The organism is Streptococcus mitis (genome assembly GCF_946190065.1).
Lineage (GTDB): Bacteria > Bacillota > Bacilli > Lactobacillales > Streptococcaceae > Streptococcus > Streptococcus mitis_DE.
The window spans coordinates 1-56,381 of the sequence record NZ_CAMHZD010000008.1; the positions used below are offsets into that span (position 1 = coordinate 1).

Here is a 56,381-nt window from a genome sequence, read left to right on the forward strand (position 1 = left end):
AGTAAATTGTTTAGCCTTGTTTTTACATTCCGTTTTTGATGTATTTTTTTACTACCTCAAAAGAATAGACACAAACTAAAGCTTAAAACCCCTTTACAAATCTAGCCATTCATGGTAAAATGGATTTTGTGTGAAATATCAGCAGGAAAGCATGAAGCTCGTCAACAGGTGTCTTATGATAAGTAACCTTGGCTGTTTAGGCGAAGGGCATCTGCACGAATCAGGGCTTTCTAAGTGACTATTTCCACCGAAATATTATTTATATCAGGAGGACATTCACATGTCACGTTATACAGGACCATCTTGGAAACAAGCTCGTCGCCTTGGCCTTTCACTTACAGGTACAGGTAAAGAATTGGCACGTCGTAACTACGTACCAGGACAACACGGACCAAACAACCGTTCTAAATTGTCAGAATACGGTTTGCAATTGGCTGAAAAACAAAAACTTCGTTTCACTTACGGTGTAGGTGAAAAACAATTCCGTAACTTGTTCGTACAAGCTACAAAAATCAAAGGCGGAATCCTAGGTTTCAACTTCATGCTTCTTTTGGAACGTCGTTTGGATAACGTTGTTTACCGTCTTGGTCTTGCGACTACTCGTCGTCAAGCTCGTCAATTCGTAAACCACGGTCACATCCTTGTTGACGGAAAACGCGTTGATATCCCATCATACCGCGTAACTCCAGGTCAAGTGATCTCAGTTCGTGAAAAATCATTGAAAGTTCCAGCTATCCTTGAAGCAGTAGAAGCTACTCTTGGACGTCCAGCATTCGTATCATTCGACGCTGAAAAATTGGAAGGTTCATTGACTCGCTTGCCAGAACGCGACGAAATCAACCCAGAAATCAACGAAGCACTTGTCGTTGAATTCTACAACAAAATGTTGTAATATTTTATTGAATAAGATAGGCTGTAAAGCCTTGATATTAAGCACTTTGGGGCGTTTTCCCTTAGTGCTTTTTTTGTTTTTACTACCCTTTTAGTTACCCTTAACCAATTTTAGGTATAGTAAGAGGGTAGCCCCAAAATGGGACACCCTTATTATTTATAGATTGCTGATAGCCGATTCAAAGATTGAGACGGCTTTTTTTGCTCCCTCTTTGGTAGCATGGACATAAGTGTTTAAAGTCATAGAGATATTAGAGTGACCTAATCTGTATTGCAAGTCTTTGGACTCTATACCAGCGTATAGCATGATTGTAGCGTGAGTGTGACGGAAACCGTGGAAACTAATATCAGGAACGCCAGCATTTTTAAAGTGGCCTTGTAGTCTCTTTCTTAGTAGGCAAGCATAGGCGTATTTTGTAGTGAATGGAGTGAAAACAATCCCCTCAGACCGTCCTAATTGCCATGACTGGACTTGTTGACGTTTTTTATATTGCTTGAGTAGTGAAACTGTATCCTTGTCTATATCAATCTCTCTTAGACCTGCTTTAGACTTAGGTGTATTTGTTTCTTGGTATCTATTCAGAGTCTTAGAAATGCTGATAATGCCTTTTTTAAGGTCAATATCAGACCACGCAAGAGCTAAAGCCTCTCCTATACGGCAACCAGTAGCGAGTAAGGTTTTATAAAGGACGTAGTCAAAGAAATTTTCATAACTAGACTGATCCAAATCTTCCAGGTAGTCTAAAAACTGTTTTAGTTCCTGGTTGCTGAAAAACTTTACCTTATGCTCCTTATTTTGTTGCTTACGTGGGATAATGACATCACGCGCAGGGTTATGCTGGATCACTTGCATAGTCACTCCATACTGGAGAATACGGCGGTTTATATTGTTTAGAAAGCTATAGTTTGCATACGCTCCTTTTTCGCCCTTATTGGCCTTGTCAGCCCATTTGTTGACTTGCTGCTGAATGATAGGAGTAGTGAGCTTGTCTAGCCTGTAATCGCCGAATACAGGCAAAATATGAAGTCTTACGATCCCCTCCATGGATTGCTGGGAGTTTGGCTTGATTGTATTCTTGTAACTCTCCCACCACAAAGCGACCAGCTCCCTATAGGTTGTGATGGTCGGTTTTTCCTTTACGCTATATCCATTAGCTGCAAAAGCATTGACTGCCTCCCTGGCTTTGATTTTAACGCCCTTTTTAGTGTTGGCCGTGACTGTTGTCCTAGCCTTTTTCCCTGTAAGTTTATCAACGCCTAAATAAACACTTGCACGGTACACTGTAGCACCGTTTTTCTTTTTGTATTCTGTAATATTCATAGTCATACCTTTCTAACATCAGTAAGCAAGTATGGGATTTAGTTAAGTATTTATGAATATTGTTTTTATATGGCGCTGAGAGTTACGAGAATAGGCCTTTTTTCGTTTGTTTTAGGTGTTGTTTGCCTTATTGAAATCCTCCAAGGCTTTTAGATCTTTAGCGTAAATCATTAAACGTTCTTTATTATAGTCTGTTAGATTTCTATATATACTAGTTAGCTCATTTTCGTTATTTTTATCATCCAATGGGTCAAAATTAGTAACGTGTATACCTAGAACTTCAGATGGTGAAATTTCAAAGAAGTCTCCTAAAATTTGTAACTGCTCTTTGGTGTAACCTCTTTTTTCCGCTTCCCAATCTTTTACGAGTGATAAGGGGAAATTTAACGAAGAAGCTAACTCTTCCTGAGTTATACCTTTAGTCTTCCTTAGTTTTGCTAATTGGTCCTCATAGACTATGTATTCAGCTTTAGGGTCGTCGTAACCTAATAAGTATGAAACAGAGACACCAAAGAAATCGGCTAGTAATTCTGCCTTGTCTTGTTTTATCGAATGCTTATTATTTTCCCAATTTGAAATTGTCATTTTAGAGATAGCCTTTTTGCTATCGCCTAATTTATTATTTAATTCAGAAACCAACTCGTCTTGAGTAAGTCCTTTTTCATTTCTTAAGGCTTTGAGCCTGTTTTTTATTGTACTCATTTAATATTACCTCACTTAGATTATAACGATTTACAAAACTTTTGTAAAGTTTTTTTATATTTTCTCTTGACAAATAAAGACAAACTTTATAAAATGTAACCAAGTAAAGGAAATCTTTACAAACGAAGAAAGGAGAAAAAAGGATGGTGACAATAACCATAGCTCAAGCAAGGGCTATCCGAAGAAAGCAGGCTGATAACATGCTTACAAATCAAGAGGTAGCAAAGCAAATAGGAATTAACCCTATTACTTATCGCAAGGTTATTCAAGGCGGAGAGGTTAAGAATAGCATTTATCAGAAAGTCATGGAATGGCTGGCAGAAGATTATTAAAGCAACAAAAAAGCCCTAACCGACGACCAAATCAGCAAGGCTTTTCACTTAAACAACTAAAACCAAAATAGCAAGTATGGGATTTAGTTAGGTATTTATTTAATTATATCACAAAATAGTGATTTGTGCCCAGACGAGAGAGCGCTAACTCTTTAAACTGGTTCTTATTCATGCTTTCAATTTGGCGACTCAGAGTATGAATAAGAGTGGCAGGAAAGGCATTAAAAAGGTACTATGACTTTTTCCCAATTTTGGAAGAAAGTCCTGGAGCAACTATACAAATAAAACATAATGAGGTAAGAACATGAGTGCAATTATATTAGAAAATAGTATTTTTACGGTTAAGAAATCAGACTACACCCCTGAACAGTGGGAAAGAATGCAAAAGCTAAGAAATAGCGAGGAGCGAGCAGAGGCTAAACTTTCTCAACTCTATGGGAGGCGTGTAGCAACTGTAATTGTTTTTAATATCATTGCTACTTACAAGAATACTTTTAATAGATTTGCAGATACCTATGAGGAGGCTTGTGATGGCTTAGGTATTCTTGTTGTTAATGACATTATCACTAGGGCAATCAACGGTTTACCAGCCCAAGGGGTAGAGCGTAGATTGGAGGTATGTCATGAATGAACTAGATTTGACCAATACACAATCGGTAATCTTCATGGTGGTATTGATTGGCCTACTGCTTTATCTAAACCACCGAGACCGCAAAAAAAGCGCCCAATTTGAGCGAGAAAACCAATGGGCGATAGAAACACCTAGCGAGGATTTAAACCCTTGCTACGGGCGTTATATTCAACTAGCAGGCAAGCGGAACAATTAGAAAAGGGGTGTAATATGCAACTATTATCAAGAGAGGCAGAGCTTGAGCTACTGGAGAAAGTGGGAGATCACTTAGATAAAAGGCTTGAGCTTGAAAAACAGCATAACGACGGCTGGGACTTAATTTCTAGACCTGATTTACTAGACAAGTTAGGGATCAGTGGCACAACGTTGAATAATTGGGAAAAACACGGCTTAAAGCCTTATCAGTCGCCTTTTGAGAACAGTAAGAAGATTTATTACAGCAAGACCGATATATACAATTTTCTTGCAGTAGATTAGGGGGAAATAATGACAAAGAAAAAAGAACAATGGACGCCAGCCATCACAAATCTACGTAAGGTAATTGTGGACGGTGTGGAGCAATGGGTGGAATTTGAAACAGAGGGCTATGTTATTCCTGCCGGTCACTCTTATTATGACATCATCAGGGGAATTAACAAGGAGGTGCAACGGAAGAAAAATGGGAAATCGTAGAATGATAAGTAAGACAGTAACCCAAACTCAGAGATTTTTGCGGCTACCATTAGAGGCACAGGCTCTATATTTTCATTTAATTCAAAACTCAGATGATGATGGAGTAGTAGAGGCTTTCCCTGTTGTTAGAATGATAGGGGTTAGTGAGGATAGCCTAGGACTTTTGATAGTCAAGGAATTTATCAGGCCGCTTAATGATGAAATGGTTTATTTTATTGTGGATTTTCATGAGCAGAATACTGTTAGGAAAGATAGATACAGCCCTAGTATCTATAAGCATTTATTAGAAAAGCCACCTGAAAAACATACTGGTTTACCAATGGACAACCAAACGGAAACCACTGGTTTCCCCAATATAAGTCAATATAAGTCAAGTCAAGATAATCTAAGTCAATCTAGGTCAAGTCAGAAAGACGAGGACGAGCATGAGAATCCAATCTTTGAAAAATTAAAGTCGGCTTTTGGTCAAATGTCAGTCAATGGGACAATGATGGAAGAAGTGAGAGACTTGTTAGAAATTCATGGCAAAGAGTTAGTTATCTATGCTCTTGAGGTAACTATCCTAAACGCTGGTAAGTCAATTAGATATACCAGGTCAATTCTTTCAAACTGGCAAGGGTTAGGACTTAGAACAGTTGAGCAAGTTAAGCAGCATGAGGAGCAACGTCAAAAGCTGAAACAGTTACCTAAGCAAGCAGAACCTATTAGCCGTGAAGAATGGCTGAAAACACGAACAGAAGAAAACCCATTTTAGGAGGGTAAGCAATGGAAAATAAATTTGAGCAATATAACAACAGAAAAATTAGTGAAAAGGTATGTGAGGTTCACAAGGTCAATTATTGGCAAATATCAACACCTAAAAGAGGCAGTAAGGAACGAAGTATACAAGAGTTTTGTCCTGAATGCACAAAGGAGCTAATAGAGAGACAGGATAGGGAGGGAGTAGATAATAGCTTGAATGCTGAGACCTACCTAAAAACCTATAATGTGCTCATGCGAGACAGTACGATCCCTAGAGAGCTTAAAGAGGCTAGCTTTGAGAATTTCATAGTTGAGACAGCCGAGGAAAAGCAACTACTGGAGTTTGCTAGAGCGCAAGTAGAGAAATACCTGGACGGCATGACAGGGAATACCCTATTTACAGGATCCACAGGCATAGGGAAAAGCCATTTGAGCGTAGCTATTGCTAAGGCTATAAACGAGGGTTACAAAGCCAAAGGAGAGCCTAAGAGCGTGCTATTTGTCAATCTAACAGAAATCCTTAGGCGAGTTAGAGAGAGTTTTAATTCTACTAGCCAAGAGGGCTACTACTCAAGAATGCTGAAAGGGGTTGATTACCTAGTACTTGATGATTTAGGTATAAAATCGGACAACGCTAGTAGTAAAGGTAAATCAGTTTGGGAAGAAGAGTTTATTTTTGATATTCTCAGCAATCGAGATAAAACCATTATTACTACAAATCTAAGCAGCTCAGAGATTGCTAGCTTGTATAGTGAACGAGTGGCCAGCCGTGTCAGAACTGGCTTAGAGGGTAACTTTTTCAAGTCATTTACTATCAAAGATAAGCGATACTCAATCAGTAGCTTAAAGGCTAAAGTCGCTCAAAATTGAGCAGGTTGAAAAAAGTATGCACGGGGTGCAACTGCACCCTAAGCAAGGCTATTACTCAAAAAAGAGTAGCAAACAAAACTAATAACGGTTATACAGGAACCGAAGACTTTTCGACATATTTGTCGCTCAAAGATAGCCCTAAAATGGGTCAGCTTACAACTGTACCCGTTTGGACACTTGTTGTAGCCTAGTTATAACTACAGGCCAAACTATTTAATATTTACAGGCGTACCTGGAGGTACACCCGAGATAGAGGAGGTTTAATATGATACAAAAGACAGAACAGCTTAAAGATTTGCTTGATAGAGGCTTTGTTTTATTCTCAAAAAATGGTATAATTGAGTCAGCCAAGTTACCAGAGTTTGGTAGTCTAATCATCAAAACACAAGATGGTAAACCCATTCAAAAGGAAACAAGGCAAAAAGAAAAAATTTAGCTGCTGACTAGAAAACTAGAGGCATGATATAAGAGTTTAACTGCTCTTTGTCATGTCTCTTTTTGTTTTAGTCATAGAAAGGAGGGACTTTGGGAACAGGAGTAAAAGTAAAGGTAAATCTAAAAGGTATTGAGCGTAAAGTAACACCTATGGGATTAGCGAGAGCAAAAGAGGCAGTTACTAATCAGATGGTTATGGACATGCACCGTTTTATACCTAGGCGATCTGGAGAACTAAGAGGAAACTTAACTAAGGCCAATGGGAGAATAGTCTATAATGCGCCGTATGCAAGAATGCAGTTTTACGGCAAGAAACGGAAAGGGTTCGTTTCAGATAAACAGCGTAAGTTTTTCTTTGCGAATAAAGAGGAACTACTAAAATATAAAAAAGCCCCAGGAACAGGACCGAGATGGGATAAAAAAGCTAGCGCTCTATATTCTAAGGACTGGGAACAAGTAGCTAAAAGAGCGCTAGAATTGAAATAAAGGAGAATTACCATGACACTACAACAAATAAAGGCACAAATTTACAACCTAGGCACTTATAAGCAACAAAAGATTGAGGCTTATGGAAAAATGAAAAAAGAACTTTTGGAAAAAGTTCGAGATCAGGTTTTATATCAGTCTGAGGCTGAGCTACGCCTGGAGAACTTTAAAAAAGAGGCCGATCAGTACTCAGATACTGAGTTTGCCAATATTCTAGCTAAGCTAGAGAATTTTGAACAGACAGAACTAGAGAAAATTAAATCAGAGTACGAAACAGTAACGGCTGATAATGTTGCTGAGTTGAACTTACTGAGCACTATGAAAGTATCGGAACAGGAGCTACTAAGCTATCTAGAGAAATACAAGCGAAACCCATTGGCCATTAAGAAATTACATGAAATCGGAGCAGCTAACAACATTGCTTTACCTAGCTATATCCTGAAAGAGGATAGACTAGCTGAGCTGTTAAAGGTATTCAAGCAACATGCTAAGAGCTATCATGATACTCCAATCATTGATAGTAACGGTTCAGCAAGTGATCTAGCTTTCATGTTAGTTTTAGCTAGTGATGAATTAAATACAGCTTTAGAAACATACTCTAATCATTTTGATACAGCTCTAGGGCTATCTGAGGGCTAAGATAATAGTTATAAGCCTAATCAAGTAAAGAGTGGGCTTACATTATCTGACAAAAGTTTACAATTCCAGGAGGTAAAGAATGGGGGAGAAAGTCACACCCAGGCAAGAAAAGTTCGCTCTAGCTTTGATGACTTCCAATACAATCGAAGAGGCTAGGGAAACTGTTGGTATATCTAGAACAACTGTAAATAAGTGGCAAAGGGATATAACATTCAAGAGGTACTATAGAGAGCTTAGACTTAATGCAATGCAGCAAACCACGGCAAGGCTACAAGCTGTTAGCATGGAGGCGGTAGAGGTCTTACATAATCTTATGACAGATGAAACAGTATCCCCGTTTGTAAGGCAGCAATCAGCTAAGACTATCTTGGAAGTGGCTTATAAAGCTCATGAGACTGGAGATATTCTTGAAGTTGTAGAGGAAATAAAAGCGGAGCTAATCGAAGATGAATAAGCAGAAAATCATAGCAGACCTGAAAAAGATACACTCAAGACTCAGGGCAAAGGGAACTGATGAATTTGTAAGAGCATACTTTGATAGAAAGCGTAATCTATGGGCAATCCTTAAACCAGGGAATAACTTTGGTGAGGAGGTGGCAGAATACCTCACTGATGAACAATTTGAAAAGCGTTTTGAAGTTTTTGAGGGAACACTGTTTTATCATGACCGTAGGGAGTTTGAGTAGTGCTCATTTTTGGACACAACACTAATAGAGCAAGGAGGTACTAATAGTGAGTGCTGACGAGGTAAAAACTAAGCTAGAGGGCGTTAAGTGGATAAACAAGGAGATCAAAGGCTTATATTTGGAATTGGAAGCCCTGGAAGGTGGTATTATCAAAAAACCAACACTAAGCCATAGTAGGGTGCAGACAAGCAGAGAGAACAAGACAGAGAACAATCTTATAAGTGTTCTGAAGCTAAAAGAGGATACGCTCCAGAGGATTGAGCGCCTTACTGAGGAAAGAATGGAAATATCTAGGCTGATTGATAAGCTGGCCAATCCGCTTGAGCGTTCTGTCCTAAGACTTTTTTACTTGAATGATCTCGATATTTGGGGAGTTGCTGAGGAAATAGGTAAATCTAAAACTTCGATATATCAGGCAAAGAAGGCAGCTATAGAACACTTAACAGGTATTGTAAACGGGGATTGATTTTAAGAACCATAGAATGGTAAGGTTTTGGTGAGGTAGTAGCAAAAAAATGCCAGAAAAATACGGGATTAAATGTTTATTTTACTTGACAAAATTTGAAGAGTGGTATAAAGTAAAAGATAGAGTAGTTACTAGGGGGGCTTTTATGGAAAATCAAGGAATTTCATTAAGTCCTGGATTTATTAAACAATTATTAAACTATATTTCTTTAATTACGTGTATTATTACATTCTGTAAAACTACGGACGTAGCTACATTTACTAGCTCATCTATTCTTTTTATGGCAAACAATCTACTCACCTGTATTGAATTACCTCCTACTAAAATAAGCAAGAAAATAGGGGAACCATTTGTCAAAGTTGAAATAGTGATTATATTCTGTTTGATTTTTGGGAGTTATTCTTTTACACCTAATGATTTAATTCTCGCTGTATTAAAATGGCTAATTGGAATTTTTATGCTTTGTGGTATTTGTCTGGTATCATATATAAAAGGGCAGAAAGATACAGTACAGGATGTAAATGCTAGAGAAATCGCTAAGAAGATTGTACGTGAAGCCAATGATGAATATCATAATGATATGAATGAAAGAAAAAAACATTATGCTTTAAAAAATCGTGACTATATCGCAGGCACTTCTTATAAAAAAAATGGAAGGAAGAAATAAAAATGGGAGTTCAAGTTTTATTTATAATTTTTTTTATAATGATATGGTATCTTGCGTTGATAGTTGAGACTTATTCATATTTGAAAAAAAATAAGTTAGGAGTTAATTTTATAGGAATTATCTCTATACCGTTTTCGTTGTTTACATTACATTTAAAAATGTTTCATAAAGAAAAAAGTTTATCAAAAAAATTTAGATATTTAGCGTATTACTTTATAAATTATAAATTATCAGTAATTTTTCTTACTGAATTGCTTTTAGAAAATATTGCAATGACTGAAGCATTGGGTTATTCTCCATATCTTTCTAAGAAAAAAGCAAATGAGAGCAAAAAAACATTACTGGAAACTGCAAAAGATATTATTAAGTTACCAAAAACAACGGAAAGTTTTAGTGAAGTATTAATGGCTGCATGATTTTATAAAACTATATATCGAACCAAAATATCATTGTTGCACTTATACTAAATTAATAATTAAGATTTAGAGAGAAAATTTTATTTCTCTCTTTTCATTTTAAAAAATAACATCCATGTTTTAAAATTACAATAATGAAATTAGATAATAAAAAGCACCTATGACAGGTGCAATTTACTTGCTTACTGAACTCATCGATTTAATTCCCCTTTTAGTTACCCTTTATATTTTCTCTACTTATTTATAAGCAATAAACTTTTGTAGAAACAGGGCAAAAAACAGAGCAGGCTTAGGCCTGTTTTTCTGTACCTAATAATAGGAAGATAACAAAATGTTGTAATATTTTATTGAATAAGATAGGCTTTAGAGCCTTGATATTAAGCACTTTGGGGCGCTTTCCCTTAGTGCTTTTTTACATTTTACAATAGCTTTTAAGCATGCAGCTATAAGTATCTATACTCGACTAGACCTGTATAGTTTAAAGTGATATAATAGTCTAAAAGGAGGTACTACTATGAATGTTTTAGAAAAAAACACACAGGTAAACTTTAAGACTAACAGAGACTTGTTAGAGAAAGCTAAAGCTATTATCACAGCGCAAAATCTTGATATGACAGCCAGTTTTAACTTGTTTTTAGAACACATTGTAGAAAATAAAGCCTTGCCATTTGAAACTCAAGTAGACAAAGAAAGAGAAGAACTTCTATCAGGGTTGCGTGCTGAAATTGGCCGTAGCTTTGAAGATTTAGAACATGGAAGAACTTACAGCCTTGATGAAGTGAGGGCTAACCTTGGAATTTAACGAGAACTCATATAGCCTTATTATCTCCGAAACGGTACAAGAACAGCTAAGAGGTACCAAAGACTATATCTCAGCTAACTATTTTTCAGAGCAGGCAGGAGCAAACACAGTTAAAAATATTCTTTACGGATTGGCGCGTCTGGAGGTCTTCCCAGAAGCGGGATTTGATGCTGATGAAAGAGTAGGAGATATTATATATCCACCACACAAAACTCGATGCATCATTTTAGGAGATTACCTAGCCTTCTATCATATTTTAGAGGACAGAAAAGCTGTCTTTGTATCAGATATTATTCATAGCAAACAGGACTACATCCGCTTGTTTAAGAAAAAATAGCACCTACATGCTAGATTTTTTCTGTCTAATTTTTGGGGTGCAGGTCATATTAGTAGTGAGCGTTTAAATTATAAGTCATTGACTAATAACAAGGATAGAATAGACACAATTTGAAAATTATTGGAAGCGATTCGTATGAACAATTGCTCGACATAAAATATAAGTCTCCGTTAAAAGATGCCAAAAGTCATATTATTTTTCCAGTTTACCTCTATTCAATCAGAATCAAAAACATTAGTCGATGATGAATGTTATCGGATTATTGGATTGCCGTTTTATAACTATGAAATAACTAAAGATGAAGTAGCAGATAGATTAAGGGATTTATAGTTTAAAAAATCTTAAAATACTTAGTTTTATAGAGCTTAGTAGAGGTTGAAACAAGGAAGTTAATTTAAACAAAGGAAATTTTAAATATGATATATAATTTTTTTATACGAAAACCAATGAAGTATAATTACGTAATCTCAACGATATTAGACATAGTAAATTTATTTTTTCTAATCTACTTCATATTTTTAAATATGACAGAGAAAACATTTTTTATTATTGCACTTATTGTCTATTTAATTATTATGGTAATTGATTGGTTCTTAAAGAAAGAAAATGTAAATACGGACTTAGGAAACTTAAACAGTCAAATAACTAAAATAGCAAATACTATCTCACCGAAAAGTATATTTAAAATTATTTTCTGTATTATTAGATACTTAATGCTTTTTTCTATATTACGAACATCTATTTTAACAATGATGGGTGAAGAGTGGCTATATAATACATGGAACGGTATTTTTATTGACAATTTTATTTTCATAGTGCTAACAATATTACTATTTACTAGGATTTTTAGTTATTTATCAAATATTTCACCATACTTATTATTTTTAGTAATAGCTTTACCTCTATTTTTATTTTCAATAGTAGGAATTGAAACTTCATTCCTAAATTGGACTTTTATCTCTCTTATACTGGTCTCTGTTCTTCTTCAAATTTTGAATGAAGATATTCAATACTTACTTCCTAAAAAAATACGTCCTCAAATGGGAGAGTCCGATACTGAACTAAAGGAGAGCTTCTTCAAAATGAAGTTCAATGTGTTATTGTTCGTTCCTCTATTATATTTTTCTTTGTTGTTATCGGAAAAAATTACAAACAGTAATATATTTTTATATTTTGTTAATATTTCAACTTCAAGTAATATTGAAGTAGGAAACACAACTTACCTTTCTTATTTTACTGTTTACAGTGCATTAGTAAAACTATTAATTGTTTTCTTTTCCTTTATTATTCTTTTTGAATATAAAGAAAGTTTAATTAATATGATTTGCAGATTTTTATTACCTGTGATTAATGAAGATGGATTCTTAAATCGAGATGGAAAATATTTTAAAATTAGAAATAAAAAGAAGTTCAGTGTTGATAAAGAAATATACTATTATAGATACAAAAATACGTTTATAAAAAATATGCCCACAAAAACAGAGTATTATAGATTGTCTAATAATGTATTAATGGATAAATCAGGCCATACTCAAAATTTTAAAATTATTTCCAATCATATTTTAAAAATCGATAAAGACTACTTTATTTTAGACCATTCAAGTACATTAAATGATTTTTATATTACGGGGAAAAATGAACGCCTGAGGAAATTGAAGAGGCCTGATCATAATGTTTGGTTGGTATTTCTAGCATTGCTAATAGTTACACTATTTTTTAATAGTATTTTAAATTCTAAAATGGAAACTCATGGGAGAGGAGAATATAAAATCATAAAAAACAAAAAAGAGTCATCAAGCAACGATGAAAATGAAATAATTTATTTAGAAAAGAATCAGTTAAGAATTGGAAATAATAAATATAGTTATGATGCAATCAGCATGACAATAAGAGATAATTCGAATACAAAAGTAGGAGAACTTAAGGATAAATTATTGACGATTGAAATTGATGATAGAAAACAAGAATATCGTTTTGATGATTCTAAAAATGCTGGAAGTTAGTATCTAGCTTGAAAAAATATATTTGTTACTTATTTATTTTTTAAGTAAATATAGAAAGTGACAAAAACTTTATGAGCACTCATAGAACAATAATAAGGTAGTTCTTAAAACTAAAATATGTTAATTAGCATTTCGTAAAAATTTACGGAATGCTTTTTTGTTATGTGATTATTAGTCCGTCTCGCTCCGTTAGGTGCGAGACAAAAAAACGACCCGCTATGTGGGTGCGCGTCGAAGGTTATACCCAAAAAACTCCAAACGCGATACCATAAAGGTGTTCAAGCCAATTGTAAAGTGAAAGGAGAAAAATATGGCACAAAAGGCACATAGTTTATCGCACACAAAGTGGCACTGTAAGTATCACATTGTGTTCACACCTAAGTATAGACGAAAAGTCATCTATAATCAATATCGAAGTAGTTTAGGCGAAATATTTCATCGCTTGTGTAGTTATAAAGGAGTTGAAATTATCGAGGGTCACTTAATGCCAGACCATGTACATATGTTAGTAAGTATTCCACCAAGGATAAGTGTTTCGAGTTTCATGGGTTATTTAAAAGGAAAAAGTGCACTCATGATGTTTGACAAACACGCCAATCTCAAGTACAAGTTTGGAAATCGGTATTTCTGGGCGGAAGGTTATTACGTAAGTACAGTAGGGCTTAATGAAGCCACAATTAAGAAATATATTCAAGAACAGGAAAAGCATGATATAGCACTAGATAAATTAAGTGTAAAAGAATATGAGGATCCCTTTAGGGATAGTGGTAAGTAATACTAAAGCCTCTTTAAGAGGCAAGTGACGAGTCAAGAGCAATGAGGCTTGAACAACGTGAAAGCCAGCGTCTTTAGGCGCTGGCTGGTAATTTGGGGTTATAGCCCTGGGACAAACCACCCGTTTGACGGGTGGTCATGATTATTCATTCAAAAGATTTTACTATTTTCATGAATAAATTTGAAGTGAAAGAATAAAAAATGAAGAGCTACTCATCTGTGAAGTAGCTCTTCTCTTATATCCGTAATCTCTTTTTATTTATCTGAAAATGTAGTCAAAAATGTAGTCATTCGGTTGATTTTTATTGCAATGTACTGAAATTGACAAAAGAAAAAAACGCTCTTATGCGTTTTTTTCTGTATTGATTCGTATTGAATGCTTACTTAACTTCGGTGAGGAATACTTAAAATCTATTTTAGTTGTGATAAACCCTATTAAATCAATGTTTATAAGCTATTGATTTGGATAAAACTGTCAGAGGTTGCCAAAAAGGTTGCCATGAATTTTATGAGGTTAGCTCCGCAATTTTATTTAGATAAATATCTACCGCTTGTGTTTGATTTTTAGGGGCAAGCTCGGCATATATGTCCATAGTAGTTTTGATAGACTTATGTCCCATGCGAACCTGTAACTCTTTCCAATTCATACCAGCATTTAACATCATAGAAGCGTGTGTATGACGGAATAAGTGAAAACCATAGTCAGGTAGATCAACTTCCTGTAATCGTCTTTTGAGTGTAGCACGTTCATTCCTATCGCACATATAGTTTCCGTAAATTGTTGGGAAAATCAACTTGCTTTTTGAAAGACCGTTCTTCTTGAAATAAAGATTCATTTCATCATGGAAGTTTTGAAGTTGCTCAATAATTTGGTACGGAACAGCTATTTTTCTATTGCCCGAATCAGATTTAGGAGTATTTTTACAAACAACCTTTCCTTTTAATCCTAACTTAGGGTTTGCATTTTTCCATACAAGAGTTTTAGTGACTAATATTTCAGAACTTTCAAAATCAAGGTCATATATAGTCAAAGCTAATAGCTCATTGATTCTCATTCCTGAAGCAAGTAGACTGTCGCAGATAACTTTAAATCGCCGATTAGCCCTAGTATTAGGTAAAGTATCGACGAAATTTAGCCAGATAGTTAAATCTTCATCATGAAGAACCATAATGCGTTTTTGATTGCTTTTTGGTTTTGGCGGAATCTTGATAGATTGAACAGGATTATATTTGAGTTCAAAATGTGTTATTCCAAAATTAAAAATCTCTCTTAATTTATGAGCGATTGCTCCGAAATCTTTTGCGCTTCCTTTTTTAGCTCGTTTATTACCAGCATCGACAGATTCTTTAGATTTTTGGGCAAGCTCGTTAATCCATTTTTGTATATCGGAAGAAGTGATTTTATCTGGTTGATAGTGTCCGAATTTGGGGAGGATATAGGTGTCTAGATAGTTCCTCACTCGGTTTAGAGTGTTATCTGAGCTGACCCAAGTTTCGTAGTTGGAGAACCACATTTCAGCTAGATCTGACAAGGTAGCAATGCTAAAAGTTTCTTTCCTTGTTGAACCATTTTCTTCCCAATCAATTTTAGCTTGAATAATTTTACGATCTAAGGATCGTAGGGTTTTAGCTGTTACAGTTGTTTTTACAGGTTTTCCAGTCTTTATATCTAAGCCTAGATAGACGCTCTTTACTGAATAACTAATCTCGCCATTGTCCTTTACTTTCTTGAGGACGGTTTTGCCTTTATGGATGATTTTTTCTATATTCATAGTTGCTCTCCTCAATCAATCGAAGAATTGAAAAAAGCTAAAATAGATAGTATCTCACTTTCTTTCTTTTTTGATACTTCTATTCTAGCACATTTCACTTCTAGTTGTGGCTTAAAAACTCTAAAATAGTATCAATATGATAGTAAACGGTTCTAGTACCCTCAATAGGTGGTTCTAAACGTTTAAGACCTCTATTTTCCCATGACTTTAATGTGTTAGGGGAAATACTGAGCAGATCTAAAATCTCTTTTTGTGTGTAGATGTATGAACTTCTTTTTTCGCTGTTCAAATTCTTTAGCATTTCAATGATAGTGTGAAGCATGAGTTCGATTTGCTTTAAATCAAAATTATTGCTAGACATACTATTCTCTCTTTCTTTGGTAAATATAATTGAAATATGAGATAATAGCAGTAGGGGTAAGCTACTGCTTATCTCTTGCTAATCCGCAACATCACTTTTAGGCTTCTTGGCGGAATCTTTAGGAGTGATGTTGTTTTTTTGGTAAAAGATTTGAAAGGCATCTTCCAGAAAATCTTTAAAATTTAGTTTTGACAGTTCACCACCGAATTTGTTTAACCATATCCCAACATCTGGATTTGGGATGTAGTTGAATTCGTATTCTTGAACTAACCTGATGATGAAGTAATTACGGGCTTGCGTACCCCAAATTTCCTCAATTTTCTTTAGAAGTGGATAAAATCCGCTACCTTTTAACAAATAAGAAATGGTTGCTAATAAATCATTATTTCGGGAGTTTAAGGATTCAAGCTCTGGGAAGATACCAAAACCTTTAAGTAAATCACTAGTGAATGGCAACAGTTGACCAGTCTCTGCATCATGGAAACAATATTTATCAATCATTTTGTTGACAATGAGCTTGCTCAAATCTTGAGAGCTATCAATAGCAAGCAATAAGGTTAGAATTTGATTGCTATAAGTACCTTTGTAGGAAGCCTCCATGCGTACCCAAGAATTGCAATACTTAGTTAAGTGCATATAGCGACCTTGATTGTCTAATTGTTCCTGATACTTGTTATAGATACGCAATAGAGCACTTACATTCTTTTTCCTGCTACCAATATACATAGTTTGAGCTTGACCATTCACTTCTTGAGCGCTAATCTTAGAAACGTTTTTACGTCCTTTATGATTGGTGATAATATATTTTTTGATTTTTAATCCTTGGTAAAGGTCATTGACAGCCATTGGATAATTAAAGTAATCAACAGCAAGGTCAATACGAGAAAGGCGCAAATCATAATAGTCAGCGTACAGCAGTTGTGCTATATTGTGAACGTCAATTGCTTCACTGTAATAGTCTTGATAGGAGGCTTTATAGTGAGACAAAGCTGATGCAGAAATTTTTAGGATAATTCCCATAGTGAAGTTAGTCTGATGCCAAGCAATCGCAAAGTAATAGGGGAGATTCTGAAAGGTAAATCCCTCTGTATAACCTGCTGGTGGGGTTTTTAGTGGAATATAATTTCCAAAGAGAACTGGGAGGGATAGCTTTTCTGCTACTGTTTCAGACAGCGATAAAGCAATTTGATGCCAATTATCAGGATATTCTCCTACAGTATCTTCTGTCGGTTGGATGACAAATGTAGCTTCATCGACACTGGTCATAATGACTGGGTTATGGTTGTTATCTTTTTGAAGATACTTTTCAATTTCATTTTTACAAATCATTTTATTTTCTTTCTATCCGCCTAAAGAGTGAAAGTTAACTGGGCGGAAAACATTGCTTTAGTTAACTATTTATTGTAATGTAGCGAAATTTCTACGCTTTTATTCTCTCACAGTTTCAGGAAGTAATCACCCTAAATAAAAAGTTATAGAATAACGTTGATATAACAGCATTTTAAGGGAATTGAGCATTTTACCCTAAAGTGGAATTTACATAGCTTTAGAACAAGGTCAAATGGAACGGGGGTCTTTACATGTCCCCCGTATAACAGCCAGCTAAAGCTGGCGAGGCTGTAAGACCATCTGATTCTCTAAAGTGAATCAGGGTCAACAGCCTCTTCATCAAGAAAATAGCAGTCTGAACGTTGAACAGCCTCCCGAATCAGTTTTTCTAAAGGAGGTAAATTGTGACTTGGTACAAGTATATGACGACTATCTTGCCCATCTATCTTCATGTAGCCGACACCTCTTGGATTGTTTCGCACAATGTCATCTTTTTCATCAGAGAAGAGCATTGAGACCGTTTCTTTAGATAATTTGCCTAGTGCAATTACTGTACCTATAGAATCACGTGACAACCCCAAGCTTGCTTTATGGGCATCTTGCTGGGAAATAATGACAAAAATTGAAAAGGACCGTCCTAGTTGAATAAGGCGAGTATAGTCTTTAATAGCTTGTTCACGCTCCTTTTTGTCTAGGCTATTTTGCCACGCATTGAACTCATCGAAGCAAACCACTACAAATTCTCTGGAACTATCGATTCCTTTTTGGCGATTTTCAAGGATTTTTAATCCTAGAGTAAGTAATTCTGAAACCTCATCAAATCGCTTAAATCCTTTACAGCCATTTAGAAAGGCAAAGTCTGTATCAGCTTTGTAATCACCAATAAGGAACGTTGCTTCTGGGTAGGTACAAACAAACCTTGCTAAAAAGACCTTTGTTGCATAGGTCTTACCTGAGCCTGAGGAGCCTACCAAAAGAGCGTGAGGTACACGCTCAACTGGTATATCCCAGAAAAAATGATTTCTGTACTCAAATAGATTTTTATCAAGAAAGCATTTCATCTGTTAATACTCCTATTTAGAAGTGTAAGAAAACTGAATTCCCAAATTTAGATAATACTGATTATTATACCGTAACAGTTTTCCAAATTGAGGCGTAACAGAAAGCCACTGTCCTTTGTCTGACCAGTTTTCATAGGTTGTAGATTCAGCTAGGTATTTGTTAAACTGTATTAAAAAGACTTGTTGAACATAGCTTTCTTCATTGATATCAGGTTTCTTTGATAACATAATTGGAAAACTAACAATGTGAGAGCTATTGTCATCGTTACTTTGCAAGAATCGAGTGTAGCGACTATCAAAAAGAAGTTTTTGACCTGAAACTGTGGCGCTTTCTTCAATTATCTGTTCAATATCTGCTGTGATTGTTGGAAGGTTTAACTGAAGCGTCTGATCCTGTTTCTGCTTTTCTCTAATTTCACTTACCCTAAGAGCTAAATAAAGAAATCCAGCAAATAAGATAATCAACCAAGATATAAACGACATATAATGATTCCTTTCTAAGGATAAGGGGAGATACTCCCCATTACCCATTAAACCAATTCAATAAAAGCAGACTTAGCTTTTACTGAGAGCGCAGCACGATTCCCATTTGTGTAGGCGTTGATAGAAACACCTTCAAGAACAATTTCTACTTTTTCATCAAATAAAGTCGCAAAGTCAGATACATTAACCATATCAACTTTGATATTTGTTTGATTGAATCGGCCGTCTAGAGTTCGTACACCAATGGTTAATTGAGTTTGACCAGTGCTGAGACCAGAAGCATAGTCTTTTAGTTCTGATGCGCCAATAAGGCGACCTTGCATTGTTGTTTGTGTAGCTTCCATAGGCTACCTCATTTCTAACCGTTTTATTAAATACATCAAAAAATTCACGGCTTTTCAAATTTATTGAAGATATGTATTGTGTGATAGCTACCTCACATCTTAATTATTCCATAAAAACTGACAAGACTTTACCTAAATTCACTTAAAATATAAGTAATAATTTTTCTTGGTTTTTTTAAAGATTTTTTTCTGTTCTCACTATTGTTTAAAGCTTGCTACATAGCACTTTCAGTGGAATAGAATTTATTATCTATCGAGATTATTTGGTTCAAAAAAAAATAAATTTTTGTAAGATTGTTATTGAAAACGTTTTACCCTAAACTTTTATAAAACCCCGTTAATATCTTGACGTTTAAAATGTATTAATGCTAAAATGATACATAAACTTTTTTGTGTAAAGGATGTTTGCTATGGAAGAAAAAAAAGAAGAACGCATGCTTGTTGCAGTTACAGTTAATTTGATGCACAAAATGGAAGAATTTAAAGGTTTTAAAGAAGAACAAGGGATTAGGGGAGATTATGAAGCTAAAATTGCTTATCTAGTAGAAAAGTTTCACATGAGCGACCAGACAGCAGAAAATTTGTTGTCTGGTAAGGTAGTTTCTAAAAATAATTATTTAGCTATTTTTCCTTCCTTTGACAAAGATAATATAGACAAAAAATCTACTGCATTAGAAAGATTTGCAGAGACTATTGTGGATGAAATAGAGAAGGAAAATGAAGATTATATTACAGAAGTATCTAATATAATCACTAATAAATTAGAAAAACTTGATTTAAAAAATATGGCAAAAGCTGTATTATCAGATGATAAACGAGTGGAATCATTAAAAAACTCCATAATATCAAGTTTAAAAAGTGTAGAGTTCCCAAATAAGAAAACTAAAATTAATGACTACGCTCTAATTGTATGGATTGATCACTTTTATAAGAGTATCTCTGAACAAGATAATCTATTTGAAATTATTAGCAAATTAGATACTCTGTCAAAAGCTATTGAATATCTTCCTCTTGTTGAAAAACTATTGGAGTCTGAAGAAAATATTGAAATATTATCTCGGTTAGATAGTCGTCTTGATTCATTGATGTTAGTTGAACGTCTAGAAGAGTTAGGTTTATTGGATTGCATTGAAAAAGCAACTAATGGACTAGCGGGAATGAATGAATTTAACATTAAATTTGGAAAAACTTATGATAAATTTGTTTTATTAGATTGGTTATTCAATAATGCTAAGAAAGCATTGAATGGTGAAGATATACCTAAATTTATTCACAGTCAGACTAAAACAGAGCATGATATAAAGAGAGAAACTAAAAATTAAATTAGCAAATTTAAAAAAGCCAAGTTCAAAAATACTTGGCTTAATTTATTTGTTTTAATATATCTCGGAGAGCTTTTATAGTAGGTTCTCTTTTTTCTGTTGGTAGGTTTCTAATATCTTCAATGAGTTGTGAAAATTCTCCGCTTTGATTTTGATTTTCAATATTAAAAAAAGTATTCATATCAACTTCAAGCGCTTGTATGATTTTTTCAATGGTCTCAAGCTTAACGTTTAATTGTTTATTTTCTAACCTATATATATAGTTAAAACCCAAATCAGCTTTTTCTGCTAGATATTCTTGTGTCATCCCGCTTTTCAGTCTTAGAAGTCTGATTTGTTTTGCAACAAATTCTCTTAAATTTATTTTTTCCGTCATGATAGCACCTCATAACTATCATACAAGTTTATCTCATTGAATAAATCGTTATCAAAAGACTGAAATTATAACAAAAATAGTATTTTAAAGACTGGAAAATGTGGTATAATATTATTCATAAAACAGTCTTTTAAGATATAAAGGAGTTTATACGATGGAATCAAACACTCAAGGTCACGGAACCATCAAAAAATTGCGCACAGGTGCAGTTATTTCAACGCTTGCAATCTCGGCTTTAGGGGTATCTACTAGCGTATCAGCTAATGAAACTGAAGTAGCCGTTAATGAACCTGCAACTAGGGTAGTTGCTAAGGACGAGGTAGTCCCTAAAGTTCCTAGTCAAGCTGATGTTGACAAGGCTAAGGCTGAATCTGATAAGGCTAGTCAGGATGTAGCTAAGCAAAAAGAAGTTGTTGCATCTACTGAAGTAAACATTGCTAATGCTGAAAAGACTATCGCTGAAACTACTAAAAAGGTAGAAGAGGCTAAGACTGTTACACCTGAAAAGGTAGCTGAGGCTAAGGCAGACGCTGATAAGAAAGCTAATGAGCTTGCTACTGCTGAAAAGACTGTAGCTGACGCTGATAAGTCTGTATCTGCGACTGCTGAGAAGGTTGCTGACCAAACAAAAGTAGTATCTAATGCTGAGAAAACTGCAACTGCAACTGCTGAAAAGGTTGCTAACGCCCAGAAGAAAGTAGATTCTCTTTCATCTACTACTGATGTTGCTCCCCTTGAAAAAGAGGTAGCTACTCTTACTAATCAAGTCACCGAAGACAATCAAGCAGTAGAAACTGCTCAGACTAACCTTGATAACGCTAAAAAGGCTCAATCTAACAAAGAACAAGCTATCAAAGATGCACAAGGTGGGGTATCTCAAGCTGAATCTAATCTTACTCAAGCTACTACAGCCCTTGCTAATGCTAAGGCTAACAAGTCTTCAAAACAAGATGCTCTCAATGCAGCCAAAATTGACCTAGACCGTGCTAAGACTGAGTTGGAAAGTGTTGACAGTGGTCAGGCGAAACTTAATATTAGTTCTGAGTATGTTAGACTTCTAAGAGAGTACTCTAATACTAAAAATATGTCTTTCTCAGACCAGTTAAAGGCTTTAGGTAAAAAAGAACTTGAAAACAGGGGTATTTTGGGTGCAGAAGGTAACCCTAACAAATATAAGGCTCCAGAAAAAGATAAGAGTGTCAATGTAGACATTAAAAATCTTACCCCAGAAGTAGAGCGTGAAATTAACTTATTCACGGCTGACCTTATCAACCAAATCCGTGATGCTTTTGGTAGACCACGTGCTATCGTAACAGAAGACTCTATGCGTATTGCTAAAGAAGTTGCAAAAGCGTCTAAAGAAGAAGAAAACCATGACTTTGATGCTCTTGACGGAGTAGAAGCGAAAAATGGTATCCTAATTTCAGAAAACCTCGGCTTTAGTGAGAAAGGGGTATCAAACTTAGCAGAGCTAAAAGAAGTTATCTATAAGAACATTCTTATTGGATTGTTCCTAGACTCTGACTCAGAAGAGCGTTTAAACTGGGCGCATGCTCTTAGTTTTGCTCGTCTAAGTGATATTAACAAACCTGACCTAGTTTATCAAAACTACATTGGTGTTGGTTTCCAACCTACAAGCGAAGGTAACTTTAATATCCACATCGACGGTACATCTGATAATGGTATCTCTGAAAATGCTAAGTTCGACAAAACCAAGGTAGTTACCGCAAACAATAATGCTAAGGCTCTCCAAGAAAAACTAACATTGGCTCAATCAACTTATGATAATGCCCTTTCTGAACTCAACCAAGCCAAATCTTCAGTCCAATCAGCCCAAACTGCCTACACCAACGCTGAAACAGCTCTTGCTGATGCTCGTACTAACCTCTCTAACGTAGTAGGTAACAAGATTGATGTTCCAGCGCTTGAAACAGCTCTTGCTGACGCTCAATCTAAACTAGCACAAGACACTAAAGCTTTGCAAACTGCTAAGGAATCGCTTGCTCTAGCTAAATCAAATGCAACTGACAAGGCTAAGGCTCTTGCTGAAGCTAAGTCAGCTCTTGAAACTGCTAAGGCTGAACAATCTACTGCTGATCAATCACTTGCCACTGCTAAAGGTGAATTGGAAGTCCTTACTAAAGCTCATGAGGTAGCAGTCTTGGCTCGTAAGTCAGCTGGTCAAGACCTTGCTCGCAAACGTGAAGCATCTAAAGAAGCTAGTGACACTTATGAAGTCCTTGCTCTTGCCCTTACACACCGTAATGAAGTCCTTAAGGCTTTGGACAAAGAGCTTACTGATGCTAAATCTAAGCTTGGTGTACTTCGTGCTGAGTTGGAAACTGCTAAGGACGAGTTGGCTCGCCTAGAGGGTATCGCTGAAGCTAAGGCTCGTATCCTTGCTAAATTGAAAGACCTCAAAGACCGCTACGAAACTGAACAAGCTGAAAAACGTCGCTTGGAAGAGCTATCTCGTAAAGCAGACGCAATCCGTAAAGCAGGTGGTCAACCTAAAGAAGTTACTAACGCTGACGGTAAAGTAGTTGATGTTGTGGATGGGAAGGCTCAAAATAAGGCAGTAGTTGCGACAGTAGGAACCAAAGAAGATAGAACGTATCAAGCTCCTGCACAAGCTACAAATGCAAAAGCAGAACCTAAGAAACAACTTCCAAATACAGGAACAGAGGAGACAATGCTAGGCTTATTAGGTTTAGGGTTATTAGCAAGTTTAGGATTAGGATATATAAAAAAGGATAGAATAAATGAGTAATACAAGAAATTGTCTAAGAGAATTTATCAAATATAATTTATCGATTAGAAACTTTACTGTAACAAACCAAGGAAATTATTTGAAAGCAATAAAAGGGAAAGAAAAATATAGAATTTTGCCTGTTACTAGAACAATTCCGATAGAATCTGAAACTACTACTGTTGAAGCAAACTATGAAACTGTTAAAAAATTTCAAAAATATAATAATGGAAAATATATTGATTGTATTGCTTATGCCATAAGCAAAGTATCAGATGATAAAATTCAAGGGCTCGAATTATTTATAATTCCTATAGTAGAATTTGAGAAATATGTTCAACCTGATAAAAAAACTGGGGATGTTTTATCGAGAGCCTCTAATCACTATCATTATAACTATGCAAAATATAGTCATCAAATTAATGAATTAGTCCATGATTCTTGGATGAGAAAGTAAAAAATAAAAAATCTTCTTACTTATTGTAGGAAGATTTTTTTGGATTCCTAAAATTTATTGAAAAGACTGCGCTATTCCAACAATTTTTAGGAATAAAAAAAGTCCTAAGAATTTTCTAGGACTTTATATTCTTCGATTGTTGACTTTCTTTTTTATTTCAAAAAAGGTTGCCAAAAAGGTTGCCATAGAACTGATTTCAAATGATTTGTAATGAAATTCAATATTTTAAAAATCGCATGAAATCAATGTTTTTCAGCATGTACTGAAATGTAATGAAACCTTATTTAACTTCTGTAAACACAACGTGTTTGCGAAGTTTTGGTGAGTATTTCTTCAATTGAAGACGGTCTGGAGTGTTACGTTTGTTTTTAGAAGTAAGGTACAAGCGTTCACCAGATTCTTTGTGTTCAAGTGTAATATTTACGCGCATGGTATCTCCCTTCTATTATTCAGCTGATGCAGCTTTAGCGATTTTACGTCCTTTGTAGTATCCTTTAAGTGATACACGGTGAGAACGTGAGTAATCTCCAGTAGTTTCGTCAAAGTTTACAGATGGAGCTGTTACTTTGTAGTGTGTACGACGTTTGTTTTTCTTCGCTTTTGAAGTGCGACGTGCAGGTACTGCCATTTTGATTTCTCCTTTAGGTATTTATATTCGATTCAATCTACTGATTTTCATCAACCATACTAGGATAACACATTTTTTTTGTAAAGTAAAGTTACTTGACAAAAAAAGATGAAAAAATTCTCCTGTCAGACCTAGCAGACAGGAGAAGGTGTTAAATGTCAATCTCAAATGGTTCGTCAATGGTTTCTGATACGTATTTTCCGTCTTTCTTCCGTTGTTTGACACATTCTGTAAGGAGATATTCGATTTGCCCATTGACTGAACGAAAGTCATCTTCTGCCCATGAGGCGAGTGCAGCGTATAACTTTGTTGAGAGTCGAAGGGGGATCTGCTTTTTTTAGCTTCAACCATCTTTAGTAAAGACTTCCTGTGTTGACAATTGGTTGTGCATCATGATTGCCACAGAGGACGACTAGGAGATTGGAAACCATAGCAGCTTTTCGTTCTTCGTCAATCTCTACCAATTCCCCTTCATTGATCCGTTCTAGTGCCATTTCAACCATTCCTACAGCACCATCTACAATCATCTTACGGGCATCAATAATGGAAGTAATTTCTGGAGCATAAGCTAGGTAAGTGATACGTGCTTCAAGGATTTCCTAAGCAGTCATTGTCATTTGATGATTTAGCTCCTAAAAAAGGAGATTTTGTGCTAACATCACCACTTTGTCCAAGTCGAGTGTGGTTTGCAGGGTTGACTGCTACGCTGAAGGGATTGACAAAGTAAAAGCCAGGTTCTTTGATGGTACCTGTATAGTTACCAAAGAGTGTCAGAACCATAGCCTCCTGAGGTTTGACAACTTTTAAACCAGCATGAGTTAGCGCTGCAATTACGATTAGTAAAGGTCCGATAATAATTCCAAAAATGTTTTCCGAACCAACACCCATTATAAATATAAAGATACCAAGTACGATTGTCAACTCAATGAGAATCAATGCTAATACACCATTTAGTTTTGAATTGATTAGTTTTTCAGTCATAAGAATGACCTCTGTTATTTGATATCTAAATGATATCATTTTGTTTTTAAAAATTAATAGAAAGTTGACAAATAATCACTAAAAAGTTTCAGCCCAATAATTACTTGTAGGAAGTGAGATTATATTGTGCTGAAATACTCTTTTATTCTTATAACTTTTACACTATAATTGTAGTTAGAAAGGAAGAGAAATGTTTGATTATAGAGCACTAGTTATTTTGATGACTTTGATGGATCATTGTGAGCTATCATTATATGAATTATCTGTTAAGGTGAGCTTACCTATAAAGGAAGTCAAAGAAGGAATAGATTATTTAGTGCCTTATCTAGCTAATAAAGGGATAGTGCTGGATAAAAAACAAGGTCGCTATAGTTTATCAAATCGTACGAAGCAGTCTTTGACAGATATTATTAAGTCGGATGAATTGGTTTTACCAAAGTCGACTCGCTTAGCATTAATCTATCTTTACACTTTTTGCCGATTAGATTTTATATCGAATAATCATTACCAAGACTTTTTGAAAGTAAGTAAGAATACAACCTTATCTGATATTCAATCATTAAGAAAGATTATGTTAGATAATGATTTGGAGCTAGGGTACAGTAGAGCAAAAGGTTATACTTTACACGGTTCAGAGTGGAATAAGCACCGTTTAGCTTTTCAAATGGTTAGTGAGTTGCTGGAATCCTCCATAGGGATTTGGGGGTTGGATTATGTTTTATCCAGTTGGGGGTATTCATTAACTTATGATTTGATTGATCAGGTAGTTAAAGATTATTATGAAAAGCTACAGATAGTACCTATTGTTAATCAATTAAAAGTTTGCCTTTTCGGTTTAGTATTCATTATATGTAGGTATCAAAGGGATGTTGAAAGAGTATGTCTTTCAGAGACATTAGTATCTCCTATTATTCAAGATATAACGACTATTTTATTAGATACAGTAGTTGATTTGGGAATTATAGATACGGTATTTTCAGAGGATGATTATCGCTATGTCACAGTTTTATTATCAAGTTGCTTTGAAGGTGAAGTAGATGTTGCTCCGGTTTACTTTAATCAATTAACAGAGGCTATTATAAGTAGAATGGAAGATATTTCTTTGTTACATTTTAAACAAAGAGAAGTATTGAGAGAAAATCTTCGCCGCCACCTTATACCGGCTTACTATAGATTAAAGTTCGGCTTACCTAGCTCAAATGAATATGTGTTGCATGTTAAAGAACATTATCCTGATTTATTTGAACTAGTAAAAGATTCTTTGACTCCCTTGATGGACGCTATTGACAAGCCCATACCTGATAGTGAAACAGCATATTTTGTTATCCATTTTGGAGGATATTTAAAGAAAGCAGACACTTTGCCTCAAAAATGTTATAAAGCAGCAATTATTTGTCCTAATGGAATTAGTTCTTCATTGATGATAAAAGAGAATCTATTAGCATTATTCCCTCAGATTGAGTTTATAGGAACCTCAAAGATTGATGATTTATATGCGAAAACTAGTAGTGACTATGATATGGTTTTTTCTACTATAAAGGTGGATACAGAGAAGCCAAATTATCTAGTTTCTGTTATGATGACGGAAGAACAAACAACACAGTTAGTTGAATTGGTATCAAAAGATTTCCCAGATACAGGGTATCGAGATATTGAGCTTAATCAGATAATTAGCATAGTAAGACGATATAGTGTAATCACACAAGAATTAGAGTTAAAATTAGCATTAAAGAGGTATCTCTATCAAGAAATGAACAGAAAGGAAGTGTTACCATTGTTAGAAGAATTAATTACAAAAGAAACTTATCAGGTTAGTTCGGAAAAATTAGGATGGAAGGAGGCAATTCGTTTAGCAGCTAAACCGCTTTTGGATCAACATAAGATAACTGAGAACTACCCTGAGGCAATGATTCAAAAAGTAGAAGAGTTTGGGCCTTTTATTAATTTAGGGAAGGGAGTAGCAATTCCTCACGCTCGGCCAGATGAAGGTGTGAATGAAATAGGAATGTCAATGTTAGTTTTGGAAGAACCGATTTATTTATTGGATAATCCAGAACAAGAGGTAAGATTGTTGATTTGTATTGCAGCTATTGATAATGAGAGTCATTTAAAGGCTTTGTCACATTTAACAACAATTTTAAGAGATAAAAATCATGTTCAAACTTTAATATCATCAAAAAACTATGATGACATTGAAATGATAATTAAACAGGAGGATTAGATAATGTTAAAAATTGGTACAGCTTGTGGTTCAGGATTAGGTTCAAGTTTTATGGTACAGATGAATATTGAATCTGTATTGAGTGATTTGAATGTTTCAGATGTAGAAGTTGAACACTATGATTTAGGTGGAGCAGATCCAAATGCAGCTGATATTTGGATTGTTGGTCGTGATTTAGCTGATTCAGCTAGTCATCTTGGAGATGTTCGTATCTTAAATAGTATTATTGATATGGATGAACTACGAGAATTAATTACTAAACTTTGTGAAGAAAAAGGACTTATTTAGGAGGCTAGCGTCATGATGAAGTTCATATTGGATATTGTTAGTACACCAGCTATTTTAGTAGCTTTAATTGCAATCTTAGGATTAGTTCTTCAGAAGAAGAAATTACCTGATATTATTAAAGGTGGAATTAAGACCTTTGTTGGTTTCTTAGTTGTATCTGGTGGTGCAGGAATTGTACAAAATTCTTTGAATCCATTTGGTACCATGTTTGAACATGCTTTTCATTTATCTGGAGTTGTACCGAATAATGAAGCAATTGTAGCTGTAGCTTTAACCACATATGGCTCAGCTACTGCAATGATTATGTTTGCAGGTATGGTATTCAATATCTTAATTGCTCGTTTTACTCGATTCAAATATATCTTTTTAACAGGGCACCACACTCTATATATGGCGTGTATGATTGCGGTCATTTTATCAGTTGCTGGCTTTACAAGTTTGCCTCTTATCTTACTAGGAGGATTAGCACTTGGTATTATTATGAGTGTTTCCCCGGCATTTGTGCAAAAATATATGGTTCAATTAACTGGAAATGACAAGGTGGCTTTAGGTCATTTCAGTTCTTTGGGATATTGGTTAAGTGGTTTCACTGGTAGCCTTATCGGTGACAAATCAAAATCAACAGAGGACATTAAATTCCCAAAGAGTTTAGCTTTTTTACGTGATAGTACTGTTAGTATTACTTTATCTATGGCAGTTATTTACATTATTGTAGCTATCTTTGCAGGGTCAGAATATATAGAAAAAGAAATCAGTAATGGTACAAGTGGTCTAGTTTATGCTTTACAATTAGCAGGTCAATTTGCAGCAGGTGTATTTGTTATTTTAGCAGGTGTTCGCCTTATTTTGGGTGAAATTGTTCCAGCCTTTAAAGGTATTTCAGAGCGTCTTGTACCTAATTCAAAACCTGCTTTGGATTGTCCGATTGTTTATACTTATGCACCTAATGCAGTCCTAATTGGATTTATCTCTAGTTTTGTTGGTGGTTTAGTAAGTATGGCAATTATGATTGCTTCAGGAACGGTTGTCATCTTACCAGGCGTTGTGCCTCATTTCTTCTGTGGAGCGACTGCAGGTGTCATTGGGAATGCATCTGGTGGTGTTCGTGGAGCCACTATTGGAGCATTTTTACAAGGTATTTTAATTAGTTTTCTTCCAGTCTTTTTAATGCCAGTTTTGGGAGGACTTGGTTTCCAAGGGTCAACTTTCTCAGATGCAGATTTTGGTCTATCAGGAATTATTTTAGGAATGTTGAATCAATTTGGCTCACAAGCAGGCATTGTTATTGGTCTTGTTCTTATTCTAGCAGTTATGTTTGGAGTATCCTTTATTAAAAAGCCATCTGCAAAGGAGGAATAAGGGATGATTTTAAGTGAAAATAGAGAAGATGAGTTAAGAAAATTTGCAACAAAAATCCGATTAAATACTCTTAGAACATTGAATCATCTTGGATTCGGCCATTATGGAGGGAGTCTGTCTATAGTAGAAGTTTTAGCAGTGCTTTATGGTGAAATAATGCCGATGACTCCAGAAATATTTGCGTCACGAGATAGAGATTATTTTGTTTTATCCAAGGGACATGCTGGACCAGCTTTGTACAGCACACTCTATTTGAATGGTTTCTTTGACAAAGAATTCTTACATTCTTTAAATACAAATGGAACCAAATTACCGTCTCATCCTGATAGAAATCTAACGCCGGGCATAGATATGACAACTGGCTCTTTAGGACAGGGAATTAGTGTTGCAACCGGACTTGCATATGGTCAGAGAATAAGAAAAAGTCCCTTTTATACCTATGCTATTGTTGGAGATGGTGAGTTAAATGAGGGACAATGTTGGGAGGCTATACAGTTTGCTTCTCATCAACAGTTATCTAATTTAATTGTATTTGTAGACGATAACAAAAAACAATTAGATGGTTTTACAAAGGATATTTGTAATCCAGGTGATTTTGTAGAAAAATTCTCAGCATTTGGGTTTGAATCCATTAGGGTCAATGGTTCAGATATTAGAGAAATTTATGAAGGGATTATCCAATTAAAACAGTCAAATAATTCATCCCCTAAGTGTATTGTATTAGACACTATTAAAGGTCAAGGAGTTCGAGAGCTGGAAGAAATGAAATCCAATCATCATCTTCGCCCTACTGTAGAGGAGAGACAAATGTTAACTTCAGTTGTAGAAAGATTAAGTCAGGAATTGGAGGAAACAGAATGATGAGAAGTACGAAAGAATTACGACATGTGTATAGAGATTTCCTTCTAGAAGCTAACCAAAGTTATTCTGATATAGTAGTTTTAGAAGCAGACTTGTCAAGTTCGATGGCTACTAATAATCTTGAAAAGGACTTTGGAGACCGTTATGTGAATGTTGGGATCATGGAAGCAGAAATGGTCGGGCTTGCAGCAGGTTTATCTATTCAGGGGTTTAGACCTTATCTTCATACATTTGGCCCTTTTGCTTCACGAAGAGTATTTGATCAATTATTTATTTCTCTTGGGTACGCACAATTGGATGCCACTGTGATTGGCTCAGATGCAGGAGTAACGGCAGAGATGAATGGTGGAACACATATGCCATTTGAAGAAATTGGATTGTTACGTTTAATTCCTAAATCAATCATTTTTGAAGCAACTGATGATATCCAATTTCGTGAAATCTTGAACCAGACATTAGAATTAAAAGGACTAAAATATATTCGAACAATTAGAAAAGCTCCAGAGGCTGTATATCAAGGTGGAGAAGATTTTTCTAAAGGCTACATTGAGTTAAGACACGGTGAAGATGTTGTAATAGTTGCTTCTGGCATAATGGTTGCTCCAAGTATTCGAGTTGCGGATGAACTGTCTAAATTAGGTTATTCAGTAGGTGTGATAGATTTATTTAGAATCAAACCGATACCAGAACAGATAAAAACAATGTTAAGCGGAAAAACTATATTTACTGTAGAAAACCACAATCAGATAGGTGGAATTGGCAGTGCTTTATGTGAATTATTCTCTGATGATGGAATAACAAAAATTCATCGGATGGGTGTTCAAGAAAGATTCGGTCAAGTAGGGAAAATGGATTATCTTCTTAATGAGTATGGTTTGAGTGAATCGAATATAAAAGAGAAAGTTTTAGCGTTTTATAATGCAAGATAGATATTAAATACACTTATCTGAAAGAACTTCTGTAAAAATTACATTACGTTATTTAAAGCGAGCGGATTAAAAGCATATTCTGGTAATCAGAAAGTGCCCTGATCCGCTTTGTTGTTTTTAATTTAAAATGTTTATATGTGTATAGAATTTTCTGAAAATTCAAGAATTTTCTTCTGTTCATTGCCTTTAAAATGTGCTATAATAGTAAAAACTGAAATGGGAGGGAACAAATGACTGAATTAGCTAAACGTCATCGCAGTAGCATTTATGATAGTATGGTTAAATCACCAAACCGTGCTATGCTTCGTGCGACTGGTATGACAGATAAGGACTTTGAAACACCGATTGTGGGAGTGATTTCGACTTGGGCGGAAAATACACCATGTAACATCCACTTGCATGATTTTGGGAAATTGGCTAAAGAGGGTGTCAAATCTGCAGGCGCTTGGCCTGTGCAGTTTGGGACTATCACGGTAGCGGACGGGATTGCCATGGGAACGCCTGGTATGCGTTTCTCTTTGACATCTCGTGATATCATTGCAGACTCAATCGAGGCGGCTATGGGTGGTCACAACGTGGATGCCTTCGTCGCTATCGGTGGCTGTGACAAGAATATGCCTGGTTCTATGATTGCCATTGCTAATATGGATATCCCAGCTATTTTCGCCTATGGTGGAACCATTGCACCTGGAAATCTTGACGGCAAAGACATCGATTTAGTTTCTGTGTTTGAAGGTATCGGAAAATGGAACCACGGTGATATGACAGCTGAGGACGTGAAACGTCTCGAATGTAATGCCTGCCCTGGACCTGGTGGCTGTGGTGGTATGTATACTGCTAATACCATGGCGACTGCTATCGAAGTTTTGGGTATGAGTTTGCCAGGTTCTTCATCTCACCCAGCTGAATCAGCTGATAAGAAAGAAGACATCGAAGCAGCAGGACGTGCTGTTGTTAAGATGTTGGAACTTGGTCTCAAACCATCAGATATCTTGACTCGTGAAGCTTTTGAAGATGCTATCACTGTAACCATGGCTCTCGGTGGTTCTACCAATGCCACTCTTCACTTGCTTGCTATTGCCCATGCGGCTAATGTTGACTTGTCACTTGAGGACTTCAATACGATCCAAGAGCGCGTGCCTCACTTGGCCGACTTGAAACCATCTGGTCAGTATGTCTTCCAAGACCTCTACGAAGTTGGTGGTGTCCCTGCGGTTATGAAGTACCTGTTGGCAAATGGTTTCCTTCATGGAGACCGCATCACATGTACTGGTAAGACAGTTGCTGAAAACTTAGCTGACTTTGCAGACCTCACACCAGGTCAAAAAGTCATCATGCCACTTGAAAATCCAAAACGTGCGGACGGTCCGCTTATCATCTTGAACGGGAACCTTGCACCAGACGGTGCGGTTGCCAAGGTATCAGGAGTTAAAGTTCGTCGTCACGTTGGACCAGCTAAGGTCTTTGATTCAGAAGAAGATGCTATTCAGGCCGTTCTGACAGATGAAATCGTTGATGGCGATGTTGTCGTTGTTCGTTTTGTTGGACCTAAGGGCGGTCCTGGTATGCCTGAGATGCTCTCACTTTCATCAATGATCGTCGGTAAAGGTCAAGGAGACAAGGTTGCCCTCTTGACAGATGGTCGTTTCTCTGGTGGTACTTATGGTCTGGTTGTTGGACATATCGCTCCTGAAGCTCAGGATGGTGGACCAATTGCCTACCTTCGTACAGGTGATATCGTTACGGTTGACCAAGATACCAAAGAAATTTCCATGGCCGTATCCGAAGAAGAACTTGAAAAACGTAAGGCAGAAACAACCTTGCCACCACTTTACAGCCGTGGTGTCCTCGGTAAATACGCCCATATCGTATCATCTGCTTCACGCGGAGCCGTGACAGACTTCTGGAATATGGACAAGTCAGGTAAAAAGTAAACTCATACTCTTCGAAAATCTCTTCAAACCACGTCAACGTCGCCTTGCCGTATATATGTTACTGACTTCGTCAGTTCTATTTACAACCTCAAAGCAGTGCTTTGAGCAACCTGCGGATAGTTTCCTAGTTTGCTCTTTGATTTTCATTGAGTATCAAAAAGCAAGCCAACTTCGGCTTGCTTTTTTTCATATTCAAAAGTAATTTTCCTGCTTAACGAGGTGGCAGTCCAAGGGCAATGCGGCCGTAGCGACTGATTCGTGTGATTTTCCAAGCAGGTGACCAGGTAACTTCAACCTTGACATCTTCGATACCCTCGATTTGTTTCAGACCTGCCACGATTTCGATAGGCAAACTTTCGGCGCAATCACAGGCAGTGTCGGTGAAGGTCATGACAATCTTGCAGAGACCCGTTTCATCTAGATTGATTTCATAAATCAGGCCTAGATTGTAAACATCCAATTCCACATCTGTATCAAAAACCTTCTCTAGTTTTTCGATAATTTGGTCTTGTAAGGCCAAAGCACGGTCATTGATTTTGATATCCTCTCTCATTACAGTCCCTCCACGTGATAAATATCCTCTATTTTCTCATAATTCTGACAATTTGGCAAGTTTTTGATGAATTTTCTGAAAAATATGATAAAATGAAGAAAATACTGAATCAAGGGGAAGCCTATGGAGCAGATTGGAAAAGTCTTTAGACAATTACGAGAGTCAAGAAATATCTCGCTGAGACAAGCAACTGGGGGACAATTTTCGCCGTCTATGTTATCTCGATTTGAAACAGGTCAGAGTGAGCTTTCGGTGGAAAAGTTTCTATTTGCCCTAGAAAATATATCTGCCAGTGTGGAGGAGATCCTCTTTCTGGCGAGAGGTTTTCAGTATGATACAGATTCTGAGTTGAGAAAAGAAATCATAGATGTCTTGGATCCAAAGAATATAGCTCCGCTTGAGGACTTGTATCGCAAGGAGTATCAAAAGCATGCCCATTCTCAAAACAAACAGAAGCATATTTTAAATGCCATTATTATCAAGTCTTATATGAAGAGTATGGATGAAAGGGTAGAGTTAACGGCAGAGGAAGGGAAAGTCCTTCATGACTATCTGTTTTCTACCGAGATTTGGGGAATCTATGAACTCAATTTATTTTCAGTCAGTTCACCATTTCTATCTGTTTCTCTTTTCACTAGGTATGTTAGAGAGATGGTACGTAAATCTGATTTTCTAATGGAAATGTCTGGTAATCGAAACCTGTTTCACACTATACTATTGAATGGCTTTTTAGCTAGCATTGAGTGTGAAGAATTTACCAATGCCTCTTATTTTAAACGTGTTATCGAAGAGCATTTCTACAATGAAAATGAAACCTATTTCCGAATTGTCTATTTGTGGGCAGAAGGTCTCCTTGATAGCAAGCAAGGCAGAGTCAAGGAAGGTCAGAAAAAGATGGAAGATGCTGTCCGTATTTTTGAGATGCTTGGGTGTAATAAATCTGCCGAATACTATAGAAATACGACCGATTGTTGAATATCTGCAAACTAAGAAAATTATTTGAAATTTTAAGTGATAGAATTGTTGAGCTCTCTCAGGTCATCAAATAAGTTCTATCGTTTCTTTGTGCACATTTTTTTGTTGCATATATTCAAAAGTTTTTCCTCTAAAATTTCTAAGTGCTATACTATAGTCATACTTCACATAAAACTTATACTCTTCGAAAATCAAATTCAAACCACGTCAGCTTCACCTTGCCGTACTCAAGTACAGCCTTCGGCTAGCTTCCTAGTTTGCTCTTTGATTTTCATTGAGTATTTGAACAAGAAGGGAGATTACCTATGAAACTATTGTTCAGAAATCAAGCTTATCGTCTCTTGACTTTGTCACGCTTCTTCAATGCTTTTGGTGCTTCGATTTTCAACCTGGTATTTATCGTCTATGCATCGACCTTGTCACAAGCATCCTTTGCTGTTGCTATGGCGAATATTGTCATGATTATTCCGACTCTCTTTACAGTTTTTGTAGGGATTCGGGCAGATTACACGAGGGACAAGGTCAAATGGATGATCTATAGCGGTTTGTTTCAGGCAGTTTTATTTTTTCTAGCAGCCCTAGTTGTTCAGCAAGCTAGTCTCTTTGCCTTTTCTAGTCTGTGTTTAATCAATGTCATTAGCGATGTCATCAGTGATTTTGCTGGTGGTTTGCGCATGCCTCTTATTAAGGAAAAAGTAGCTGAAGATGATCTGATGGAGGCTTACTCATTTTCACAGTTCATCACCTATATTTCAGCTATTGGGGGTCAAGCTTTTGGAGTCTGGCTCTTAGGTCTATCGGTCAACAATTTTTCCCTCGTTGCGGGAATCAATGCCTGTTTTTTCCTAGTATCAGCCGTTATCCTCTTTTTAGGAAAAAGCAAATTGAGCCTGTCAATGTCATCTGCTGATGGTAAAATTCTAAAAAATGAGAAGCTTCCGATCAAAGAGCAGTTCCTAACGATTTATCGAAATTTACGTCTCGTTTTTCTTAAAGGTGGACAGAAAAACTTTGGATTCATGATCTTTGCTGTCTTGCTTATCAATGCCTTGGGTGGGGCTTTAGGAAGCATCTATAACATCTTCTTTTTGAGCCATTCTCTCTTGAATTTTTCTTACACAGAGGCACTATTTATCAATCAATTCGGTGTTTTAGTAGCAATCATCATCAGTAGCCTTACGGGCAATGATTATTTTGGGAAGCAGTCCTTGCCTAGATTGATGATGTGGGTGACCGTAGGACTCAGTCTAATTGGTCTAGCTAATTTATTCAATCAAGTCGTACTTGGTTTACTATTTCTCTTTTCAACTCTGTATGTGTCTGGTAAAGTTCAACCAAAGATTAGTGCCATGCTCATGAAAAATCTAGCTCCAGAGGTTCTAGCTCGTACCAGTAATTTTTTAGGTCTCTTGTTTACCTTATCCATACCTGTGGGAACAGCCTGTTTTTCACTTGTAGCCGTATGGAATATACAGTTGACTTGGATACTATTTGTTGGTTTTTCCTTCCTAGCTATTCTTTTGACAGTTATTAATCTCAAAAATGATATCTAATACTCTTCGAAAATCTCTTCAAACCACGTCAGTGTCGCCTTACCGTAGATATGGTTACTGACTTCGTCAGTTCTATCCACAACCTCAAAACACTGTTTTGAGCAACCTGCGGCTAACTTCCTAGTTTGCTTTTTGATTTTCATTGAGTATAAATCCTAATTTTTTTCTTACTGTTTTAATCCCTTTATTTATGGTAAAATAAGACTATTAAGTTTAAAGAGGATTCCCTATGAAATTACAAAAACCAAAAGGAACGCAGGATATTTTACCTGCTGAATCTGCCAAATGGCAGTACGTTGAGGGCTTTGCCCGTGAGATTTTCAAGCTCTACAACTATGCAGAAGTGCGCACGCCTATTTTTGAGCATTACGAGGTTATCAGCCGTTCTGTCGGAGATACAACGGATATCGTAACCAAGGAAATGTATGACTTTTATGACAAGGGTGATCGCCATATTACTCTCCGTCCAGAAGGAACAGCGCCCGTTGTCCGTTCCTACGTGGAAAATAAACTCTTCGCCCCAGAAGTACAAAAGCCAAGTAAGTTCTACTACATGGGCCCTATGTTCCGCTATGAGCGTCCACAGGCAGGGCGTTTGCGCCAGTTCCACCAGATTGGTGTTGAGTGTTTTGGCTCTAGCAATCCAGCTACCGACGTGGAAACCATTGCTATGGCAGCTCATTTCTTGAAAGAAATTGGCATCCAAGGTGTCAAATTGCACCTCAACACGCTTGGAAATCCTGAGAGTCGTGCGACCTACCGCCAAGCCTTGATTGACTATTTAACACCGCTCAAGGAGACCTTGTCTAAGGATAGCCAGCGTCGCTTGGAGGAAAATCCTCTCCGTGTCTTGGACTCTAAGGAAAAAGAAGACAAGGTAGCAGTAGAGAATGCGCCTTCTATCTTGGACTTCCTTGATGAAGAAAGTCAAGCTCATTTTGATGCTGTACGTCAGATGTTGGAAAATCTTGGAGTAGACTATATCATCGATACCAATATGGTGCGTGGTTTGGACTACTACAACCACACCATTTTCGAGTTCATCACTGAGATAGAGGGCAATGACTTGACAGTCTGCGCGGGTGGTCGTTACGATGGCTTGGTTGCTTACTTTGGTGGTCCTGAAACTGCTGGATTTGGTTTTGGACTTGGTGTAGAGCGCCTGCTTCTCATTCTTGAAAAGCAAGGTGTGTCTCTCCCTATCGAAAACGCCCTAGATGTTTATATCGCAGTTTTGGGCGAAGGGGCAAATGTCAAGGCCTTGGAATTGGTGCAAGCCCTTCGCCAACAAGGTTTCAAAGCAGAGCGTGATTACCTCAATCGTAAACTCAAAGCTCAGTTCAAGTCAGCCGATGTCTTTGCGGCTAAGACCCTCATCACCCTAGGAGAGAGTGAAGTCGAAAGCGGACAAGTGACGGTCAAGAACAATCAAACCCGAGAAGAAGTGCAAGTGTCGCTTGAGACTATCAGCCAAAACTTCTCAGAAATCTTTGAAAAACTAGGGTTTTAATAACAGAAAAACTGGTCAGAAAACTACTCTGACCTTTTTCTTTTGCAAAATGACAAAAATCATAAACTTTTTGACAAATATAATTGTCAAAAAGAAAAAGATGTGTTACAATGTAAGCAAGTTAAGAAATAAAGAAATAGGAGGGAGTCACATGTGGGTATGGATTTTTTTTCCTTTTCTCGTCTTGATTTATAGTAGTCAATCTAAAAAAATCAAGCGGTTAGAGAAGAGGTTAAAGGTAATCGAAAGAAAAGAGAAAGGAAATATAGATATGTCAAGATTATTGCAAGAATTAATTGGGAAAAATCCAACAATCGTTGGACAAGTGTTTGGAACATCTTTATGGGAAGTTGTGGATGTTGATGAGGAATGGGTCAAACTACGTCATGTCGATAAAAATGGGAAAGAAAAATTCAAGTTGCAACGTATTGAGGATATCCAAGCCGTTGAATTTGACGGAGAGTAGGTGTGTAACATGCAACTAAAAAATCGTCTAAAAGAGCTTCGGGCTCGCGATGGTCTCAATCAAACCGAACTAGCCAAGCTAGCAGAGGTTTCCAGACAGACTATCAGCCTATTAGAACGGGACGAATACACCCCGTCCGTTGTGATTGCCTTGAAAATATCTCAGATTTTCAACGAAACAGTCGAATCGGTATTTCGCTTGGAGGAGGACGAGTGATGAACATGTATAAAGTGGTTTATTATATGAGTGTTCTTGCCCTTATTGTGAATGCCTTTGCTATGATTGGAACATTACTGGGGTGGTTCTATTTTGTTGAAAGTAAGTATTTGTTTTGGATTAACTTAGTCCTCTTGTCCATTTTCAATTGGTTGAAGAAAAAGGAGAAAAATGATGAACAAGTATAAAGTAATCTATTATGTAGTTGCCATAGCTCTATTAGTCAGCGTGTTTCTACTAATTGGGATGGATCTAGGCTGGTTTAATCCCTATCAAAGTGACCAATTTATTTGGGCCTACTTTGCCCTCATCCCAGTAGTTGAATGGATTGAAAAGAAATCCAAAAACCTAGCAAGTGAATAAGGAGAATGAATATGAAAAAGAAACGTGGATTGTTATTTTTGATGTCTATTGTCTTGGGAGGTTTCTTGGGCATGTTTGTAGGGATGTTTAAGGCACGTGCTGAATCCCACGAAATTATGTTAGATGTGAAAGTCTTGATACCATGGATATCAGGTATTTGTTTACTGATAGGTTTCATTAGTCTTCTTTTGACTTTCAATTTCTTAAAGAAAAGCAGAAAATTTCACTCCTTGTATCAAGAGGAAATGGATGATGATCTGAATGAAACCTATTATGTGCAGATGTATCGGAGTCTCGAGTTTGGAACTATTGCTTTTAATAGTGCAAGCGTAGCGATTTTATTGGCTCTCTTCATTTCAGGAAGTGAAGTAATTGTACTCGATATTAGCCATATAACCTTATCCCTTTCCTTTTTGGGATTAGTGTTGGTTTTCAATGCTCAAAATTATCTTTTTAAGACTATTGCGATTGTTCGTCAGATTGGTTTGGTGTTTTTCTCTACACCAAAGGATATCTTGGAGCATTTCGATTCTTACGATGAAGGGGAGCGCAAGGCTAATTTGGAACAGAGTTTTCGGATTTTATTCCAATTAAATCAGTATGTCTTACCAGTCTTATATATTTTTCTTTTTTTCATTTCTGTCTTGACAGGAGAGATTCAGTTACTAGCCTTCTTGCTTGTAGGAGCAATCCATATTTATATCAATGTGATGCAGTTACCTATGGTAAAACGCTATTTCAAATAGGAGTTATCTATGAAACTACTTAAAAACCTTGGCTGGTTTCTTCTAGCTGTTCTATCCTTTTTCTTTGGCTATGGCTTTATTCAAGGGCTCGCGACTACTTCGCTTGCCTTAGGAGCTTCCCCCTATGCTGTGACCTTGCTCTATGTGGCCTTGGCTGGAGTTTATGTGTACGGCATTTACAAATGGTATCAGAAAGGTCCTGTTCGTATTGAGAAGAGTGGCTTCAACCGATTTATTTGGCTTCCTGCCTTGGTTTGGTTCTTATCTCTGGTTGTCCAGTTTTTCTTGCCAAATGATCCTTCAGTAAATCAGCAAATAGCGATAGACTTGACCTTGTCTCAACCACTTTTCTCATTCTTTGCGGTCGTTATTTTTGCTCCTTTGACGGAAGAACTTATCTTTAGAGGGATGTTGGCACGCTACCTCTTTCCTAAGCAGAACAATAGCAAACAAACTCTGATTTTCCTTCTGGTATCTAGTCTTCTGTTTGCCTTGATTCATTTCCCAGGAACTTTGCAACAGTTTTTGGTTTATGCTAGTCTAGGATTGAGTTTGGGGCTGGCTTATGTAAGTCGAAAAGGTCTTCTTTACAGCATTTCTCTTCACGCTTTGAATAATTTAGTGAGCTTTTTGATGATTCTCATGCTATAATAGAGTCAGGAGGTCACATGAAACGAGTAATTTTATTAGCAGTGATTCAAGCAGTCGTTCTATTTTTCATCATTGGAGCGCTAGCTTATGCCTTTAAGGGCGATTTCTTCTATAACTATCTAGCAGTCGTCTTTGCCCCTATTGCAGGTGTCTTGCGCTTTGGGACAGCTTACACAACGGAAATTGTCTTGCCTCGAAAGGCAGCCGAAATTGCTGAAAAGCGTAAAGCAGGCAACAATTCAAAATAAAAGAGTCCGATGAACTTCATCGGATTTTTGTATGGGCGTCAATTTTTAGAGTCTTCACTTGATTTTTAAAGACTGGCAAACTTTTCTGATGATTTTCATGAAGAGCCTGCGCTTTTATGGTAAAATAGTAACAGAATAAAAGAGGAGAGAAACAATGAAACGTAGTATGTATGCTGGTCGTGTTCGTGAGGAACACATCGGACAAGAAATAACCTTGAAAGGATGGGTTGGCCGTCGTCGTGACCTTGGTGGTTTGATCTTTATCGATCTTCGTGACCGTGAAGGAATTATGCAGTTGGTTATCAACCCTGAAAAAGTATCTGCAGAGGTCATGGCAACAGCTGAAAGCCTTCGTAGCGAATTTGTTATCGAGGTGACTGGACAGGTCGCTGCGCGTGAGCAAGCCAATGATAAGTTGCCAACTGGTGCAGTTGAGTTAAACGTGACAGCTCTGACAGTGCTTAATACAGCTAAAACAACCCCATTTGAGATTAAGGATGGCATTGAGGCTAATGACGATACACGTTTACGTTACCGTTACCTTGACCTTCGTCGTCCAGAGATGCTGGAAAACCTCAAACTTCGTGCTAAAGTGACCCACTCTATTCGCAATTACTTGGATGAGTTGGAGTTTATCGACGTGGAGACACCATTCCTTTCTAAGTCAACTCCTGAAGGGGCGCGTGACTATTTGGTGCCGTCTCGTGTTAATAAAGGGCATTTTTACGCTCTTCCTCAAAGTCCACAAATCACGAAACAGCTCTTGATGAATGCTGGTTTTGACCGTTACTACCAAATCGTTAAATGTTTCCGTGACGAGGACTTGCGTGGTGACCGCCAGCCTGAGTTCACACAGGTTGACTTGGAAACATCTTTCCTTACTGAGCAAGAAATCCAAGATATCACAGAAGGTTTGATTGCGCGCGTGATGAAAGAAACTAAAGGCATCGAAGTGACGCTTCCATTTCCTCGTATGAAATATGATGATGCTATGGCTCTTTACGGTTCTGACAAGCCAGATACCCGTTTTGACATGTTGCTTCAGGACCTGACAGCAGTAGTCAAAGGTGTAGACTTTAAAGTCTTTTCAGAAGCACCTGCTGTAAAAGCAATTGTGGTCAAAGGAGCTGCGGACAACTATTCACGTAAAGACATCGACAAGATGACCGAAGTAGCCAAACAGTATGGTGCCAAAGGTCTTGCTTGGGTCAAGGTGGTTGATGGAGAATTAAACGGACCAGTTGCCAAGTTCTTGACTAGCATCCAAGCAGAATTGACAACAGCGCTTGCTCTTGAAGATAAGGACTTGGTTCTCTTTGTGGCGGATACGCTTGAAGTGGCTAATGCAACGCTTGGTGCCCTTCGTGGACGTATTGCCAAAGAGCTTGGTTTGATTGATAATGATAAATTCAACTTCCTTTGGGTTGTTGACTGGCCAATGTTTGAATGGTCTGAAGAAGAAGGTCGTTACATGAGCGCCCACCATCCATTTACTCTACCACAGGAAGAGACTGCTCACGAATTAGAAGGTGATTTGGCGAAGGTTCGTGCCATTGCTTACGATATTGTCTTGAACGGTTATGAACTTGGTGGTGGTAGCCTTCGTATCAACCAAAAAGACCTTCAAGAACGTATGTTCAAGGCTCTTGGTTTCTCAGCCGAAGAAGCAAATGACCAGTTTGGTTTCCTTCTTGAAGCCATGGACTATGGTTTCCCACCACACGGTGGCTTGGCTATCGGGCTTGACCGATTTGTCATGCTCTTAGCAGGAGAAGAAAATATTCGTGAAGTTATTGCCTTCCCTAAGAACAATAAGGCAAGTGACCCAATGACACAAGCTCCTTCAACAGTAGCTCTCAAACAACTAGAGGAACTCAGCTTACAAGTAGAAGAAGATGAAACAAGCAAAACGAATTAAGCGGTGGCGCTATTATCTGCGCCGCTTTGCTCATCAGATAAAAATTTTACGTGTCTTACAAAGCATCTCTCGCGAAAAATATGATGAGAAGATTTCGGCCTCTCTGGTCTATGGATTTTTATCAGCAGTAGCGGTCAATTTCTTTTTCCAACCAGGTCATGTGTATTCGAGTGGTGCGACAGGTCTGGCACAGATTATCTCTGCCTTGAGTAATCACTGGTTTGGTTTTCATATCCCGATTTCGTTGACCTTCTATGCCATTAATTTCCCTTTGATGGTCTTGGCTTGGTATCAAATTGGGCATAAGTTCACCGTCTTTACCTTTATAACGGTATCCATGAGTTCCTTCTTTATCCAGTTTGTCCCTGTGGCGACCTTGACGGAGGATCCCATTATCAATGCCCTTTTTGGGGGTGTTGTCATGGGCTTGGGGATTGGTTTTGCTCTTCGAAACAATATCTCCAGTGGTGGGACGGATATCGTCAGCCTGACTATTCGCAAGAAAACGGGTAAGAATGTTGGTAGTATTTCTTTCTTGGTAAATGGGACCATCATGCTGATAGCAGGCTTGACCTTTGGTTGGGAATACGCTCTCTACTCTATGATTACCATCTTTGTCTCTAGCCGTGTCACAGACGCTGTCTTTACCAAGCAAAAACGGATGCAGGCCATGATTGTGACCAATCATCCAGAGAAGGTAATTGAAAAAATCCATAAAAAATTGCACCGCGGTGCAACCATGATCCACGATGCAGAAGGAACCTATAATCACGAAAGAAAGGCAGTTTTAATCACTGTCATTACACGTGCAGAGTTTAATGAATTTAAACAGATTATGAAACAGGTGGATCCAAGCGCCTTTGTCTCTGTCTCGGAGAATGTTCATATTTTGGGACGGTTCGTTGAAACAGATAATTAGTGATCAAAAAAACCAGCTCGAGCTGGTTTTTATTTTTCGATAATTTTGTGGGCAATCAACTGGCGATAACAAATTTGTTTATTGCTTTTAGCATCATTGATGATCTGGAGAATAGTTTCAAAGGAAACACGACCAAGCTCCAAACTATTGATATCGACATAGGCTGCCAAGTTGAGCTTGGGATTGACTGAGTCGAAGCTGAGGACAGGGACATCCAGTTGGTGTTTTGCGATGTAATCACAGACCCCTGCAGCAAGGAGACTATCAATGGTAATAATAGCGTCAATATTTGGATCGTGTTTGAAGAGAAGTCTACTAAAGCGATAACCATTATCTTCAAGAAATTCAGTAGCAAAGTAAGTCAGATTAGTATCGAGAGGAAGTTGGTATTGTTTTAGAGCTAGCTCGTAACCTGTCAGACGGTCTTGTGTTACGAAGAGTCGCTTAGTACCTCCGATAAAGGCAATTCGCTTGCATCCTTTTTTGATGAAATACTCTGTCGCATCAAAACCAGCTTGGACATTGTCATTATCGACAAGTGGAATGAAGGGAGATAGAGATTTACCTAAGATAAGGAAAGGAAATTGCTCGTCTGCTACTAACTTAACCAAAGGGTCCTCTTCTTGGGCATAGAGGAAAATCAAACCATCTACACGCTTACCATAGACCATCTGAGAAATAGCTTTAAGACGCTCTTTGGCATCTTTACCTGTCGCGATCTGAATGGCGTAGTGGTTTTCAGAGGCGACTTGGGCGATACCACGGAGGACAGATGGGAAGAAAGGATTTTGATAGAAGGCGTCTGAGTCGTCAGGAAGCACCAAGCCGATAACTTGGGTATAACTGCTTACCAAACTACGAGCGTTGAGGTTGGGGTGGTAATTGAGCTCCTTCATAGCCTTACGAACACGTTTTTTTGTTTCGTCGCTAATGGTTGATTTGTTTTGAATAACACGGGTTACGGTTGAAGGTGAAACACCAGCAGCCTTGGCCACGTCTTTAATCGTAACGGGCATAAAAATCTCCTATTTATGGTAATCTGGATCACGGAAATGCGTTTTATAAAAGATAGTGACCAGATACAGAACAAAAAGAATGTTTTGTACAGTGATGAGGTTTGACATATTTTGGCCAAAGAGTCCCAAAATAAGTGTAATCAGAGTTGGTAATCCTAAACAGTTCAAGATAAAATGGTAGCACTCTTTAAAGGTCCTAAATGAAAAGAGGCGTGATTTCTTAGTGATATAAAGGAGAAGACTCGCTCCTAGAGAGACGATAAAGAAATTCAAACCAAAGAGGAAGCTCGCACCGAGAACTAGAAAGAGACTGATATAGACACGATTCTGCTGGTACCAGTCTTTAGAAATGGCTTGGGTCAAGCTGTCTTTACTTTTGAAACTCTCAGTCTCAATCGCTCGGTAAGAGACACGGGTCAGTTCTTTACTTTCTTTGCTGATGACGAGCTCATTCGTATCGAAATGCAGTTGCAAGTCCTTAGGTAATTCCTTGCTTTGACTTGGACCGATCACAATAGAAGGCTCTTGACTAGCTGTTCCAGTATAAGTTAATTTGCCATCAACAATTGTAGCGTGTTCAGAGAGATCCTGTACAACCTTATCTGTCAATGGTTCATAGACATTATCGATAAAGGTTTCTAGCGGATAAGTCTCCTGCGAGCTGTTTTGGATGGCAATAGGTACCATAGATAAGCTGATAAGGAAGATACTGGTAAAGAGAAGTTGGAACCAGTTGAGTCCGAAACGTTTGGACAGGGGCTTACGAAATCCCCAAATACTTGAAAAATAGGAAAATGGATATGGAAGCATAGGTATCTTTCTAAAAGGTGTTTTCTATATGAGTATTATATAGAGAAATGTGCTTTATTTCAAGTCTAGGAGATAAATTGCTTGCTACAAGGATAGTTTTACAGTAACAAGTTTTAAAATGAAAAAGGGTGGCGGGGATATATTATCCCTTGTCGCCACCACTTGTAAGTCCTGAAACAAAGTTCTTTTGTAGGAAGAAGAAGAGAATACAGATTGGAAGGGCAATGAGGATAGCACCTGCTGAGAAGTAGGCAATCTTCAAGTTTTTCACATTGCTGACGAAGGTTTGGAGTCCTACGGCAACAGTAAAGTATTCTTTCTCACGAAGCAAGAAACTAGAGAGGATGTAGTCCCCAAAAGGTCCCATGAAGGCCCAGAGAGCTTGTACGGCAACCATTGGGCGAACAAGTGGAAGAACAATTTGCCAGAAGCGGCGGAAGTGTCCTGCACCGTCTAGTTTTGCAGATTCGTCTAGAGACATTGGCACTGTATCGAAGTATCCTTTCATGAGCCAAGCATTCATCGGGATACCACCACCAACGTAGAGGAAGATGAGGAACCAGCTGTGGTTAAGGGCGTTCAACATAAGCGCCATAACGAAGAAGGCTGTCAAAGCGGCCATGGTTGGAACCATTTGGATGATCAAGAAGAAGACCAAACTTTGTTTACGAGCCAAGAAGTTGTAACGGCTGTAGGCATAACCAGCCAGTACGATGATACTTGTTTGAACCGCCATGGTAATCAAGGCGATAATCAAGGTATTTAGATACCAAGTACCGTATAGGGTTTCAGTAAAGAGTCCTTTAAAGTTATCAAAATTGAAGTCGATGTTAGTATCGAGTTTAAAGGCTGCGACGTTACCTGCCTTGAAGGCTGACATGATGGTAATCAAAAGTGGATAGATAATCACGATTGATAGGCCAATCAAGTAGAGGTAAGTAAGGGTTTGAGTCAGTCTACGTTTGAGTTTAATTGAGTTATTCATCTTAGACGTCCTCCATATCAAATGCGTGTAGTTTCTTGAATGCGATCATAGAGATTGAGATGACAATGATAGAGATAATCAAGGTAACAGCTGCCGCCATTGAGTATTGAGGAGATGTACCTGTTGTCAAACGGTAGATCCATGAGATCAAGATATCGGTTGAACCAGCTCCACCTCCGACACTACCAGGTCCTCCACCATTGAAGAGGTACATGATAGAGAAGTTGTTAAAGTTGAAGGTGTATTGGCTAATCAAAGTAGGTGCCGCAACGGCCAAGATCATTGGGAAAGTGATGTTGCGGAATTTTTGCCAAGCATTGGCACCGTCAATATAAGCTGCTTCGTAAAGGTCGTTAGGAATAGATTGCAAGATACCCAAGGTCAAAACGTAGATATATGGGAATCCAAGCCAACCTTGCATCATAATCAAGGCAATCTTAGTCCAAGTTGGGTCTGTTTTCCAAGGAATAAGGACACCATCAAGGAAAGGAAGGAATTTAGCTAAGATTGGCAATACTTGAGTGTTGATAGCTCCTACACTATCGTTAAACATGTTTGAGAATGTTAAGATAGTGATGAAGGCTGGAACAGCCCAAGGAAGAAGGAAAATAACACCAAAGATACGTTTTCCTTTGATAAATGGTTGGTTAGCAATGATAGCTGTGAAGATACCGATGACGATCTGTAAAGTTGAGGCAGCCAAAGCCCAGATGATAGTCCAAGAAAGAACGGCACCAAAGGCAGAACGGAAGGTGCTCAAGCTCCAGATGTTTGTAAAGTTGGTCAAACCAACCCAGTCCAACAATTTGTTTGGTGGCAAGTGTTGGAAGTCGTAGTTAGTAAAGGCAATCATCAAGGTTACGATAACTGGGAAGATAATTGCAAATGTCATTGCTACATACGATGGGATAATCAAAAGGTATGGGAATCCATTCTCATAAATACCTTTGATCATATCTTTAAAAGTCCGTGGGACAGGAATTCCATTGTTAATACGTTTTGCGATTGTATGTGCATCTTTGATATTTGCGAAATAAAAGAGTACATAAACAACTACAAAGATTAAATGGAAGGCACCACGAATCAGCATAAAGAGGGAATTGTCACGACCTGGTTTGTCACCAAGAGTGATGAGATTACTCAATTCAGGGGCTGCAAGTGCTAGGAAGTAAAGGACGAATACGATGGTTACACCAAGGAAGATAAAACCTTTGGCTTTTTGTTTATTGTAAATCTGTCCTAACCCAGGAATGATAGACAGCAGGGCTGCTTTACTAGGTTGTTGCTTTTCCATAATAACTCCTTTCATAGAATACTGGTTTCTAACTAAAACCTAAACTATATATGTTTTTGATTGATAAATTCAAAGGGGGATTTGATTTCCACCCCCCTTGAACAAATTTTTTATTCACCAAATTTTTGTTTGATTGTTTCTTTGATCAATGTTACAGCGTCGTTAGCAGCTGTTTTCGCATCTTTCTTACCACTTACAGCATCAAAGAGCATAGTTTTCGCTGGATCCCAAACTGCAGACATTTGAGAGATGTTTGGCATTGGTTGAGCGTTCTTGAACTGTTTGATAACAGCTGTTGTCAACTCATCGTTTTTACCTTCAGCATATGTACGAGCTTCAGTGTTAGCTGGGATTTCGTTTGTAGTGTCGTAGAAGGCTTTTTGTTCTTCTGTTGAAACAAGGAAGTCTACAAATTTTTGAGCGCCTTCAAGGTTCTTAGTGCTTGATGGGATGATCCAAGCTTTACCACCACCGAATGCAGCATATTCTTTTCCATTTGGAAGAGTTGGGATAGTTGCAACACCGTAGTTTACTTTAGCATCTTTAAAGGCTTGAGCTTTCCAAGGTCCGTCGATGATAGCAGCTGTTTTACCTTCTTGGAATTGAGTTTGGATTAAGTTGCCAGCACCTTCAGTATCTTGCATACCTTTAGGCCATTTTTCATACCAAGATTTAGCGTAGTTGATACCTGCGATAGAACCGTCGTTTGCAAGACCAATGTCTTTAGCGTCTTTACCGTTTTGTCCGAATACGTAAGCACCGTTACCAGCAAGAAGTCCATATGCATAGTAGAAGTTTGTCCAGTCAGCTAGGAAAGCAGAAGTTTTTCCATCTTCTCCAGCAAAGGCATATTTGCTATCTTTAGCAAGGTTTTCTAAGTCAGCAAAAGTTTTTGGAGCTTCTTTTACCAAGTCTTTGTTGTAGTACATAACAAGTGACTCGATAACAGCAGGAGCACCGTAAACTTTACCGTCAGCAGCTGTTACAAGAGATTTAGTTTTATCATCTGTTTTAGCACCGTCGCTCAATTTCACTTCTGAAAGTTGTCCGTCAGTACCAAGGCTACCTACACGGTCGTATGGAGCCATCATAACGTCAGCAGCTTGACCTGATTGGTTGTCTAGAGAAAGTTTGTCAAGCCCACCCATTTGGTCTCCTGTTTTGATGGTAACTTTTACGCCAGCTTCTTTTTCGTAAGCTTTTGCAGCTGATTCAGCGAAAGCTTTGTATTGGTCTTCAACGTAGAAAGTGAGTTCTTTCGCTTCGGATGAACCAGAATCAGCAGGTTTATCAGCAGTTTTGCTTCCGCAAGCTACCAAAAGCAAGCTAGCAAGTGTAACAGTTCCAAGCACAGCAGCGCTCTTCATGAATTTAGATGACATAGTGTATTCCTCCTAAAGAATAACAAATTTTATAATGAGGAAACGCAAACGTTTTCCTTTATGGGACTAGTATAGCACAATCGGAAAGCGGTTGCAAGTGTTTTTTGTAAAAATTTTAAAAAAATTTCACGAAAAGAGTAAGCGTTTTATTTGTTTATAATAGAAGAAAAGTCAGAAAACATATTTTCATGATTTTACTGAAATTATTTAGGGAAACGATTGACTAAATTTTGAACAAAAAATAAATTGCTCTAGACCAAACGTAGGCTAAGTTGAGCCTTCTATTTATAGTTGAAGAAGATTTTGTAAATAGAAAAGAAAAATGTATATGTATACATACAAGAAGGACAAATTTTTTTTAAAAAATAATCAAAAAGTTTTTTAAAAACGCTTGCAATTGTTCCAAAAATAAAGTATACTTATCTTAACGCAAACGTTTGCGCCCAAAAATGAAAATTTAAACTACAAATACACGAGGTGTTGTTTATGAAAAAACGTCAAAGTGGTGTGTTGATGCACATCTCTTCTCTCCCAGGAGCCTACGGAATCGGGTCATTTGGTCAAAGTGCTTACGACTTCGTTGATTTCTTGGTTCGTACAAAACAACGTTACTGGCAAATCCTTCCATTAGGAACAACTAGTTACGGAGATTCTCCTTACCAGTCTTTCTCAGCCTTCGCAGGAAACACTCATTTTATCGATTTAGATATCTTGGTGGAGCAAGGTTTGTTGCAAGCAAGTGACCTTGAAGGAATTGACTTTGGTAGCGATGCGTCTGAAGTTGATTATGCGAAAATCTACTATGCACGTCGTCCTCTTTTAGAAAAAGCGGTGAAACGTTTCTTTGAAGTCGGAGATGTTAAAGAGTTTGAGAAATTTGCTCAAGACAACCAATCATGGCTTGAGCTCTTTGCTGAGTATATGGCTATCAAAGAGCATTTTGAAAATCTTGCTTGGACTGAATGGCCAGATGCAGATGCTCGTGCTCGTAAAGCTTCAGCACTTGAAAGCTACCGTGAGCAATTGGCAGACAAGTTGGTTTACCACCGTGTGACTCAATACTTCTTCTTCCAACAATGGTTGAAATTGAAAGCTTACGCTAACGACAACCACATCGAAATCGTTGGAGACATGCCAATCTACGTAGCGGAAGATTCAAGCGATATGTGGGCAAATCCACATCTCTTCAAGACAGATGTCAACGGTAAGGCGACTTGCATCGCAGGATGCCCACCAGATGAATTTTCTGCAACTGGTCAGCTTTGGGGTAACCCAATCTATGACTGGGAAGCAATGGACAAAGACGGCTACAAATGGTGGATTGAACGCTTGCGTGAAAGCTTCAAAATCTACGACATCGTTCGTATTGACCACTTCCGTGGCTTCGAATCTTACTGGGAAATCCCTGCTGGTTCTGATACAGCAGCACCTGGTGAGTGGGTGAAAGGCCCTGGCTACAAGCTTTTTGCAGCCGTTAAGGAAGAACTTGGTGAGTTAAACATCATCGCAGAAGATCTTGGTTTCATGACAGACGAAGTTATCGAATTGCGTGAACGTACGGGCTTCCCAGGAATGAAGATTCTTCAATTTGCATTCAACCCAGAAGACGAAAGTATCGATAGCCCACACTTGGCACCTGCTAACTCAGTTATGTACACAGGAACACACGATAACAATACGGTCCTTGGTTGGTACCGTAACGAGATCGATGATGCGACTCGTGAATACATGGCTCGCTACACTAACCGTAAAGAATACGAAACAGTGCCACATGCTATGCTTCGTACAGTCTTTTCATCAGTTAGCTTCATGGCAATTGCAACTATGCAAGATTTGCTAGAATTGGATGAGGCAGCTCGTATGAACTTCCCATCTACTCTTGGTGGAAACTGGTCTTGGCGTATGACTGAAGATCAATTGACACCAGCTGTCGAGGAAGGCTTGCTTGACTTGACAACAATCTATCGCCGAATCAATGAAAATTTGGTGGAATTAAAGAAATAATACAATATCAGGAGACACCTTAAACATGTTATCACTACAAGAATTTGTACAAAATCGTTACAATAAAACCATTGCAGAATGTAGCAATGAAGAGCTTTATCTGGCTCTTCTTAACTACAGCAAGCTTGCAAGTAGTCAAAAGCCAGTTAACACTGGTAAGAAAAAAGTTTACTACATCTCAGCTGAGTTCTTGATTGGTAAACTTTTGTCAAACAACTTGATCAACCTTGGTCTTTACGACGATGTTAAAAAAGAACTTGCAGCTGCAGGTAAAGACTTGATCGAAGTTGAAGAAGTTGAATTGGAACCATCTCTTGGTAATGGTGGTTTGGGACGTTTGGCTGCCTGCTTTATCGACTCAATTGCTACTCTTGGTTTGAACGGTGACGGTGTTGGTCTTAACTACCACTACGGTCTTTTCCAACAAGTTCTTAAAAATAACCAACAAGAAACAATTCCAAACGCATGGCTGACAGAGCAAAACTGGTTGGTTCGCTCAAGCCGTAGCTACCAAGTGCCATTTGCTCACTTCACATTGACATCAACTCTTTACGATATCGATGTACCTGGTTACAAGACAGAAACTAAGAACCGCTTGCGTTTGTTTGACTTGGATTCAGTTGATTCTTCAATCATTAAAGACGGTATCAACTTTGACAAGACAGATATCGCTCGCAACTTGACTCTTTTCCTTTACCCAGATGATAGTGACCGTCAAGGTGAATTGCTCCGTATCTTCCAACAATACTTCATGGTTTCAAACGGTGCGCAATTGATCATCGACGAAGCAATCGAAAAAGGAAGCAACTTGCATGACCTTGCTGACTACGCAGTTGTCCAAATCAACGATACTCACCCATCAATGGTTATTCCTGAGTTGATCCGTCTTTTGACTGCTCGTGGTATCGAACTTGACGAAGCGATCTCAATTGTTCGTAGCATGACTGCCTACACTAACCACACAATCCTTGCTGAAGCCCTTGAAAAATGGCCTCTTGAATTCTTGCAAGAAGTGGTTCCTCACTTGGTACCAATCATCGAAGAATTGGATCGTCGCGTGAAAGCAGAATACAAAGATCCAGCTGTTCAAATTATCGATGAGAGCGGACGTGTTCACATGGCTCACATGGATATCCACTACGGATACAGTGTTAACGGAGTAGCGGCACTTCATACTGAAATCTTGAAGAACTCTGAGTTGAAAGCTTTCTACGACCTTTACCCAGAAAAATTCAACAACAAAACAAACGGTATCACTTTCCGTCGTTGGCTCATGCATGCTAACCCAAGACTGTCTCACTACTTGGATGAGATTATTGGAGAAGGTTGGCACCATGAAGCAGATGAGCTTGAAAAACTCTTGTCTTATGAAGATAAAGCAGCTGTCAAAGAAAAATTGGAAAGCATCAAGGCTCACAACAAACGTAAATTGGCTCGTCACTTGAAAGAACACCAAGGTGTGGAAATCAATACAAACTCTATCTTTGATATCCAAATCAAACGTCTTCACGAGTACAAACGCCAACAAATGAACGCTTTGTACGTGATCCACAAATACCTTGACATCAAAGCTGGTAACATCCCTGCTCGCCCAATCACAATCTTCTTTGGTGGTAAGGCAGCTCCAGCCTACACAATCGCTCAAGACATCATCCACTTGATCCTTTGCATGTCAGAAGTTATTGCTAACGATCCAGCAGTAGCTCCACACTTGCAAGTAGTTATGGTTGAAAACTATAATGTTACTGCAGCAAGCTTCTTGATCCCAGCATGTGACATCTCAGAACAAATCTCACTTGCTTCTAAAGAAGCTTCAGGTACTGGTAACATGAAATTCATGTTGAACGGAGCTTTGACTCTTGGTACTATGGACGGTGCTAACGTGGAAATCGCTGAGTTGGTTGGTGACGAAAACATCTACATCTTTGGTGAAGATTCAGAAACTGTTATCGACCTTTACGCAAAAGCAGCATACAAATCAAGCGAATTCTACGCTCGTGAAGCTATCAAACCATTGGTTGACTTCATCGTTAGCGATGCAGTTCTTGCAGCTGGAAACAAAGAACGCTTGGAACGTCTTTACAATGAATTGATCAATAAAGACTGGTTCATGACTCTTCTTGACTTGGAAGACTACATCAAGGTTAAAGAACAAATGTTGGCTGACTACGAAGACCGTGACGCATGGTTAGACAAAGTCATCGTTAACATTGCTAAAGCAGGATTCTTCTCATCTGACCGTACAATTGCTCAGTATAACGAAGATATCTGGCACTTGAACTAAGATATAAGATTTATACTAATACATTTTCCTATAAAGCGAATTTCGATTGAAATTCGCTTTTTTGAATGCTTGACTAGAAATAGACCTCAGATACTATGTTGAGAGAATCATCTATAGAATTGTAGTTTACAACTATTCGTTATAATTATTTTTATCTGAAAATTTCAAGAAAGTGTGTTAAAATGAGAACGTATACAATTTGTTGTTTGAATATCAAATTAGAATTTAAAGAGGCTTATTATGAGTAATTTAGAGATTGGGAAACGAATTCGTACCTTACGGACTGAAAAAGGATTGAGTAGAGAAGCCTTTTGTGGTGATGAAAAAGAACTTACTGTTCGTCAGTTGGCCAGAATTGAAACAGGAAACAACTTGCCCAGCTTAGCAAAACTAGATTATATTGCTGGAGTGCTAGGAATTCCGATGTCTCAGTTAATTGATGAAGGCATGATAATTGTTCCCAAAGAGTATTTAAAGCTAAAAACGAAGTTGATTCGTCAATCTATTCATGGAGATGAAGAAAAAATACGTCAGCGTGAGGCTATCTTTGAAGATATTCAGGAACATTTTTATGATAAACTCCCTGAGGATGAACAGGTAGCAGTTGAGGTTCTACAGGCTATCGATGATGTCTATGTTTCTGAAAACGCTGAATTTGGAGAGGGCTTGATTGAGGAATATTTCAATCAAACTTTGCTACAAATGGAGTATTCTGTAAATGATTTATTGATCTTATATTTATATTTTTTATCAAATGCTATTAGTTTTAAACGAAATGATGACGTTTTAAAAAAAGTAAGAAATAACATCGTGACCATAATTGACTGTTCAGATAATACTTACATGCATCTGTTACAAAGAGTATTAATTGCAATACTGTTGTATCAATTGAGAAACGAATACTACGAAGATATCTCTGTCATTTTTAGTTTTCTAAGAGAAATTATGATGGAAATTCAAGATTCAAACTTAAAACCAACGGTAGACTACTTGGAAGCTAAATATTACCTATACGGGGAAAAAGATAAAGAAAAAGCCCTACAATACTATGAAAAAGCTATCAATGGGGCAGAATTTTTTAATGATATGAATTTCAAAAATCGAGTGATAGAGGAGAGAAAAGAAGAGTTCCCTGATATGTAAAAAAACTCTTTGTTCATTATGAAGGGATGCTGATAGGCAACATGGGGAGCTTTGTTAGTAAGAATTTAATATATTTGAAATAATAGATATTAACAAATAGATAAGTACTTTTATTTTTGTGTGCAAAAGTCTATTTATGGAGGAATGAGATGAAAAATTTAGAAATCGGGAAGCGGATTCGCACCTTACGAACTGAAAAAGGATTGAGTAGAGAGGCCTTTTGTGGAGATGAAAAAGAGCTTACTGTTCGTCAGTTGGGCCGAATTGAAACAGGAAATAACTTGCCCAGCTTAGCGAAACTAGACTATATAGCTGGAGTGTTAGGAGTTCCGATATCTCAGTTAATTGATGAACGATTACTAATTGTTCCTAAAGAGTATTTAAAATTAAAAACGAAATTGATTCGTCAATCTATTCATGGAGATGAAGAAAAGGTTCGTCAACGCGAGGCTATCTTTGAAGAAATTCAAGAACGTTTTTATGACCAACTGCCTGAGGATGAACAAGTATCAGTTGAGGTTCTACAAGCTATTGATGATGTGTATGTTTCTGAAAACTCTGACTTTGGAGAGGGATTGATTGAGGAGTATTTTGAGCAGTTACTTTTAAAAACAAATTATGACACCAATGATTTACTAATTTTACACCTATATTTTTTAAAGTGCACTTTGAATGCAAAGCCAATTGATAATATATTTGAAAATATCTATTCTAACATCTTGGAGCAAACTAATTTCTCTGATGCCAACAATATTCATTTGATTCAAAGGGTTATTGTATCAATTGTTTTATATCACTTTAATATTGAATATTATGATTTAATGCCTCAAACGCTAAGTGCTGTACGAGAAATAATAGATGAAGTCCAAGATTTTGCTTTACTACCTACAGTAGATTTTTTTGAAGCCAAATATTATATTCATACTAATCAGAATAAAGATCTTGCTTTGGACTACTATAATAAAGCAATAAACGGATCGAAATTATTAAATGATAAATCATTTAGGGATAGAGTGATAGAGGAAAAAAATAAGGATTTTCCATAATTTCAATATAAAACAGGACATAAATGTCAGTGGACATAAATGTCCTGTTTTTTTACTCTCGTAAGGTATATACTGTTATTGTAAATAAGTTAAGAAGAGCGCAATGCTAGAAACATTTCTATTTAAACGGGATGTAGATTAGCAGGCGGGAGGAAAATATGGTAAAAACAATTGACTATTATATGGATGAAAAATTTGTCAAGAAGGACTATCTGATTATCAAAAATAGTCTCGCTAGCAGACGCCTATGTAAAGTAACACTTGATGAAAAGTTGTTAAAATTAGTTCTCTTGCTTCCAAATGAAATGAGAGAAATCAAAATGGACTCCAACTTAAAGCCTAGAATTAGAGTTGTTGACATAACCGATGGGAGTGAGTGAAGTTTCTAAAATACAATTTATCATTAGAAAGAGGTAATAAAATGATTAAGGTAGAAAGAGTTACAAAGCGATTTGGAGATAATATTGCTTTAAATCAAATTAGTTTTTCAATAAACGAAGGAGAAATTTTTGGATTCCTAGGTCCATCTGGTTCAGGGAAGACAACAATGATCAATATTCTGACAGGACAGCTACAGGCTAACAGCGGAAAGACAGAATTATTAGGGAAAGATTCTCAAAAATTACTTCCGTCAGATTTTGAAGAGTTAGGTTTAGTAGGTGACACAAGTGGTTATTACGAAAAATTAAGTTTGTACAATAACTTGTTGCTCTTTGCAAGACTATACGGAGTTTCAAAATCCCGAATTGAAGACATTCTAAAACAAGTTGGTCTGTATGATAGTAAAGACACACCCGCTGAAAAACTTTCTACAGGAATGCGTCAACGAATGCTTTTAGCTCGTGCTTTAATCAATTATCCTAAAGTTCTATTTTTAGATGAACCTACAAGTGGGTTAGATCCCACCACCTCAAAGAAGATTCACAAATTACTACAGGAGTTAAAGGAAAGAGGAACAACCATTTTCTTAACT

Annotated in this window: 65 protein-coding genes and 1 pseudogene (1 of these 66 running past the window's edge); 47 read left to right on the top strand and 19 right to left on the bottom strand. The window is 37.3% G+C overall.

All coding sequences use genetic code 11. The features are described 5' to 3' along the window. Positions 1 to 280: 280 nt before the first annotated feature. Positions 281 to 892: a 30S ribosomal protein S4 gene (gene rpsD / locus OCF96_RS04885; RefSeq protein WP_000092756.1), complete on the top strand. Its 612-nt coding sequence runs from the start codon at positions 281 to 283 to the stop codon at positions 890 to 892. A gap of 156 nt (positions 893 to 1,048) precedes the next feature. On the opposite strand, the gene OCF96_RS04890 is transcribed toward rpsD, so the two are convergent. Both OCF96_RS04890 and OCF96_RS04895 read right to left on the bottom strand, forming a co-directional pair. After that, positions 1,049 to 2,212 carry a tyrosine-type recombinase/integrase gene (locus OCF96_RS04890; protein WP_261446589.1) on the bottom strand — a complete coding sequence of 388 codons (1,164 nt, stop codon included), beginning with the start codon at positions 2,210 to 2,212 and terminating at the stop codon, positions 1,049 to 1,051. A gap of 111 nt (positions 2,213 to 2,323) precedes the next feature. Further along, positions 2,324 to 2,914 carry a helix-turn-helix domain-containing protein gene (locus tag OCF96_RS04895; RefSeq protein ID WP_004262862.1) on the bottom strand — a complete coding sequence of 197 codons (591 nt, stop codon included), beginning with the start codon at positions 2,912 to 2,914 and terminating at the stop codon, positions 2,324 to 2,326. Between the two features lie 146 nt (positions 2,915 to 3,060). Between OCF96_RS04895 and OCF96_RS04900 the strand changes: the two genes are divergently transcribed. From OCF96_RS04900 to tnpA, 19 genes are all read left to right on the top strand, one after another. Beyond that, positions 3,061 to 3,246, top strand: a complete 186-nt coding sequence (locus tag OCF96_RS04900; RefSeq protein ID WP_025173220.1) for a hypothetical protein — start codon at positions 3,061 to 3,063, stop codon at positions 3,244 to 3,246. 304 nt (positions 3,247 to 3,550) lie between these two features. Beyond that, complete coding sequence (locus OCF96_RS04905) at positions 3,551 to 3,877, top strand: hypothetical protein (RefSeq protein ID WP_004262868.1); 327 nt, start codon at positions 3,551 to 3,553, stop codon at positions 3,875 to 3,877. Beyond that, a complete protein-coding gene (locus OCF96_RS04910) occupies positions 3,870 to 4,073 on the top strand; it encodes a preprotein translocase subunit YajC (protein ID WP_004262870.1) in 204 nt (67 codons plus the stop codon). Before OCF96_RS04905 ends, OCF96_RS04910 begins: the two co-directional genes overlap by 8 nt. 14 nt (positions 4,074 to 4,087) lie before the next feature. Next, on the top strand, positions 4,088 to 4,354 hold the full coding sequence (locus OCF96_RS04915) for a hypothetical protein (RefSeq protein ID WP_101782241.1): 267 nt from the start codon (positions 4,088 to 4,090) through the stop codon (positions 4,352 to 4,354). Between the two features lie 9 nt (positions 4,355 to 4,363). Further along, positions 4,364 to 4,549, top strand: a complete 186-nt coding sequence (locus OCF96_RS04920; RefSeq protein WP_004262875.1) for a BOW99_gp33 family protein — start codon at positions 4,364 to 4,366, stop codon at positions 4,547 to 4,549. Beyond that, the gene (locus tag OCF96_RS04925; RefSeq protein WP_004262883.1) at positions 4,536 to 5,303 is read left to right on the top strand and encodes a DnaD domain-containing protein; all 768 of its coding nucleotides are present in this window, start codon (positions 4,536 to 4,538) and stop codon (positions 5,301 to 5,303) included. The genes OCF96_RS04920 and OCF96_RS04925 overlap by 14 nt, the downstream gene beginning before the upstream one ends. A gap of 11 nt (positions 5,304 to 5,314) precedes the next feature. Then, positions 5,315 to 6,160, top strand: coding sequence for a DnaA ATPase domain-containing protein (locus OCF96_RS04930; RefSeq protein ID WP_101782242.1), 846 nt, complete (start codon positions 5,315 to 5,317; stop codon positions 6,158 to 6,160). Positions 6,161 to 6,425: 265 nt separating this feature from the next. Then, positions 6,426 to 6,596 carry a hypothetical protein gene (locus OCF96_RS04935; protein WP_004263715.1) on the top strand — a complete coding sequence of 57 codons (171 nt, stop codon included), beginning with the start codon at positions 6,426 to 6,428 and terminating at the stop codon, positions 6,594 to 6,596. Positions 6,597 to 6,685: 89 nt separating this feature from the next. Next, positions 6,686 to 7,081 carry a minor capsid protein gene (locus OCF96_RS04940; protein ID WP_004263713.1) on the top strand — a complete coding sequence of 132 codons (396 nt, stop codon included), beginning with the start codon at positions 6,686 to 6,688 and terminating at the stop codon, positions 7,079 to 7,081. 12 nt (positions 7,082 to 7,093) lie between these two features. Then, positions 7,094 to 7,720: a hypothetical protein gene (locus tag OCF96_RS04945; RefSeq protein ID WP_101782243.1), complete on the top strand. Its 627-nt coding sequence runs from the start codon at positions 7,094 to 7,096 to the stop codon at positions 7,718 to 7,720. A gap of 79 nt (positions 7,721 to 7,799) precedes the next feature. Next, on the top strand, positions 7,800 to 8,174 hold the full coding sequence (locus OCF96_RS04950) for a YfeC-like transcriptional regulator (protein WP_004263709.1): 375 nt from the start codon (positions 7,800 to 7,802) through the stop codon (positions 8,172 to 8,174). After that, positions 8,167 to 8,406: a hypothetical protein gene (locus tag OCF96_RS04955; protein WP_004263707.1), complete on the top strand. Its 240-nt coding sequence runs from the start codon at positions 8,167 to 8,169 to the stop codon at positions 8,404 to 8,406. The genes OCF96_RS04950 and OCF96_RS04955 overlap by 8 nt, the downstream gene beginning before the upstream one ends. Before the next feature lie 46 nt (positions 8,407 to 8,452). Continuing rightward, positions 8,453 to 8,872 (top strand): DUF1492 domain-containing protein, encoded by a 420-nt coding sequence (locus OCF96_RS04960; RefSeq protein WP_004263706.1) that lies wholly within the window; start codon positions 8,453 to 8,455, stop codon positions 8,870 to 8,872. Positions 8,873 to 8,921: 49 nt separating this feature from the next. After that, positions 8,922 to 9,539 (top strand): hypothetical protein, encoded by a 618-nt coding sequence (locus OCF96_RS04965; protein WP_004263703.1) that lies wholly within the window; start codon positions 8,922 to 8,924, stop codon positions 9,537 to 9,539. Positions 9,540 to 9,541: 2 nt separating this feature from the next. After that, the gene (locus OCF96_RS04970; protein ID WP_004263700.1) at positions 9,542 to 9,955 is read left to right on the top strand and encodes a hypothetical protein; all 414 of its coding nucleotides are present in this window, start codon (positions 9,542 to 9,544) and stop codon (positions 9,953 to 9,955) included. A 514-nt stretch (positions 9,956 to 10,469) separates the two neighbouring features. Further along, entirely contained in the window at positions 10,470 to 10,757 is a 288-nt protein-coding gene (gene relB, locus OCF96_RS04975; RefSeq protein WP_049515800.1) for a type II toxin-antitoxin system RelB/ParD family antitoxin, read from the top strand. After that, positions 10,747 to 11,094, top strand: coding sequence for a type II toxin-antitoxin system RelE/ParE family toxin (locus OCF96_RS04980; RefSeq protein ID WP_153193690.1), 348 nt, complete (start codon positions 10,747 to 10,749; stop codon positions 11,092 to 11,094). The genes relB and OCF96_RS04980 overlap by 11 nt, the downstream gene beginning before the upstream one ends. Positions 11,095 to 11,618: 524 nt before the next feature. Then, positions 11,619 to 13,097 (top strand): MFS transporter, encoded by a 1,479-nt coding sequence (locus OCF96_RS04985; RefSeq protein ID WP_261446590.1) that lies wholly within the window; start codon positions 11,619 to 11,621, stop codon positions 13,095 to 13,097. Between the two features lie 310 nt (positions 13,098 to 13,407). Continuing rightward, on the top strand, positions 13,408 to 13,872 hold the full coding sequence (gene tnpA / locus OCF96_RS04990; RefSeq protein ID WP_261446591.1) for an IS200/IS605 family transposase: 465 nt from the start codon (positions 13,408 to 13,410) through the stop codon (positions 13,870 to 13,872). Positions 13,873 to 14,377: 505 nt separating this feature from the next. Here tnpA and OCF96_RS04995 read toward each other — a convergent pair. The 6 genes from OCF96_RS04995 to OCF96_RS05020 all read right to left on the bottom strand — a co-directional run bounded on the left by OCF96_RS04995 (position 14,378) and on the right by OCF96_RS05020 (position 19,221). Then, the gene (locus OCF96_RS04995) at positions 14,378 to 15,643 is read right to left on the bottom strand and encodes a tyrosine-type recombinase/integrase (RefSeq protein WP_101776914.1); all 1,266 of its coding nucleotides are present in this window, start codon (positions 15,641 to 15,643) and stop codon (positions 14,378 to 14,380) included. Positions 15,644 to 15,743: 100 nt separating this feature from the next. Next, positions 15,744 to 16,004, bottom strand: coding sequence for an RNA polymerase sigma factor sigma-70 region 4 domain-containing protein (locus OCF96_RS05000; RefSeq protein ID WP_261446592.1), 261 nt, complete (start codon positions 16,002 to 16,004; stop codon positions 15,744 to 15,746). A gap of 78 nt (positions 16,005 to 16,082) precedes the next feature. Continuing rightward, positions 16,083 to 17,333, bottom strand: a complete 1,251-nt coding sequence (locus tag OCF96_RS05005) for a replication initiation factor domain-containing protein (protein ID WP_101776916.1) — start codon at positions 17,331 to 17,333, stop codon at positions 16,083 to 16,085. 308 nt (positions 17,334 to 17,641) lie between these two features. Then, the gene (locus OCF96_RS05010) at positions 17,642 to 18,394 is read right to left on the bottom strand and encodes a P-loop NTPase family protein (protein ID WP_261446593.1); all 753 of its coding nucleotides are present in this window, start codon (positions 18,392 to 18,394) and stop codon (positions 17,642 to 17,644) included. Positions 18,395 to 18,406: 12 nt separating this feature from the next. Next, a complete protein-coding gene (locus tag OCF96_RS05015; RefSeq protein ID WP_261446594.1) occupies positions 18,407 to 18,877 on the bottom strand; it encodes an RNA-binding protein in 471 nt (156 codons plus the stop codon). Between the two features lie 47 nt (positions 18,878 to 18,924). Beyond that, a complete protein-coding gene (locus tag OCF96_RS05020; protein WP_261446595.1) occupies positions 18,925 to 19,221 on the bottom strand; it encodes a hypothetical protein in 297 nt (98 codons plus the stop codon). 410 nt (positions 19,222 to 19,631) lie between these two features. Between OCF96_RS05020 and OCF96_RS05025 the strand changes: the two genes are divergently transcribed. Continuing rightward, entirely contained in the window at positions 19,632 to 20,543 is a 912-nt protein-coding gene (locus OCF96_RS05025) for a hypothetical protein (protein WP_261446596.1), read from the top strand. Between the two features lie 40 nt (positions 20,544 to 20,583). Here the strand turns inward: OCF96_RS05025 and OCF96_RS05030 are convergent, their stop codons facing one another. Then, positions 20,584 to 20,919, bottom strand: coding sequence for a helix-turn-helix domain-containing protein (locus tag OCF96_RS05030; protein WP_047206714.1), 336 nt, complete (start codon positions 20,917 to 20,919; stop codon positions 20,584 to 20,586). A 154-nt stretch (positions 20,920 to 21,073) separates the two neighbouring features. Here OCF96_RS05030 and OCF96_RS05035 point away from each other — a divergent pair, with 154 nt between their 5' ends. Continuing rightward, the gene (locus OCF96_RS05035) at positions 21,074 to 23,689 is read left to right on the top strand and encodes an SEC10/PgrA surface exclusion domain-containing protein (RefSeq protein WP_261446597.1); all 2,616 of its coding nucleotides are present in this window, start codon (positions 21,074 to 21,076) and stop codon (positions 23,687 to 23,689) included. Next, positions 23,682 to 24,125: a hypothetical protein gene (locus OCF96_RS05040; RefSeq protein WP_101782269.1), complete on the top strand. Its 444-nt coding sequence runs from the start codon at positions 23,682 to 23,684 to the stop codon at positions 24,123 to 24,125. The genes OCF96_RS05035 and OCF96_RS05040 overlap by 8 nt, the downstream gene beginning before the upstream one ends. Positions 24,126 to 24,405: 280 nt before the next feature. Here OCF96_RS05040 and rpmG read toward each other — a convergent pair whose 3' ends face one another. From rpmG to OCF96_RS05060, 4 genes and pseudogenes are all read right to left on the bottom strand, one after another. Beyond that, positions 24,406 to 24,555: a 50S ribosomal protein L33 gene (gene rpmG, locus OCF96_RS05045; protein WP_001265622.1), complete on the bottom strand. Its 150-nt coding sequence runs from the start codon at positions 24,553 to 24,555 to the stop codon at positions 24,406 to 24,408. Between the two features lie 15 nt (positions 24,556 to 24,570). After that, positions 24,571 to 24,753 carry a 50S ribosomal protein L32 gene (gene rpmF, locus OCF96_RS05050; protein ID WP_000290417.1) on the bottom strand — a complete coding sequence of 61 codons (183 nt, stop codon included), beginning with the start codon at positions 24,751 to 24,753 and terminating at the stop codon, positions 24,571 to 24,573. Positions 24,754 to 24,904: 151 nt separating this feature from the next. Further along, positions 24,905 to 25,081: a type II toxin-antitoxin system antitoxin gene (locus OCF96_RS05055; protein WP_033608448.1), complete on the bottom strand. Its 177-nt coding sequence runs from the start codon at positions 25,079 to 25,081 to the stop codon at positions 24,905 to 24,907. Positions 25,082 to 25,106: 25 nt separating this feature from the next. Further along, positions 25,107 to 25,734: pseudogene (locus OCF96_RS05060) on the bottom strand (SPFH domain-containing protein). Between the two features lie 190 nt (positions 25,735 to 25,924). On the opposite strand from OCF96_RS05060, the gene OCF96_RS05065 reads away from it, so the two are divergent. From OCF96_RS05065 to ilvD, 6 genes are all read left to right on the top strand, one after another. Continuing rightward, complete coding sequence (locus OCF96_RS05065) at positions 25,925 to 27,955, top strand: BglG family transcription antiterminator (protein WP_261446598.1); 2,031 nt, start codon at positions 25,925 to 25,927, stop codon at positions 27,953 to 27,955. A 3-nt stretch (positions 27,956 to 27,958) separates the two neighbouring features. After that, complete coding sequence (locus tag OCF96_RS05070) at positions 27,959 to 28,243, top strand: PTS sugar transporter subunit IIB (RefSeq protein WP_000912476.1); 285 nt, start codon at positions 27,959 to 27,961, stop codon at positions 28,241 to 28,243. Positions 28,244 to 28,255: 12 nt separating this feature from the next. Beyond that, positions 28,256 to 29,602, top strand: a complete 1,347-nt coding sequence (locus OCF96_RS05075) for a PTS ascorbate transporter subunit IIC (RefSeq protein ID WP_024056492.1) — start codon at positions 28,256 to 28,258, stop codon at positions 29,600 to 29,602. A 3-nt stretch (positions 29,603 to 29,605) separates the two neighbouring features. Continuing rightward, entirely contained in the window at positions 29,606 to 30,463 is an 858-nt protein-coding gene (locus OCF96_RS05080) for a transketolase (protein WP_033687490.1), read from the top strand. Next, the gene (locus OCF96_RS05085) at positions 30,460 to 31,392 is read left to right on the top strand and encodes a transketolase family protein (protein ID WP_023947581.1); all 933 of its coding nucleotides are present in this window, start codon (positions 30,460 to 30,462) and stop codon (positions 31,390 to 31,392) included. The genes OCF96_RS05080 and OCF96_RS05085 overlap by 4 nt, the downstream gene beginning before the upstream one ends. Positions 31,393 to 31,622: 230 nt before the next feature. Continuing rightward, positions 31,623 to 33,326 carry a dihydroxy-acid dehydratase gene (ilvD, locus tag OCF96_RS05090; RefSeq protein WP_223330821.1) on the top strand — a complete coding sequence of 568 codons (1,704 nt, stop codon included), beginning with the start codon at positions 31,623 to 31,625 and terminating at the stop codon, positions 33,324 to 33,326. Between the two features lie 211 nt (positions 33,327 to 33,537). Here the strand turns inward: ilvD and OCF96_RS05095 are convergent, their stop codons facing one another. Then, positions 33,538 to 33,879, bottom strand: a complete 342-nt coding sequence (locus OCF96_RS05095) for a metal-sulfur cluster assembly factor (RefSeq protein WP_001206380.1) — start codon at positions 33,877 to 33,879, stop codon at positions 33,538 to 33,540. Positions 33,880 to 34,002: 123 nt separating this feature from the next. On the opposite strand from OCF96_RS05095, the gene rgg reads away from it, so the two are divergent. The 12 genes from rgg (at position 34,003) to OCF96_RS05155 (ending at position 43,444) form a co-directional block, all read left to right on the top strand. Continuing rightward, complete coding sequence (gene rgg, locus OCF96_RS05100; protein ID WP_261446599.1) at positions 34,003 to 34,854, top strand: quorum-sensing system transcriptional regulator Rgg; 852 nt, start codon at positions 34,003 to 34,005, stop codon at positions 34,852 to 34,854. 305 nt (positions 34,855 to 35,159) lie between these two features. Then, on the top strand, positions 35,160 to 36,407 hold the full coding sequence (locus OCF96_RS05105; RefSeq protein ID WP_024056863.1) for an MFS transporter: 1,248 nt from the start codon (positions 35,160 to 35,162) through the stop codon (positions 36,405 to 36,407). A 229-nt stretch (positions 36,408 to 36,636) separates the two neighbouring features. Beyond that, positions 36,637 to 37,917: a histidine--tRNA ligase gene (gene hisS, locus OCF96_RS05110; protein WP_261446600.1), complete on the top strand. Its 1,281-nt coding sequence runs from the start codon at positions 36,637 to 36,639 to the stop codon at positions 37,915 to 37,917. Between the two features lie 271 nt (positions 37,918 to 38,188). After that, the gene (locus OCF96_RS10255) at positions 38,189 to 38,383 is read left to right on the top strand and encodes an aspartyl-tRNA synthetase (RefSeq protein ID WP_239822581.1); all 195 of its coding nucleotides are present in this window, start codon (positions 38,189 to 38,191) and stop codon (positions 38,381 to 38,383) included. A 9-nt stretch (positions 38,384 to 38,392) separates the two neighbouring features. Next, positions 38,393 to 38,599, top strand: a complete 207-nt coding sequence (locus OCF96_RS05120) for a helix-turn-helix transcriptional regulator (protein WP_001176233.1) — start codon at positions 38,393 to 38,395, stop codon at positions 38,597 to 38,599. After that, the gene (locus tag OCF96_RS05125) at positions 38,599 to 38,787 is read left to right on the top strand and encodes a hypothetical protein (protein WP_001057594.1); all 189 of its coding nucleotides are present in this window, start codon (positions 38,599 to 38,601) and stop codon (positions 38,785 to 38,787) included. The genes OCF96_RS05120 and OCF96_RS05125 overlap by 1 nt, the downstream gene beginning before the upstream one ends. Next, on the top strand, positions 38,774 to 38,962 hold the full coding sequence (locus OCF96_RS05130) for a hypothetical protein (protein ID WP_049534884.1): 189 nt from the start codon (positions 38,774 to 38,776) through the stop codon (positions 38,960 to 38,962). The genes OCF96_RS05125 and OCF96_RS05130 overlap by 14 nt, the downstream gene beginning before the upstream one ends. A gap of 11 nt (positions 38,963 to 38,973) precedes the next feature. Then, positions 38,974 to 39,708, top strand: a complete 735-nt coding sequence (locus tag OCF96_RS05135; protein WP_261446601.1) for a DUF3169 family protein — start codon at positions 38,974 to 38,976, stop codon at positions 39,706 to 39,708. A gap of 9 nt (positions 39,709 to 39,717) precedes the next feature. After that, positions 39,718 to 40,359: a CPBP family intramembrane glutamic endopeptidase gene (locus OCF96_RS05140; protein ID WP_261446602.1), complete on the top strand. Its 642-nt coding sequence runs from the start codon at positions 39,718 to 39,720 to the stop codon at positions 40,357 to 40,359. 17 nt (positions 40,360 to 40,376) lie between these two features. Continuing rightward, positions 40,377 to 40,607 (top strand): hypothetical protein, encoded by a 231-nt coding sequence (locus OCF96_RS05145; RefSeq protein WP_000832185.1) that lies wholly within the window; start codon positions 40,377 to 40,379, stop codon positions 40,605 to 40,607. Positions 40,608 to 40,761: 154 nt separating this feature from the next. Continuing rightward, on the top strand, positions 40,762 to 42,525 hold the full coding sequence (gene aspS, locus OCF96_RS05150) for an aspartate--tRNA ligase (protein ID WP_020903390.1): 1,764 nt from the start codon (positions 40,762 to 40,764) through the stop codon (positions 42,523 to 42,525). Continuing rightward, complete coding sequence (locus OCF96_RS05155; RefSeq protein WP_024057518.1) at positions 42,503 to 43,444, top strand: YitT family protein; 942 nt, start codon at positions 42,503 to 42,505, stop codon at positions 43,442 to 43,444. The genes aspS and OCF96_RS05155 overlap by 23 nt, the downstream gene beginning before the upstream one ends. A 29-nt stretch (positions 43,445 to 43,473) precedes the next feature. On the opposite strand, the gene OCF96_RS05160 is transcribed toward OCF96_RS05155, so the two are convergent. From OCF96_RS05160 to OCF96_RS05180, 5 genes are all read right to left on the bottom strand, one after another. Beyond that, on the bottom strand, positions 43,474 to 44,460 hold the full coding sequence (locus OCF96_RS05160; protein WP_001145419.1) for a LacI family DNA-binding transcriptional regulator: 987 nt from the start codon (positions 44,458 to 44,460) through the stop codon (positions 43,474 to 43,476). 9 nt (positions 44,461 to 44,469) lie between these two features. Further along, complete coding sequence (locus tag OCF96_RS05165; RefSeq protein WP_020903392.1) at positions 44,470 to 45,270, bottom strand: DUF1189 domain-containing protein; 801 nt, start codon at positions 45,268 to 45,270, stop codon at positions 44,470 to 44,472. Between the two features lie 142 nt (positions 45,271 to 45,412). Further along, entirely contained in the window at positions 45,413 to 46,255 is an 843-nt protein-coding gene (locus OCF96_RS05170) for a sugar ABC transporter permease (RefSeq protein WP_033675775.1), read from the bottom strand. A gap of 1 nt (position 46,256) precedes the next feature. Beyond that, positions 46,257 to 47,549, bottom strand: coding sequence for a carbohydrate ABC transporter permease (locus tag OCF96_RS05175; RefSeq protein WP_261446603.1), 1,293 nt, complete (start codon positions 47,547 to 47,549; stop codon positions 46,257 to 46,259). Between the two features lie 110 nt (positions 47,550 to 47,659). Then, positions 47,660 to 48,931, bottom strand: coding sequence for an extracellular solute-binding protein (locus OCF96_RS05180; RefSeq protein WP_004259122.1), 1,272 nt, complete (start codon positions 48,929 to 48,931; stop codon positions 47,660 to 47,662). Positions 48,932 to 49,417: 486 nt separating this feature from the next. Between OCF96_RS05180 and malQ the strand changes: the two genes are divergently transcribed. The 6 genes from malQ to OCF96_RS05210 all read left to right on the top strand — a co-directional run. Next, positions 49,418 to 50,935, top strand: a complete 1,518-nt coding sequence (malQ, locus tag OCF96_RS05185; RefSeq protein WP_261446604.1) for a 4-alpha-glucanotransferase — start codon at positions 49,418 to 49,420, stop codon at positions 50,933 to 50,935. Positions 50,936 to 50,960: 25 nt separating this feature from the next. After that, on the top strand, positions 50,961 to 53,219 hold the full coding sequence (gene glgP / locus OCF96_RS05190; RefSeq protein ID WP_261446605.1) for a glycogen/starch/alpha-glucan family phosphorylase: 2,259 nt from the start codon (positions 50,961 to 50,963) through the stop codon (positions 53,217 to 53,219). A 240-nt stretch (positions 53,220 to 53,459) separates the two neighbouring features. Then, positions 53,460 to 54,362: a helix-turn-helix domain-containing protein gene (locus OCF96_RS05195; RefSeq protein WP_261446606.1), complete on the top strand. Its 903-nt coding sequence runs from the start codon at positions 53,460 to 53,462 to the stop codon at positions 54,360 to 54,362. Between the two features lie 149 nt (positions 54,363 to 54,511). Continuing rightward, the gene (locus tag OCF96_RS05200) at positions 54,512 to 55,408 is read left to right on the top strand and encodes a helix-turn-helix domain-containing protein (protein ID WP_261446607.1); all 897 of its coding nucleotides are present in this window, start codon (positions 54,512 to 54,514) and stop codon (positions 55,406 to 55,408) included. Between the two features lie 158 nt (positions 55,409 to 55,566). Further along, the gene (locus tag OCF96_RS05205; protein ID WP_261446608.1) at positions 55,567 to 55,788 is read left to right on the top strand and encodes a hypothetical protein; all 222 of its coding nucleotides are present in this window, start codon (positions 55,567 to 55,569) and stop codon (positions 55,786 to 55,788) included. Between the two features lie 41 nt (positions 55,789 to 55,829). Then, positions 55,830 to 56,381 carry the 5' portion of an ABC transporter ATP-binding protein gene (locus tag OCF96_RS05210; protein ID WP_261446609.1) on the top strand. The gene runs 273 nt beyond the window's last position, so the window shows 552 of its 825 coding nt (coding positions 1-552); its start codon is at positions 55,830 to 55,832; its stop codon lies off the right edge, out of view.

Coding starts and splice junctions, on each gene's coding strand:
- rpsD (WP_000092756.1), top strand. CDS start 281: ATGTCACGTTATACAGGACCATCTTGGAAACAAGCTCGTCGCCTTGGC.
- OCF96_RS04890 (WP_261446589.1), bottom strand. CDS start 2,212: ATGAATATTACAGAATACAAAAAGAAAAACGGTGCTACAGTGTACCGT.
- OCF96_RS04895 (WP_004262862.1), bottom strand. CDS start 2,914: ATGAGTACAATAAAAAACAGGCTCAAAGCCTTAAGAAATGAAAAAGGA.
- OCF96_RS04905 (WP_004262868.1), top strand. CDS start 3,551: ATGAGTGCAATTATATTAGAAAATAGTATTTTTACGGTTAAGAAATCA.
- OCF96_RS04910 (WP_004262870.1), top strand. CDS start 3,870: ATGAATGAACTAGATTTGACCAATACACAATCGGTAATCTTCATGGTG.
- OCF96_RS04915 (WP_101782241.1), top strand. CDS start 4,088: ATGCAACTATTATCAAGAGAGGCAGAGCTTGAGCTACTGGAGAAAGTG.
- OCF96_RS04920 (WP_004262875.1), top strand. CDS start 4,364: ATGACAAAGAAAAAAGAACAATGGACGCCAGCCATCACAAATCTACGT.
- OCF96_RS04925 (WP_004262883.1), top strand. CDS start 4,536: ATGGGAAATCGTAGAATGATAAGTAAGACAGTAACCCAAACTCAGAGA.
- OCF96_RS04930 (WP_101782242.1), top strand. CDS start 5,315: ATGGAAAATAAATTTGAGCAATATAACAACAGAAAAATTAGTGAAAAG.
- OCF96_RS04935 (WP_004263715.1), top strand. CDS start 6,426: ATGATACAAAAGACAGAACAGCTTAAAGATTTGCTTGATAGAGGCTTT.
- OCF96_RS04945 (WP_101782243.1), top strand. CDS start 7,094: ATGACACTACAACAAATAAAGGCACAAATTTACAACCTAGGCACTTAT.
- OCF96_RS04950 (WP_004263709.1), top strand. CDS start 7,800: ATGGGGGAGAAAGTCACACCCAGGCAAGAAAAGTTCGCTCTAGCTTTG.
- OCF96_RS04955 (WP_004263707.1), top strand. CDS start 8,167: ATGAATAAGCAGAAAATCATAGCAGACCTGAAAAAGATACACTCAAGA.
- OCF96_RS04965 (WP_004263703.1), top strand. CDS start 8,922: ATGCCAGAAAAATACGGGATTAAATGTTTATTTTACTTGACAAAATTT.
- OCF96_RS04970 (WP_004263700.1), top strand. CDS start 9,542: ATGGGAGTTCAAGTTTTATTTATAATTTTTTTTATAATGATATGGTAT.
- relB (WP_049515800.1), top strand. CDS start 10,470: ATGAATGTTTTAGAAAAAAACACACAGGTAAACTTTAAGACTAACAGA.
- OCF96_RS04985 (WP_261446590.1), top strand. CDS start 11,619: ATGACAGAGAAAACATTTTTTATTATTGCACTTATTGTCTATTTAATT.
- tnpA (WP_261446591.1), top strand. CDS start 13,408: ATGGCACAAAAGGCACATAGTTTATCGCACACAAAGTGGCACTGTAAG.
- OCF96_RS04995 (WP_101776914.1), bottom strand. CDS start 15,643: ATGAATATAGAAAAAATCATCCATAAAGGCAAAACCGTCCTCAAGAAA.
- OCF96_RS05000 (WP_261446592.1), bottom strand. CDS start 16,004: ATGTCTAGCAATAATTTTGATTTAAAGCAAATCGAACTCATGCTTCAC.
- OCF96_RS05005 (WP_101776916.1), bottom strand. CDS start 17,333: ATGATTTGTAAAAATGAAATTGAAAAGTATCTTCAAAAAGATAACAAC.
- OCF96_RS05010 (WP_261446593.1), bottom strand. CDS start 18,394: ATGAAATGCTTTCTTGATAAAAATCTATTTGAGTACAGAAATCATTTT.
- OCF96_RS05015 (WP_261446594.1), bottom strand. CDS start 18,877: ATGTCGTTTATATCTTGGTTGATTATCTTATTTGCTGGATTTCTTTAT.
- OCF96_RS05020 (WP_261446595.1), bottom strand. CDS start 19,221: ATGGAAGCTACACAAACAACAATGCAAGGTCGCCTTATTGGCGCATCA.
- OCF96_RS05025 (WP_261446596.1), top strand. CDS start 19,632: ATGGAAGAAAAAAAAGAAGAACGCATGCTTGTTGCAGTTACAGTTAAT.
- OCF96_RS05030 (WP_047206714.1), bottom strand. CDS start 20,919: ATGACGGAAAAAATAAATTTAAGAGAATTTGTTGCAAAACAAATCAGA.
- OCF96_RS05035 (WP_261446597.1), top strand. CDS start 21,074: ATGGAATCAAACACTCAAGGTCACGGAACCATCAAAAAATTGCGCACA.
- OCF96_RS05040 (WP_101782269.1), top strand. CDS start 23,682: ATGAGTAATACAAGAAATTGTCTAAGAGAATTTATCAAATATAATTTA.
- rpmG (WP_001265622.1), bottom strand. CDS start 24,555: ATGCGCGTAAATATTACACTTGAACACAAAGAATCTGGTGAACGCTTG.
- rpmF (WP_000290417.1), bottom strand. CDS start 24,753: ATGGCAGTACCTGCACGTCGCACTTCAAAAGCGAAGAAAAACAAACGT.
- OCF96_RS05065 (WP_261446598.1), top strand. CDS start 25,925: ATGTTTGATTATAGAGCACTAGTTATTTTGATGACTTTGATGGATCAT.
- OCF96_RS05070 (WP_000912476.1), top strand. CDS start 27,959: ATGTTAAAAATTGGTACAGCTTGTGGTTCAGGATTAGGTTCAAGTTTT.
- OCF96_RS05075 (WP_024056492.1), top strand. CDS start 28,256: ATGATGAAGTTCATATTGGATATTGTTAGTACACCAGCTATTTTAGTA.
- OCF96_RS05080 (WP_033687490.1), top strand. CDS start 29,606: ATGATTTTAAGTGAAAATAGAGAAGATGAGTTAAGAAAATTTGCAACA.
- OCF96_RS05085 (WP_023947581.1), top strand. CDS start 30,460: ATGATGAGAAGTACGAAAGAATTACGACATGTGTATAGAGATTTCCTT.
- ilvD (WP_223330821.1), top strand. CDS start 31,623: ATGACTGAATTAGCTAAACGTCATCGCAGTAGCATTTATGATAGTATG.
- OCF96_RS05095 (WP_001206380.1), bottom strand. CDS start 33,879: ATGAGAGAGGATATCAAAATCAATGACCGTGCTTTGGCCTTACAAGAC.
- rgg (WP_261446599.1), top strand. CDS start 34,003: ATGGAGCAGATTGGAAAAGTCTTTAGACAATTACGAGAGTCAAGAAAT.
- OCF96_RS05105 (WP_024056863.1), top strand. CDS start 35,160: ATGAAACTATTGTTCAGAAATCAAGCTTATCGTCTCTTGACTTTGTCA.
- hisS (WP_261446600.1), top strand. CDS start 36,637: ATGAAATTACAAAAACCAAAAGGAACGCAGGATATTTTACCTGCTGAA.
- OCF96_RS10255 (WP_239822581.1), top strand. CDS start 38,189: ATGTCAAGATTATTGCAAGAATTAATTGGGAAAAATCCAACAATCGTT.
- OCF96_RS05120 (WP_001176233.1), top strand. CDS start 38,393: ATGCAACTAAAAAATCGTCTAAAAGAGCTTCGGGCTCGCGATGGTCTC.
- OCF96_RS05125 (WP_001057594.1), top strand. CDS start 38,599: ATGAACATGTATAAAGTGGTTTATTATATGAGTGTTCTTGCCCTTATT.
- OCF96_RS05130 (WP_049534884.1), top strand. CDS start 38,774: ATGAACAAGTATAAAGTAATCTATTATGTAGTTGCCATAGCTCTATTA.
- OCF96_RS05135 (WP_261446601.1), top strand. CDS start 38,974: ATGAAAAAGAAACGTGGATTGTTATTTTTGATGTCTATTGTCTTGGGA.
- OCF96_RS05140 (WP_261446602.1), top strand. CDS start 39,718: ATGAAACTACTTAAAAACCTTGGCTGGTTTCTTCTAGCTGTTCTATCC.
- OCF96_RS05145 (WP_000832185.1), top strand. CDS start 40,377: ATGAAACGAGTAATTTTATTAGCAGTGATTCAAGCAGTCGTTCTATTT.
- aspS (WP_020903390.1), top strand. CDS start 40,762: ATGAAACGTAGTATGTATGCTGGTCGTGTTCGTGAGGAACACATCGGA.
- OCF96_RS05155 (WP_024057518.1), top strand. CDS start 42,503: ATGAAACAAGCAAAACGAATTAAGCGGTGGCGCTATTATCTGCGCCGC.
- OCF96_RS05160 (WP_001145419.1), bottom strand. CDS start 44,460: ATGCCCGTTACGATTAAAGACGTGGCCAAGGCTGCTGGTGTTTCACCT.
- OCF96_RS05165 (WP_020903392.1), bottom strand. CDS start 45,270: ATGCTTCCATATCCATTTTCCTATTTTTCAAGTATTTGGGGATTTCGT.
- OCF96_RS05170 (WP_033675775.1), bottom strand. CDS start 46,255: ATGAATAACTCAATTAAACTCAAACGTAGACTGACTCAAACCCTTACT.
- OCF96_RS05175 (WP_261446603.1), bottom strand. CDS start 47,549: ATGGAAAAGCAACAACCTAGTAAAGCAGCCCTGCTGTCTATCATTCCT.
- OCF96_RS05180 (WP_004259122.1), bottom strand. CDS start 48,931: ATGTCATCTAAATTCATGAAGAGCGCTGCTGTGCTTGGAACTGTTACA.
- malQ (WP_261446604.1), top strand. CDS start 49,418: ATGAAAAAACGTCAAAGTGGTGTGTTGATGCACATCTCTTCTCTCCCA.
- glgP (WP_261446605.1), top strand. CDS start 50,961: ATGTTATCACTACAAGAATTTGTACAAAATCGTTACAATAAAACCATT.
- OCF96_RS05195 (WP_261446606.1), top strand. CDS start 53,460: ATGAGTAATTTAGAGATTGGGAAACGAATTCGTACCTTACGGACTGAA.
- OCF96_RS05200 (WP_261446607.1), top strand. CDS start 54,512: ATGAAAAATTTAGAAATCGGGAAGCGGATTCGCACCTTACGAACTGAA.
- OCF96_RS05205 (WP_261446608.1), top strand. CDS start 55,567: ATGGTAAAAACAATTGACTATTATATGGATGAAAAATTTGTCAAGAAG.